At 68.9% G+C, this 55731-nt stretch carries 57 protein-coding genes (2 of these 57 running past the window's edge); 33 read left to right on the top strand and 24 right to left on the bottom strand.

What is annotated here, in order from left to right; translation table 11 throughout:
• The 3 genes in view from SD37_RS04725 to SD37_RS04715 are tightly spaced (at most 37 nt apart) and all read right to left on the bottom strand, a layout consistent with a single transcriptional unit that may run on beyond the window.
• On the bottom strand, positions 1-81 hold the 5' end (the start) of the coding sequence (locus SD37_RS04725; protein WP_044853990.1) for a nitroreductase family deazaflavin-dependent oxidoreductase. It extends 336 nt beyond the left edge of the window; only the first 81 of its 417 coding nucleotides appear in the window; it begins with the start codon at positions 79-81; its stop codon lies off the left edge, out of view.
• A 36-nt stretch (positions 82-117) separates the two neighbouring features.
• The gene (locus SD37_RS04720) at positions 118-477 is read right to left on the bottom strand and encodes a PLDc N-terminal domain-containing protein (protein ID WP_037317682.1); all 360 of its coding nucleotides are present in this window, start codon (positions 475-477) and stop codon (positions 118-120) included.
• 37 nt (positions 478-514) lie between these two features.
• Entirely contained in the window at positions 515-1189 is a 675-nt protein-coding gene (locus SD37_RS04715) for a cytochrome P450 family protein (protein ID WP_052675066.1), read from the bottom strand.
• Positions 1190-1273: 84 nt separating this feature from the next.
• Between SD37_RS04715 and SD37_RS04710 the strand changes: the two genes are divergently transcribed.
• A complete protein-coding gene (locus SD37_RS04710; protein WP_044853989.1) occupies positions 1274-2125 on the top strand; it encodes a PaaX family transcriptional regulator in 852 nt (283 codons plus the stop codon).
• A 5-nt stretch (positions 2126-2130) separates the two neighbouring features.
• Here SD37_RS04710 and SD37_RS04705 read toward each other — a convergent pair whose 3' ends face one another.
• Complete coding sequence (locus SD37_RS04705) at positions 2131-2532, bottom strand: RidA family protein (RefSeq protein WP_044853988.1); 402 nt, start codon at positions 2530-2532, stop codon at positions 2131-2133.
• Between the two features lie 48 nt (positions 2533-2580).
• Here SD37_RS04705 and SD37_RS04700 point away from each other — a divergent pair, with 48 nt between their 5' ends.
• From SD37_RS04700 to SD37_RS04685, 4 genes are all read left to right on the top strand, one after another.
• Positions 2581-4932 carry a bifunctional salicylyl-CoA 5-hydroxylase/oxidoreductase gene (locus SD37_RS04700; RefSeq protein ID WP_044853987.1) on the top strand — a complete coding sequence of 784 codons (2352 nt, stop codon included), beginning with the start codon at positions 2581-2583 and terminating at the stop codon, positions 4930-4932.
• Complete coding sequence (locus SD37_RS04695) at positions 4929-6071, top strand: acyl-CoA dehydrogenase family protein (protein WP_044853986.1); 1143 nt, start codon at positions 4929-4931, stop codon at positions 6069-6071. The genes SD37_RS04700 and SD37_RS04695 overlap by 4 nt, the downstream gene beginning before the upstream one ends.
• Positions 6072-6164: 93 nt before the next feature.
• Positions 6165-7400 carry an ROK family transcriptional regulator gene (locus tag SD37_RS04690; protein ID WP_044853985.1) on the top strand — a complete coding sequence of 412 codons (1236 nt, stop codon included), beginning with the start codon at positions 6165-6167 and terminating at the stop codon, positions 7398-7400.
• A gap of 241 nt (positions 7401-7641) precedes the next feature.
• Positions 7642-8883, top strand: a complete 1242-nt coding sequence (locus SD37_RS04685) for a glycoside hydrolase family 16 protein (RefSeq protein ID WP_044853984.1) — start codon at positions 7642-7644, stop codon at positions 8881-8883.
• Between the two features lie 387 nt (positions 8884-9270).
• Here SD37_RS04685 and SD37_RS04680 read toward each other — a convergent pair whose 3' ends face one another.
• Positions 9271-9924, bottom strand: a complete 654-nt coding sequence (locus tag SD37_RS04680) for a GntR family transcriptional regulator (protein WP_044853983.1) — start codon at positions 9922-9924, stop codon at positions 9271-9273.
• A gap of 181 nt (positions 9925-10105) precedes the next feature.
• On the opposite strand from SD37_RS04680, the gene SD37_RS04675 reads away from it, so the two are divergent.
• Genes SD37_RS04675 through SD37_RS04655 form a run of 5 tightly spaced genes read left to right on the top strand, consistent with a single transcriptional unit; the run spans position 10106 to position 14400 of the window.
• The gene (locus SD37_RS04675) at positions 10106-11350 is read left to right on the top strand and encodes an MFS transporter (protein ID WP_044853982.1); all 1245 of its coding nucleotides are present in this window, start codon (positions 10106-10108) and stop codon (positions 11348-11350) included.
• A gap of 26 nt (positions 11351-11376) precedes the next feature.
• A complete protein-coding gene (locus SD37_RS04670; protein ID WP_044853981.1) occupies positions 11377-12171 on the top strand; it encodes a putative hydro-lyase in 795 nt (264 codons plus the stop codon).
• Positions 12171-12929, top strand: a complete 759-nt coding sequence (locus tag SD37_RS04665; RefSeq protein ID WP_044853980.1) for a LamB/YcsF family protein — start codon at positions 12171-12173, stop codon at positions 12927-12929. Before SD37_RS04670 ends, SD37_RS04665 begins: the two co-directional genes overlap by 1 nt.
• Complete coding sequence (gene pxpB, locus SD37_RS04660; protein WP_044853979.1) at positions 12929-13534, top strand: 5-oxoprolinase subunit PxpB; 606 nt, start codon at positions 12929-12931, stop codon at positions 13532-13534. Before SD37_RS04665 ends, pxpB begins: the two co-directional genes overlap by 1 nt.
• Positions 13531-14400: a 5-oxoprolinase subunit C family protein gene (locus SD37_RS04655; protein ID WP_044853978.1), complete on the top strand. Its 870-nt coding sequence runs from the start codon at positions 13531-13533 to the stop codon at positions 14398-14400. Before pxpB ends, SD37_RS04655 begins: the two co-directional genes overlap by 4 nt.
• 313 nt (positions 14401-14713) lie before the next feature.
• On the opposite strand, the gene SD37_RS04650 is transcribed toward SD37_RS04655, so the two are convergent.
• From SD37_RS04650 to SD37_RS04625, 6 genes are all read right to left on the bottom strand, one after another.
• On the bottom strand, positions 14714-15343 hold the full coding sequence (locus SD37_RS04650; RefSeq protein WP_044853977.1) for an alpha-ketoglutarate-dependent dioxygenase AlkB family protein: 630 nt from the start codon (positions 15341-15343) through the stop codon (positions 14714-14716).
• Between the two features lie 118 nt (positions 15344-15461).
• Positions 15462-16526: a zinc-dependent alcohol dehydrogenase family protein gene (locus SD37_RS04645; protein WP_044853976.1), complete on the bottom strand. Its 1065-nt coding sequence runs from the start codon at positions 16524-16526 to the stop codon at positions 15462-15464.
• Between the two features lie 10 nt (positions 16527-16536).
• Positions 16537-16923, bottom strand: coding sequence for a hypothetical protein (locus SD37_RS04640; protein ID WP_044853975.1), 387 nt, complete (start codon positions 16921-16923; stop codon positions 16537-16539).
• A gap of 192 nt (positions 16924-17115) precedes the next feature.
• Positions 17116-17799: a metal-dependent transcriptional regulator gene (locus SD37_RS04635; RefSeq protein WP_037317726.1), complete on the bottom strand. Its 684-nt coding sequence runs from the start codon at positions 17797-17799 to the stop codon at positions 17116-17118.
• A gap of 35 nt (positions 17800-17834) precedes the next feature.
• A complete protein-coding gene (locus tag SD37_RS04630; protein WP_044853974.1) occupies positions 17835-18284 on the bottom strand; it encodes a GNAT family N-acetyltransferase in 450 nt (149 codons plus the stop codon).
• Between the two features lie 6 nt (positions 18285-18290).
• Entirely contained in the window at positions 18291-19880 is a 1590-nt protein-coding gene (locus tag SD37_RS04625) for an amidohydrolase (RefSeq protein WP_044853973.1), read from the bottom strand.
• Between the two features lie 48 nt (positions 19881-19928).
• On the opposite strand from SD37_RS04625, the gene SD37_RS04620 reads away from it, so the two are divergent.
• Genes SD37_RS04620 through SD37_RS04605 form a run of 4 tightly spaced genes read left to right on the top strand, consistent with a single transcriptional unit; the run spans position 19929 to position 23239 of the window.
• Positions 19929-20672 (top strand): enoyl-CoA hydratase/isomerase family protein, encoded by a 744-nt coding sequence (locus SD37_RS04620; RefSeq protein ID WP_044853972.1) that lies wholly within the window; start codon positions 19929-19931, stop codon positions 20670-20672.
• Complete coding sequence (locus SD37_RS04615) at positions 20669-22213, top strand: AMP-binding protein (RefSeq protein ID WP_044853971.1); 1545 nt, start codon at positions 20669-20671, stop codon at positions 22211-22213. The genes SD37_RS04620 and SD37_RS04615 overlap by 4 nt, the downstream gene beginning before the upstream one ends.
• A complete protein-coding gene (locus SD37_RS04610; RefSeq protein ID WP_044854078.1) occupies positions 22204-22845 on the top strand; it encodes a TetR/AcrR family transcriptional regulator in 642 nt (213 codons plus the stop codon). Before SD37_RS04615 ends, SD37_RS04610 begins: the two co-directional genes overlap by 10 nt.
• A gap of 58 nt (positions 22846-22903) precedes the next feature.
• Complete coding sequence (locus tag SD37_RS04605) at positions 22904-23239, top strand: hypothetical protein (protein WP_044853970.1); 336 nt, start codon at positions 22904-22906, stop codon at positions 23237-23239.
• Positions 23240-23311: 72 nt separating this feature from the next.
• Here SD37_RS04605 and SD37_RS04600 read toward each other — a convergent pair whose 3' ends face one another.
• Positions 23312-24481: an acyl-CoA dehydrogenase family protein gene (locus SD37_RS04600; RefSeq protein WP_037317744.1), complete on the bottom strand. Its 1170-nt coding sequence runs from the start codon at positions 24479-24481 to the stop codon at positions 23312-23314.
• Positions 24482-24607: 126 nt separating this feature from the next.
• On the opposite strand from SD37_RS04600, the gene SD37_RS04595 reads away from it, so the two are divergent.
• Both SD37_RS04595 and SD37_RS04590 read left to right on the top strand, forming a co-directional pair.
• Entirely contained in the window at positions 24608-25948 is a 1341-nt protein-coding gene (locus tag SD37_RS04595) for a cation:dicarboxylate symporter family transporter (protein ID WP_044853969.1), read from the top strand.
• Positions 25945-26634: a 4'-phosphopantetheinyl transferase family protein gene (locus tag SD37_RS04590; RefSeq protein WP_044853968.1), complete on the top strand. Its 690-nt coding sequence runs from the start codon at positions 25945-25947 to the stop codon at positions 26632-26634. The genes SD37_RS04595 and SD37_RS04590 overlap by 4 nt, the downstream gene beginning before the upstream one ends.
• 10 nt (positions 26635-26644) lie before the next feature.
• Here SD37_RS04590 and SD37_RS04585 read toward each other — a convergent pair whose 3' ends face one another.
• Both SD37_RS04585 and mihF read right to left on the bottom strand, forming a co-directional pair.
• Positions 26645-27793: an isochorismate synthase gene (locus SD37_RS04585; RefSeq protein ID WP_044853967.1), complete on the bottom strand. Its 1149-nt coding sequence runs from the start codon at positions 27791-27793 to the stop codon at positions 26645-26647.
• A gap of 109 nt (positions 27794-27902) precedes the next feature.
• Complete coding sequence (gene mihF / locus SD37_RS04580; RefSeq protein ID WP_005155963.1) at positions 27903-28214, bottom strand: integration host factor, actinobacterial type; 312 nt, start codon at positions 28212-28214, stop codon at positions 27903-27905.
• Between the two features lie 451 nt (positions 28215-28665).
• On the opposite strand from mihF, the gene SD37_RS04575 reads away from it, so the two are divergent.
• Positions 28666-30303, top strand: a complete 1638-nt coding sequence (locus SD37_RS04575) for a long-chain fatty acid--CoA ligase (protein ID WP_044853966.1) — start codon at positions 28666-28668, stop codon at positions 30301-30303.
• A 98-nt stretch (positions 30304-30401) separates the two neighbouring features.
• Positions 30402-31664, top strand: a complete 1263-nt coding sequence (locus tag SD37_RS04570; protein ID WP_044853965.1) for a sugar ABC transporter substrate-binding protein — start codon at positions 30402-30404, stop codon at positions 31662-31664.
• On the opposite strand, the gene SD37_RS04565 is transcribed toward SD37_RS04570, so the two are convergent.
• A complete protein-coding gene (locus SD37_RS04565; RefSeq protein ID WP_044853964.1) occupies positions 31633-32088 on the bottom strand; it encodes a hypothetical protein in 456 nt (151 codons plus the stop codon). The genes SD37_RS04570 and SD37_RS04565 overlap by 32 nt on opposite strands.
• Positions 32089-32146: 58 nt before the next feature.
• Here SD37_RS04565 and SD37_RS04560 point away from each other — a divergent pair, with 58 nt between their 5' ends.
• Together SD37_RS04560 and SD37_RS04555 are read left to right on the top strand one after the other, a co-directional pair.
• A complete protein-coding gene (locus tag SD37_RS04560; RefSeq protein ID WP_044853963.1) occupies positions 32147-32758 on the top strand; it encodes a TetR/AcrR family transcriptional regulator C-terminal domain-containing protein in 612 nt (203 codons plus the stop codon).
• A gap of 130 nt (positions 32759-32888) precedes the next feature.
• Positions 32889-34148 (top strand): HNH endonuclease signature motif containing protein, encoded by a 1260-nt coding sequence (locus SD37_RS04555; protein WP_044853962.1) that lies wholly within the window; start codon positions 32889-32891, stop codon positions 34146-34148.
• A 551-nt stretch (positions 34149-34699) separates the two neighbouring features.
• Here the strand turns inward: SD37_RS04555 and SD37_RS04550 are convergent.
• The 3 genes from SD37_RS04550 to SD37_RS04540 all read right to left on the bottom strand — a co-directional run bounded on the left by SD37_RS04550 (position 34700) and on the right by SD37_RS04540 (position 36570).
• Positions 34700-35620, bottom strand: coding sequence for an NADP-dependent oxidoreductase (locus SD37_RS04550; protein WP_145926528.1), 921 nt, complete (start codon positions 35618-35620; stop codon positions 34700-34702).
• A 106-nt stretch (positions 35621-35726) separates the two neighbouring features.
• A complete protein-coding gene (locus SD37_RS04545) occupies positions 35727-36122 on the bottom strand; it encodes a MerR family transcriptional regulator (protein ID WP_044853961.1) in 396 nt (131 codons plus the stop codon).
• A gap of 16 nt (positions 36123-36138) precedes the next feature.
• Positions 36139-36570 carry a hypothetical protein gene (locus SD37_RS04540; RefSeq protein WP_044853960.1) on the bottom strand — a complete coding sequence of 144 codons (432 nt, stop codon included), beginning with the start codon at positions 36568-36570 and terminating at the stop codon, positions 36139-36141.
• Positions 36571-36746: 176 nt separating this feature from the next.
• Between SD37_RS04540 and SD37_RS04535 the strand changes: the two genes are divergently transcribed.
• The 4 genes from SD37_RS04535 to SD37_RS04520 all read left to right on the top strand — a co-directional run bounded on the left by SD37_RS04535 (position 36747) and on the right by SD37_RS04520 (position 41712).
• A complete protein-coding gene (locus tag SD37_RS04535; protein ID WP_044853959.1) occupies positions 36747-38477 on the top strand; it encodes a TIGR03767 family metallophosphoesterase in 1731 nt (576 codons plus the stop codon).
• 153 nt (positions 38478-38630) lie between these two features.
• Positions 38631-39896: a peptidase C39 family protein gene (locus SD37_RS04530; protein ID WP_044853958.1), complete on the top strand. Its 1266-nt coding sequence runs from the start codon at positions 38631-38633 to the stop codon at positions 39894-39896.
• An 80-nt stretch (positions 39897-39976) separates the two neighbouring features.
• Positions 39977-41071, top strand: a complete 1095-nt coding sequence (locus SD37_RS04525; RefSeq protein ID WP_044853957.1) for an S-(hydroxymethyl)mycothiol dehydrogenase — start codon at positions 39977-39979, stop codon at positions 41069-41071.
• Positions 41065-41712 carry a gamma-glutamylcyclotransferase family protein gene (locus tag SD37_RS04520; protein ID WP_044853956.1) on the top strand — a complete coding sequence of 216 codons (648 nt, stop codon included), beginning with the start codon at positions 41065-41067 and terminating at the stop codon, positions 41710-41712. Before SD37_RS04525 ends, SD37_RS04520 begins: the two co-directional genes overlap by 7 nt.
• Here SD37_RS04520 and SD37_RS04515 read toward each other — a convergent pair.
• Positions 41690-43309 carry an FAD-binding oxidoreductase gene (locus SD37_RS04515; protein WP_083254873.1) on the bottom strand — a complete coding sequence of 540 codons (1620 nt, stop codon included), beginning with the start codon at positions 43307-43309 and terminating at the stop codon, positions 41690-41692. The genes SD37_RS04520 and SD37_RS04515 overlap by 23 nt on opposite strands.
• 97 nt (positions 43310-43406) lie before the next feature.
• Here SD37_RS04515 and SD37_RS04510 point away from each other — a divergent pair, with 97 nt between their 5' ends.
• The 8 genes from SD37_RS04510 to SD37_RS04475 all read left to right on the top strand — a co-directional run bounded on the left by SD37_RS04510 (position 43407) and on the right by SD37_RS04475 (position 49263).
• Positions 43407-43970, top strand: a complete 564-nt coding sequence (locus tag SD37_RS04510; protein ID WP_044853955.1) for a TetR/AcrR family transcriptional regulator — start codon at positions 43407-43409, stop codon at positions 43968-43970.
• Positions 43967-45508 carry a glycerol-3-phosphate dehydrogenase/oxidase gene (locus SD37_RS04505; RefSeq protein WP_044853954.1) on the top strand — a complete coding sequence of 514 codons (1542 nt, stop codon included), beginning with the start codon at positions 43967-43969 and terminating at the stop codon, positions 45506-45508. Before SD37_RS04510 ends, SD37_RS04505 begins: the two co-directional genes overlap by 4 nt.
• 145 nt (positions 45509-45653) lie before the next feature.
• Positions 45654-45923: a helix-turn-helix transcriptional regulator gene (locus SD37_RS04500; protein WP_034308595.1), complete on the top strand. Its 270-nt coding sequence runs from the start codon at positions 45654-45656 to the stop codon at positions 45921-45923.
• Entirely contained in the window at positions 45920-46474 is a 555-nt protein-coding gene (locus SD37_RS04495; RefSeq protein ID WP_044853953.1) for a hypothetical protein, read from the top strand. Before SD37_RS04500 ends, SD37_RS04495 begins: the two co-directional genes overlap by 4 nt.
• Positions 46471-46926, top strand: a complete 456-nt coding sequence (locus SD37_RS04490; protein ID WP_044853952.1) for a hypothetical protein — start codon at positions 46471-46473, stop codon at positions 46924-46926. The genes SD37_RS04495 and SD37_RS04490 overlap by 4 nt, the downstream gene beginning before the upstream one ends.
• Positions 46923-47153, top strand: coding sequence for a hypothetical protein (locus SD37_RS04485; protein WP_044853951.1), 231 nt, complete (start codon positions 46923-46925; stop codon positions 47151-47153). The genes SD37_RS04490 and SD37_RS04485 overlap by 4 nt, the downstream gene beginning before the upstream one ends.
• The gene (locus tag SD37_RS04480; protein ID WP_044853950.1) at positions 47150-48076 is read left to right on the top strand and encodes an ABC transporter ATP-binding protein; all 927 of its coding nucleotides are present in this window, start codon (positions 47150-47152) and stop codon (positions 48074-48076) included. The genes SD37_RS04485 and SD37_RS04480 overlap by 4 nt, the downstream gene beginning before the upstream one ends.
• Positions 48073-49263 (top strand): ABC transporter permease, encoded by a 1191-nt coding sequence (locus SD37_RS04475; RefSeq protein WP_044853949.1) that lies wholly within the window; start codon positions 48073-48075, stop codon positions 49261-49263. The genes SD37_RS04480 and SD37_RS04475 overlap by 4 nt, the downstream gene beginning before the upstream one ends.
• Positions 49264-49317: 54 nt before the next feature.
• Here SD37_RS04475 and SD37_RS04470 read toward each other — a convergent pair whose 3' ends face one another.
• The 4 genes from SD37_RS04470 to SD37_RS04455 all read right to left on the bottom strand — a co-directional run bounded on the left by SD37_RS04470 (position 49318) and on the right by SD37_RS04455 (position 53866).
• On the bottom strand, positions 49318-50667 hold the full coding sequence (locus SD37_RS04470) for a cryptochrome/photolyase family protein (protein WP_044853948.1): 1350 nt from the start codon (positions 50665-50667) through the stop codon (positions 49318-49320).
• A gap of 114 nt (positions 50668-50781) precedes the next feature.
• A complete protein-coding gene (locus tag SD37_RS04465; RefSeq protein WP_044853947.1) occupies positions 50782-52098 on the bottom strand; it encodes a citrate synthase in 1317 nt (438 codons plus the stop codon).
• A 192-nt stretch (positions 52099-52290) separates the two neighbouring features.
• The gene (locus tag SD37_RS04460; protein ID WP_044853946.1) at positions 52291-53232 is read right to left on the bottom strand and encodes a carbohydrate kinase family protein; all 942 of its coding nucleotides are present in this window, start codon (positions 53230-53232) and stop codon (positions 52291-52293) included.
• A 43-nt stretch (positions 53233-53275) separates the two neighbouring features.
• On the bottom strand, positions 53276-53866 hold the full coding sequence (locus tag SD37_RS04455; RefSeq protein WP_044853945.1) for a TetR/AcrR family transcriptional regulator: 591 nt from the start codon (positions 53864-53866) through the stop codon (positions 53276-53278).
• Between the two features lie 103 nt (positions 53867-53969).
• Here SD37_RS04455 and SD37_RS04450 point away from each other — a divergent pair, with 103 nt between their 5' ends.
• Complete coding sequence (locus SD37_RS04450; protein ID WP_044853944.1) at positions 53970-55115, top strand: acyl-CoA dehydrogenase family protein; 1146 nt, start codon at positions 53970-53972, stop codon at positions 55113-55115.
• A gap of 72 nt (positions 55116-55187) precedes the next feature.
• Here SD37_RS04450 and SD37_RS04445 read toward each other — a convergent pair whose 3' ends face one another.
• Positions 55188-55731: the 3' portion of a hypothetical protein gene (locus SD37_RS04445; protein WP_044853943.1), read on the bottom strand. Its footprint extends 32 nt past the window's final position; the window shows 544 of its 576 coding nt (coding positions 33-576); the start codon falls outside the window, past its right edge — the gene reads right to left on this strand; it ends in the stop codon at positions 55188-55190.

Genomic DNA, 55731 nt, shown 5'->3' with positions numbered 1-55731 from the left:
CTCGAACGGGCCGCCCACCTTGCCCTCGTTCTCGCGGAATTCCTTGATGATGTTCTTGTTCCAGTCGAGCGTTTCGGACATCGTTCCTCCTGTGTGGATCTCCGTCGCCGAGGCTACTCAGTCCTCGCGGCTTTCGCGGGCCTTACGGCGCTGGGCTTCGGCGCGTTCCCGGCATTTCCGCAGGAACTCTTCGTCGTCCTCGGCGCTCGTCGCGGCGAAGCGGCCCGGCCGGTCGTACTCCGGGAACGACGGCGTCTCCCGTTCGTAGCGGCCACGTGGGGCACGGACGGTGTGTTGCGGACGGCCGGCGACCAGCCAGACGATCGAGCCGATCAGCGGAACGAGCAGTACCAGCAGCAGCCACATCCCCTTGGGCATGTTGCGGCAGGATCCGTCGTCCGTGGTGATCACGTCGACGATGCAGAAGATCCACAGACCGAGTGTGAGAACGCCGAATAGACCATTGAAATACAGCATCGAAAGACTCCCCAGTTCCAGCTGACCGGGGTAATTCTTAGCACAGCGAGGCGTCGAGAATTCCCGCAGCCACCTGGAGGGCCTGAGCTTTTCCCGGACAGTGCTTGGGCCCTGCTCCGAATGGCCGCTCCGTGAGGTCCACTTCGACGACGTCCCCGCCGACCCACCGCCGCGTGATGCGGACCGGCGGATCCTCGCGCAGGACCCGGTCGAGCAGGGCGGCGACGTCCTCACCGGGCCGGTGGGCGGCCCGCGCCTTGATGATCAGCTTGGCCGTGGCGTCGCAGGCCTGAACCAGGAGCCCGATCCGGGCGGCCGTCCGCTCGTCGACGACGCCACCACAGGTTTCGATCAGCCGTCGCATGGCCGCCTCCGCGTCCGCGCCCGGTTCGGTATGCGGGTGGTAGCAGGCGGAAACCGCCGCGATGTCGCGGGAAACGTCCGGCAATCCCAGTTCCGCGGCCAGGACGGCGACCGGGACCGTCCAGGCGATCCGGTCCGCCGGTTCGTGCCGTAACTCCCGGGTGAGCGCGAAGGCCTTGTCCCGCAAGGACCCCATCGGCGCGAGTTCGCCGACGACGAGCGCGCGCCGCCGGGCATGGTCTTCGGGACGGCTGAACCGGGCGACGTTCGCCCGCAACCACTGGACGCCACCCGGCTCGACGTCCTCGGGCACCGGCGGGACGGGGGCTTCGATCAGCGGATTCTCCATTCCGCCACGCTAAGTGCGGAACGCTTCGGTCACGGCCGAAACGTCAGGCCGCGGAAGCGGGTGGCACGTTGTTATGGTGACCAGGTGACGGCCGTGTCGGAGGCAACCGAAGTCGACGGCGCGGGGCGAACGGCGCAACCGCGTCAGCTCATCGTGACCGTGTACGGCCTCTACTCGCGCGGCGAGGGCGGCTGGCTTTCGGTCCGCTCCCTGATCGACCTGCTGGCCGGGGTGGACGTCGAGGAACCCGCCGTCCGGTCGTCGATCTCCCGGCTGAAGCGGCGCGGGATCCTTTCCGCCGTACGCCGCAACGGTGCGGCGGGCTACGAACTCTCCGAGACCGCGCTCGCGATCCTGCGCGAAGGCGACGAACGGATCTTCCGCCGCGAACGCGCCACCCCCGGCGACGGCTGGCTGCTGGCGGTGTTCTCCGTCCCGGAAGCCGAACGGCACAAAAGGCATATTCTTCGCACCCAGCTCGCGCGACTCGGTTTCGGGACCGCGTCGTCCGGCGTCTGGATCGCGCCCGCGCATCTGCGCGACGCGACCTCCGACATGCTGCGGCGGCTCGAACTGGAGGGGTACGCCGACCTCTTCCACGCCGAGCATCTCGCGTTCGGGGACGTGCGGGACAAGATCCGCGAGTGGTGGGACCTCGACCAGCTCGAATCGCTCTACACCGCTTTCCTCGACGAGCACACGCCCGCACTACGCCGGTGGCAGCGGCGAAAGAGCACGGACGAGGCCGAAGCCTTCGCGGACTACGTCCGGGTGCTGACCGACTGGCGGCGGCTGCCCTATCTCGACCCGGGCCTGCCCGCGGAACTGCTACCGCCCGGCTGGGCCGGGATCCGGGCCTCGGACCTCTTCTTCACGCTGCACTCACGGCTGGGCGAAGCCGCCGCGGCACACGTGTCGCGCACCCTTCCCAGCTGAGGTTCTCAGGCGACCACCGCGAAGCCCTGCACCTCGACCAGCGCCTCGGCGTCCCAAAGCCGGCTGACGCCGATCCCCGCCATCGCGGGGTACTCGCTCCCGGCCAGCCGCTTCCACACCGCGCCGATCTCGCGCGCGTGGGCGCGGTAGTCGTCCATGTCGACGATGTAGATGGTCACGCTGCACAGATCCGACGGCTCCCCGCCCGCCGCGCGCAACGCGGTGAGCAGGTTGGACAGCGCGCGTTCGAACTGCTCGACCACGCCGTCGCCGACGATGCGGTTCTCCTCGTCCAACGCCGTTTGACCGGCGAGGAAGACGAACCGTCCGCTCGCCGCGACGGCGTGCGAAAAGCCGGAAGGGCGGCCCAGCCCGGGCGGATTGATGCGCTCCATACCGGTGAGCATATCCCGCATCGTTGACGGTCGTACATACCGCGACATACCCTGGGCGGCGTGCGTATCGCGGTGTTAGGCGGCGGCCCGGCGGGGCTCTACTTCGCCACGCTGGCGAAACAGCTCCATCCCGATCACGAGATCACCGTCTGGGAGCGCAACGCGCCCGACGACACCTTCGGGTTCGGGGTGGTGTTCTCCGACGAGACCCTCGGCGGCATCGAACACGCCGATCCGGTGATCCACGCCGCGATGCGGCGGGAGTTCGCGCGCTGGGACGACATCGACGTCCACTTCCGCGGCACGGTGCACACCTCCGGCGGACACGGATTCGCCGCGATGAGCCGCAAACGGCTGCTCGGCATCCTCCAGGAGCGGTGCGCCGAACTCGGTGTTGACGTGCGGTTCCGCACCGCGGCGCCGAGCGCGGCCGAGGCGAGCGCGGACTATGACCTCGTCGTCGCGGCGGACGGCGTCAATTCGCCGACCCGCGCCGCCTTCGCCGAGAGCTTCCGCCCGGACATCCAGACCCGCCGCTGCCGCTACATCTGGCTCGGCACGGATCTGGTCTTCGACGCCTTCAAGTTCCACGTCCTGGAAACCCCGCACGGGATCATGCAGATCCACGGCTACCCCTACAGCGACACCGCGAGCACCTTCATCCTCGAACTGCACGAGGACGTCTGGCAGCGCGCGTTCGGCGAGATCGCCGCGACCTCGCTCGCGCCGGGCGAGAGCGACGAGAAGTCGATCGCCCTCATCCGCGAACTGTGCGCAGACGTGCTCGGCGGGCACCAGGTGTTCGCCAACAACTCGAAGTGGACCGCGTTCGCCACCGTGCGCTGCGCGAGCTGGCGGCACGAGAACGTCGTCCTGCTCGGCGATGCCGCGCACACCGCGCATTTCTCCATCGGCTCCGGCACGAAACTCGCCATGGAGGACGCGCTCGCGCTCGCCGCCTGCCTGCACGAACAGCCCGGCACGGACGAGGCGCTGAGCGCGTACGAAGCCGAGCGCCGCCCCGTCGTCACCTCGACCCAGCGCGCCGCGCAGGCGAGCCTGGAATGGTTCGAGAACCTGGGCCAGTACACGCATCAGGACCCGCCGCAGTTCACGTTCAACATCCTCACCCGCAGCCGCCGCGTCACCTATGACAACCTCAAGCTGCGCGATCCCGAGTTCGCCACCGAGCTGGACACCTGGTTCGCGTCCACTTTGGACACCCAGGTCCGGCCGCCGATGTTCCAGCCGTTCCGGATCGGGAACCTGGACCTGCCGAACCGCGTCGTCGTCTCACCGATGGACATGTACTCCGCCGAAGACGGCGTCCCGACCGATTTCCACTTGGTACACCTGGGAAGCAAGGCGCTCGGTGGTGCCGGGCTGGTGATGACGGAGATGGTCTGCGTCTCCGAAACCGGCCGGATCACGCCGGGTTGCGGCGGCCTGTACACCGAGGAACAAGAGCAAGCGTGGGCCAGGGTCACCGGCTTCGTCCACGGGAACACCAACGCGCGGATCGGGGTCCAGCTGGGCCATTCCGGGCGCAAGGGTTCGACGAAACTGATGTGGGACGGGATCGACCAGCCGCTGCCGGAGGGCAACTGGGAGATCTGCGCCCCGTCCGCGATCCCGTACAGCGAAGCGAATCAGACCCCGCGCGAACTCACCGAGCCCGAACTGCGGGAGATCCGTGACCAGTTCGCGCATTCGGCCCGCGCCGCCGCACGTGCCGGGTTCGACCTCCTCGAACTGCACTGCGCGCACGGCTATCTGCTTTCGTCCTTCCTCTCCCCGTTGACCAACCGGCGTACCGACGAATACGGCGGCTCACTGGAGAACAGGCTGCGCTTCCCGCTTGAAGTCTTCGACGCCGTCCGCGCGGCGTGGCCGGCCGACCGGCCGATGACCGTCCGCATCTCCGCGACCGACTGGTACGACGGCGGGATCGACGTCGACGACGCCGTCGAGATCGCCCGCGCGTTCGCCGAGCACGGCGCGGCCGGGATCGACGTCTCGACCGGCCAGGTCGTCAGCGAAGAGAAACCCCAGTACGGCCGCAGTTACCAGACCCCGTACGCCGACCGGATCCGCAACGAGATCGGGCGCGAGTACGGGATCGCGGTGATCGCCGTCGGCGCGATCTCCTCCTACGACGACGTCAACTCGCTCATCCTGGCCGGCCGCGCGGATCTGTGCGCGCTCGGCCGGACCCATCTCTACGATCCACAGTGGACCCTGCACGCGGCCGCCGAACAGGGCTACCCGATGCCGTGGCCGAAGCAGTACGCGGCGGGCAGCCGGAAACCGCAGGGCGGCCGCACCGACGGGCCGAAGCCACGGCTCGAACTTCTTCGCTCGGGGGAACCCGGCACCGCACACGCCCGCTGGCGACCTGGGAGCGACCGATGACCGCCTTCGCGCTGAACCCTGACCAGCAGGCCTTCGCCGAGGAAGTCCGGCGGCTGGGCGCCGAAAAACTCCGCCCGCTGGCCGAATCGGGCACCGAAGGCGCGGTGAACCGGGCACTGCTCAAGGAAATGGGCGCGCTCGGCCTGCTCGCGCGGCTGTTCCCCGGCGTCGACGGCGGCAGCCCGAGCCGGGAAGCCGCCGCGATGGATCTCTGCATCCTGCGGGAATCCCTCGCGAGTCAGAGCACCGAGGCCGAGACGGCGTTGGCGCTCCAGGGTCTGGGCACCTACCCGGTGCTTCAGTCCGGACAGGACTCGCAGGTCTCGAAGTGGGTCCCGGCCGTGGCCGCGGGTGACGCCGTCGCCGCTTTCGCGCTCACGGAACCGAACGCGGGCTCGGACGCGGCCGCGCTGGAACTGGCCGCCGAACCCGACGGTGAAGGCTGGCGTCTGACCGGCGAGAAGATGTGGATCTCCAACGCCCCGGAAGCCGATTTCTACAGCGTTTTCGCCCGCACCACCCCGGAAGCGGGCTCGCGCGGTGTCTCCGCGTTCGTCGTCCCCGCCGATCGCGCCGGGCTTTCCGGTGAGCATCTCGACCTCGTGAGCCCGCATCCCATCGGGACGCTGGTGTTCGACGGCGTCCGAGTCGAGCGGGACGAACTGCTCGGCGAGCAGGATCGCGGTTTCGGCGTCGCCATGCGGACCTTGGACCTGTTCCGGCCGAGTGTCGGCGCGTTCGCCGTCGGCATGGCGCAGGCCGCGCTCGACGCCGCCGTCGCCCACGCCCAGCACAGGATCGCGTTCGGCGGGCCGCTGCTGAAGCAGCAGACCGTGGCGCACACCCTCGCCGAAATGGCGACGAGGACCGAGGCGTCCCGGCTGCTGGTCTACGCCGCGGCCGCCGCCTACGACGCGGGCGAACGGAACCTCGCGGGCCGGGCCGCGATGGCGAAGCTGTTCGCCACCGAGACCGCCCAGTACGTCGTCGACTCGGCCGTGCAGATCCACGGCGCGCGGGCGCTGCGGCGAGGGCATCTGCTCGAACACCTCTACCGCGAGGTCCGGGCGCCACGGATCTACGAGGGCGCGTCCGAAGTCCAGCGGACGATCATCGCGCGATCGCTGACTTCTTCCTAGCCGGACGGGGCCTTATTTCACCAGTTAATACATGGCGGGGGTTAAGGTCGTGGGGCATCCTGGATCCCTACGCCGCCATCAGATGGGTATCGCATGCCTGCCAAGCGCACCACCGTCCGTGACCTGCGGCGGCACAATCGTTCCCTCCTGCTGTCGAAACTCTACTTCGACGGTCCGCTCAGCCGCCACGAATTGAGCGGTCTGACCGGTTTGAGCGCGGCGACCGTCAGCAACGTGACCGCCGAACTCGGCGAGGAACACCTCATCGTCGAAGCCGGGCTGGTCGAGTCCGACGGCGGCAGGCCGCGCGTCCTGCTCCGCGTCGACCCGGCGTACGGCCACGTCGCCGGCGTCGACATCGGCGAGACCGGGGTGAAGGTCGAACTGTTCGACCTGACCATGAACCGGCTCGCCACCGTCGAGCATCCCCTCGCCTCGCCGCGGCCCGACGCGGCCTCGGCGGTGACCCAGGTGGCTTCCGGGCTCCGGGAAGTGATCGCGGAATCGGGGATCGACGAGGCGACCGTGCTCGGCGTCGGCATCGGCGTTCCCGGCACCGTCGAACAGGGCGAGGCACTTCGCGTGCACGCGCCCACCATCGGCTGGAAAGAGGTCCCGCTGACGGATCTGCTGCGCGCGCAGGGCATCGACCTCCCGTTGTTCGTCGACAACGGCGCGAAAACCCAGGGCCAGGGGGAAATGTGGTTCGGCGCCGGCCGCGGCGCCCGGCACGCGGTGATCATCCTGATCGGATCCGGGGTCGGTGCGGCCGTGGTCACCGACGGCACCACCTACCGCGGTTCCACCAGCAGCGCGGGCGAATGGGGCCATACGACGATCGTCTACGGCGGACAGGAATGCCGCTGCGGATCGCGCGGCTGCCTGGAATCCTACGTCGGCGCGGAGGGCGTCCTCGCGCGTTATCGCAAGGCACGGGGTGGAAAAGCCGTCACGGGCGAGGACGAGCAGTCGCAGTTCGCCGCCCTGCTGGAGTCGGCGGGCAAGTCCAAGGCCGCGGCCAAGGTGCTGGAGGAGACGGCGGGTTACCTCGGCGCGGGGATCGGCAACCTGATCAACCTGTTCAACCCGGAGCGGATCGTGCTTGGCGGCTGGGCCGGACTCGCGCTCGGCGAGGACCACCTGCCCGAGATCCGGCGCGCGGCGGGCGAGCACGCGCTCAAGCACGTGTTCGACCAGACCGAGATCGAACTCGGCAGGCTCGGACCGGACGCCGTCGCCATAGGAGCCGCCACCCTCCCGGTCGCCGCTCTGCTGGAGCAGGGCGCGGACCCGCGGACGGCCGGGTCGAAGCGCGGCACGGCCGCCTGAAGGACGCTTTCCCCTCATCTCACGCGGCGAAGGGCGCTTTCCCTGCATCGCATGTGGGGAAAGCGCCCTTCAGCCCCGCCTTAATTCGAGGTGGAAAATTACCGGCCTCGACGTCTTGTCGCAGTGGTAGAGACCATGCATACTTTGTTGTCAGGCACAACAAAGTAGTTCTGCCACGCGCTTTCCGTTCTCCCGCGCGTCCTGCCGCGCGGGGTCCCCAACGGTCAGAGAGGCGACAACGATGTCCATCTCACCCCGCTTGCGCCGCGTCGTCCAACGGACGGCGGCACTCCTCGCCGCCGGTGTCCTGCTCGGCTCACTCCCTGCCACCGCCCAGGCCCCGGCCTCCGAGGCGGCGGTCTTGGCGGCCACCTTCACCGACGACTTCACCGGTCCCGCCGGCGCCGGGATCGACAGCTCGAAATGGCATTTCGAGACCGGCGACAACGTGAACAACCACGAGCGGCAGTGGTACACGTCCGGGACGAACAACGCGGCGCTCGACGGGCAGGGCAACCTGGTCATCACCGCGAAGAAGGAGAACCCCGGCAATTACAACTGCTGGTACGGCCGGTGCGAGTACACCTCGGCCCGGCTGGCCACCCAGGGCCAGTTCACCCAGACGTACGGCCGGTTCGAAGCGCGGATGAAACTGCCGCGCGGGCAAGGGATGTGGCCCGCGTTCTGGATGCTCGGCGCCGACATCGGCAGCGTCGGCTGGCCCAACAGCGGCGAGATCGACATCATGGAGAACGTCGGCTTCGAGCCGAACACGGTGCACGGCACCCTTCACGGCCCCGGGTACTCCGGGGCGGGCGGTATCGGCGCGGCCTACAACGGCCCGAACTTCTCCGACGACTTCCACACCTACGCCGTCGACTGGGCGCCGAACCAGATCAAGTGGTACGTGGACGGGAACCTTTACCAGACCCGCACCCCGGCCGATCTCAACGGCAATCGCTGGGTCTTCGACCATCCCTTCTACCTGATCCTGAACCTCGCGGTCGGTGGTTACTGGCCGGGTGACCCGAACTCCAGCACCGTCTTCCCGCAGCGCCTCGTCGTCGACTACGTGCACGTCACCTCCAGCGGCACGGCGGGCAACACCGGCCGGATCACCGGTATCGGCGGCAAATGCGTCGACGTCGCGGGCGCGAACACCGCGAACGGCACGCCCATCCAGATCACCGACTGCAACGGAAACGCGGCGCAGAACTGGACCGTCGGCGGCGACGGCACGCTCCGCGCGCTGGGCAAGTGCATGGACGTCTCTGGCGGGTCGACCGCGGACGGCGCGCCCGTACAACTCTGGGACTGCAACGGTTCCGGCGCGCAGCGGTGGGCGATCAGTGGCGCCAGGGACATCGTGAACCCGCAGGCGAACAAGTGTCTCGACGCCACCGGCAACAGCTCCGCGAACGGGACGAGACTCCAGCTCTGGACCTGCTCCGGCACCGCCAACCAAAAGTGGACAACCCCCTGACTCCGGCGCATTTAGCCGACTAAACGCGATGGTTGGCGTCGCGAACTACCGCGTTTAGCCCGCTAACTGCGACACCCCGGCCCCGGCCCCGACCCGGTCGCGTTTAGCGGGCTAAACGCGATGGGCGGCGTCCTGCGGGTCAGGTTCGCGGCCTTCGTGCCGGGGTGATCCCTAGTGGCACGGGCGGATGCGCGCGAGTGTCATGAGGGGTCCCCATAGGACAATTTTCGTCCTATGGGGACCCCTCATGACATACGGGACGAGACCTACCCGGCCACCGGCACCCGGACGACCGTCACGAACCGCGAAGCCCCAACCCGTCGCGTTTAGCGGGCTAAACGCGACGGTTGGCGTCGCGGGCGGGCGCAGTTAGCGGGCTAAACGCGGTCAGGGGTGCTGGGCGCGTTCGGCATAGGCCTCGACGAGCTGGGTTTCGGCGTCGGCGAGGTACTGGGCGAGAAGCGTCTCGGCACCGGAGCCGTCGCCCGCCTCGATACGTTCCAGGATCTCCGCGTTGCGCTTGAGGTACGGCTCATGGAAGCGCCGCGGGTCGGCCATCATGTGGAACACCAGCCGCAGCTCGGCGAAGATGCCGCGCATCAGCTCGTCGATCCGTTCACTGCCACCGAGCTCCGCGATCACCGCGTGGAACCGGATGTTCGCCGTGCCGAGATCCTGCCAGCGCTCACTACGCTCGGCGAGCCTGCCGTCCTCGACCGTGCGCGCGAGCTTCGCGAACGTCGGCGGCTTCTCCGTCACCCCACGGACCGCCGAGCACTCGACGACCTTGCGCACCTTGTAGAGGTCGACGACGTCCTCGACGGACAGCACCCGCACGAAGACACCGCGATTGAGCTCGTGGGTCAGCAGCCGCTCGTGCGTCAGCAGCCGGAACGCCTCACGCAGCGTGTTCCGCGAGACGCCGAGCGCCGAGCCGATGTCGTGCTCCGAAAGCCGCACCCCCGGCAGGAAGAACCCTTCCGCGATCCGCGTGCGCAGGACGCCCGCGACCCGTTCGGCGGTGCTGGTGCGGCTGATCATGCCGCGATCCGCTTCGAGTCCTTGCACCGATGCAGGACCACCCTCCGCGATCGTCACGTGACCGATCCTACCTACCGACAAGAGGTCCAGCCAAGGATCCTCTTGTGGAATTGTTGAACAATACCTACAGTTGCTCTCCATGTGACCCGTGCCACGATGGGCTTCACCTCTGGAGGTGCCGATGGACGCGACAGCCACTACCGAAGACACACGCCCCTTCGCCTGGTTCCGCACGCTCGGTTCGCGAGGCCGCCGGGCCTTCGTCGGCGCGTTCGGCGGCTACGGGCTCGACTCGTTCGACTACCAGACGCTGCCGCTGGGCCTGGCCGCGATCACCGCCTACTACGGCCTCTCCGGCGGCGAAGCCGGCCTGCTCGGCACGACGACGCTGGTGGTGTCGGCGATCGGCGGCATCGGCGCGGGTGTCCTCGCCGACCGCATCGGCCGCGTCCGCACCCTTCAGATCACCATCGCGATGTACACGGTCTTCACCGTGCTCTGCGGGTTCGCGCCGAACTTCGAGACGCTCCTGATCTTCCGCGCCCTGCAGGGGCTCGGTTTCGGCGGTGAGTGGGCCGCCGGCGCCGCGCTCGTGGCCGAGTACTCGCAAGCGAAGTATCGCGGCCGGACGGTCGCCTTCGTGCAGAGCGCCTGGGCGGTCGGATGGGCACTGTCGGTCGTCGTCTACACCGTCGTCTTCAGCCTGTTCAGCCCGGACATCGCCTGGCGCGTCATGTTCTGGACCGGCGTCATCCCCGCGCTGCTGGTGCTGTGGGTCCGCCGCAACGTCCAGGACGCGCCCGTCGCGGAAGCGGCCCGCGCCACGAAGAAGGAACGCGGTTCGCTGGCGGGCATCTTCAAGCCGGACCTGCTGCGCACGACGTTCTTCGCGGCGCTGCTCGCCACCGGCGTCCAGGGCGGTTACTACACGCTCGCGACGTGGCTGCCGAGCTACCTCAAGACCACCCGCGGCCTCACCGTCATCGGGACCGGCGGCTATCTGGCGTTCCTGATCTCCGGCGCGTTCATCGGCTACGTCACCGGCGGTTATCTCACGGATCTCTTGGGCCGCAAGAAAACCTTCCTGCTGTTCTCCGTGTTGTCGGCGGGCCTCATCATCGCCTACACGCAGATCCCGGCCGGCGCGAACACGCTCGTGCTGTTCCTCGGCTTCCCGCTCGGGTTCTCGATGTCCGCGATCTTCAGCGGGTTCGGCGCGTTCCTCGCCGAGCTGTACCCGTCGGCGCTGCGCGGGACCGGGCAGGGCTTCACCTACAACCTCGGCCGGGCCATCGGCGCGACCTTCCCCGCCGTGGTCGGTTTCCTCGGCGCGGGCGGCGCGATGGTGTTCGGCGCGGTCGGCTACGGCATCGCCGTACTGGCCCTGCTCGGCCTGCCCGAGACTCGCGGCCGCGAACTTCTGTGACCACAATCGGACGAGGAGGCACCGCGATGACCACCTTCGACGAACCGGCGACGATGACCCCGCGCGAGGCACGCGCCCTGTTCCGCGCCGGGACGGCCCGCCCGACCACCGGCTGGGCGAACGGCTTCACCCAGACCAACCTGATCGCCGTCCCCGAGGACTGGGCTTACGACGTCCTGCTGTTCTGCCAGCGCAATCCGCAGCCCTGCCCGGTGCTCGACGTCAGCGATCCGGGCGACCCGTCGACCCGGCTGGCGCCCGGCGCGGATCTGCGCACCGACCTGCCGCGCTACCGCGTCTGGCAGAACGGCGCGTTGTCCGGGGAGATCTCGGACGCGAGCGGACTGTGGCGCAGCGACATGGTCGCGTTCTCGATCGGCTGCAGCTTCACGTTCGAATCGGCGCTGGCCGCCGAGGGGATCCCGCTGCGGCACGTCGACCAGGGCCGCAACGTGGCGATGTACGTGACGAACCGCGAATGCGTCCCGGCGGGACGGCTGCACGGGCCGATGGTGGTCTCCATGCGGCAGATCCCCGAAGACCGCGTCGACGACGCCGTGCGGATCACCCGCGGGATGCCTGCCGTGCACGGCGCGCCCGTGCACATCGGCGACCCCTCCGCACTCGGCATCGCCGATCTCGCCCGCCCCGATTTCGGGGATCCGGTCGACGCCGAACCCGGTGACGTACCGGTGTTCTGGGCGTGCGGCGTGACCCCGCAGGCGGCGCTGATGGCCTCACGGCCGCCGTTCGCGATCACGCACGCGCCGGGCTACATGTTCGTGACCGACAAACTCGACAGTGAGTTCAGGGTGGCCTGATGGATCTCAACAGTGACCTGGGCGAGGGTTTCGGCGCCTGGAAGATGGGCGACGACGACGCCATGCTCGACATCGTCACCAGCGCGAACGTCGCGTGCGGCTTCCACGCCGGCGACCCGTCGGTGATGCGGCGCGTCTGCGAACGCGCGGCGGCACGCGGCGTCGTCATCGGCGCCCACGTCGCCTACCGGGACCTGGCCGGATTCGGGCGGCGGGCGATGGACGTCGCCCCCGCCGACCTGGCCGACGACGTGCTCTACCAGATCGGCGCGCTCGACGCGTTCGCGCGGGCGGCCGGGACGCGGGTGCGGTACGTGAAACCGCACGGGGCCTTGTACAACACCGCTTCCGTGGATCCGGAACAGGCGGCCGCGGTGGTCGAAGGCATCCGGCGTTTCTATCCCGCCCTCGCGCTGCTGTGCCCGCCGAACTCGGAAATGGCCAAGCAGGCGGAAAAGACCGGGTTCCCCGCGTACGCCGAGGCCTTCGCGGACCGCGCCTACACCGCGGAAGGTCTTCTGGTGTCGAGGAAACTGCCGGGCGCGGTCCTCCACGACGCCGACGAGGTGGCCGACCGCGCGGTCGCGATGGCGACCACCGGCAAGGTCGTCGCGGACGACGGGACCGAACTGACACTCGAACCGCATTCGCTGTGCGTGCACGGCGACACCCCGGGCGCCGTCGAGCTGGCGCGCCGGATCCGCGCGGGGCTCGGCGCGTCGGGTGTCCACATCGGATCGTTCCTGGAGACCGCGTGATGCGAGTACTGCCCTATGGGGCGCGTGCCGCCATGGTCGACTTCGACGATCCGTCGGAGGTACTCGGGCTGCACGCGTCACTGGAGCAGGATCCGCTGGACGGCGTCGTCGAACTCGTCCCGGCCGCGCGGACCCTCCTGGTCCGGTTCGATCCGGGCCGGACGCACCACGACAGACTCGCGGGCGCGATCCTCGACCGGTCCACTGTGGACGTTTCGCCCCGCGAAGCCGCCGAGATCGTCGTTCCGGTGCGCTACGACGGCCCGGACCTGGCCGAAGTCGCGGCCGCCGCGGGCATGTCGGCCGAAGCGGTCGTCCGGCGGCACGAAGACGGCGTCTACGTTTCGGCCTTCTGCGGCTTCGCACCGGGTTTCGCCTACCTGACCGGACTCGACCCGGCACTGCACCTGCCGCGCCGGGCGAGCCCGCGTACCCGGGTGCCCGCCGGTTCGGTCGCGATCGCGGGCGAGTACACGGCGGTGTACCCGCACTCGTCGCCCGGCGGCTGGCGGCTGATCGGGCGCACGACGCTGCCGGTGTGGGACGTCGAACGGGAGCCGCCGAACCTGCTCGCGCCGGGTACCCGGATCCGGTTCACTTCATGACGGCGAAGATCGAAGTCGTCCGCCCCGGGGTTTTCGCCACCGTGCAGGATCTCGGACGACCGGGGCTGGCCGCGATCGGCGTCGGCCGGTCCGGCGCCGCCGACCGCGGTTCGCTGCGGCTGGCCAACCGGCTGGTCGGGAACCCCGAGGGGCACGCGGCGCTGGAACTGGTGCTGGGCGGTCTCGTACTGAGGTTTTCGGCGCCCGCGACGGTCGCCGTCACCGGTGCGCCCTGTTCGATCACGGCGGGCGGCCGGGCCGCCGGTCCTTGCTCGCCGATTTCGGTCGGCCCCGGCGACGAACTCGTGCTCGGCATGGCCGCCCGGGGTTTGCGGTGCTACGTCGCCGTGCGCGGCGGCATAGCCGTCCCCGCGGTGCTGGGCGCCCGCGCGACCGACACCCTCGGCAAACTCGGCCCGCCCGCCCTTTCGGCGGGGATGACCCTGCCGGTGGGCCACCGGGTGCTCGACCATCCCGGGGTCGACCTCGCTCCCCGTGCCGCGGTCCCGGACGAGCCGGTCCTGCGGGTGACTCCGGGGCCACGGGTCTCGTGGTTCGTCCCCGGCGCACTGTCCACTTTGGTCTCTTCGCCGTTCACCGCCACGGCTGACGTCGACCGGGTCGGCGTACGGCTCGAAGGTCCCGAGCTGGCGCGGGCGCGTGAGGGCGAATTGCCTCCCGAGGCCGCGGTGCCGGGCGCGTTGCAGATCCCGCCTTCGGGGCAGCCGATCCTGTTCCTGGCCGACCATCCGGTGACCGGGGGCTATCCCGTGCTCGCCGTGGTCGACGAGGCGGACTTGGACCTGGCCGCCCAAGTACGACCAGGCCAACGGGTGCGCTTCAGGCCTTACCTACCCTCACAGTAGCGAAGGAGGCCTTCATCACCTGGCGACAGGCAAAGGCTTCCCGAGGAGGCAAGGGCACCTCCCCGCGACTGTCCATAAGGGACAGTTTCCAGCGAATCGATGTCCGATTTATTTCTATATGTACGGTCTCGAAGGGGGGTCGTGAGTGGCAATGAGGGTTAGAACGCTATTTGCCACTCACGACCACCTCGCGAGACCGTGCAAACCGCTCAAGTCAGACATCTAGGGTCGAAAATGTCCTTTGTGGACACCCCGGGTCACGCCCCGGCTCCGGCAGCCAGTCCGGGCCTGCCCGAGACACGACTTGTTGGCCTTACCCCTCAATAAGTCCGGAGACCCGCAAAGTGAGGTTCAGCCGCCCTGTCAGCCCCAGCGCCGGGTCGGCGGTCCCGGGCAGCACCCGCGGCACCCCGTGGTAGGCCAGCCGCGACTCCCCGCCGAACACGAACAGGTCACCCGACCGCAGATCGACGTCGGTGTAGGGCCGCCCGCGATCGGACGTGTTCCCGAACCGGAAGACGCACGCGTCCCCCAGGCTCAGCGAGACGACGGGCTCCAGCGACGCCTCGTCCTTGTCCTGATGCAGTCCCATCTTCGCGGCGGAGTCGTAGAAGTTCACCAGCGCGATGTCCGGCTCGTACGAGGTGGACCCGTAGGCGTCGTGAACGGCCCGCCGCCCGAGATCGCCCAGCCAGCCGGGGAACGGGAGCACCGGGGAGCCGTCGTCGGTCATCTTCGAGTACCGGTACGGGTGCCAGTGCCAGCCTAGGCAGACCGTCCGCACGGACATCACGCCGCCGTTCGGCAGCCGCGTCCGCCGGTAGCCACGCCAGCCGCGGCAGGCTTCGACCAGACGCCGTTGCTCGTCGAAATCGAGCCAGTCGGGGATATGCACGGCACCGGGAGCGACTTCGGCCCTGGGTCGGGGGATCAGCGCGTCCACACGTCGAGTCTGCCAGGACGCGCGCCGATGATCCGGTGGCCCCGCACCATGACATCGGCCGCCGAAAACCACGTCAGTACCCGCTTGATCAGCGAGGGACGATTCCGCGTACACCCGATCACAGGGAATCACCGATCTCCACGACGGTCACCCCGGCTTGGGCCGGTACCGGATCGTTCATCCGCGCCAGCACCGCCGGGACGTCGTCGAGGCCGACCCGCTTGCCGATCATCCCGGCGAGATCGATCCCGGCGGTCTCCACCACCCGCAGCATCTCGGGGTACTCGTGTGCCTGCAGCCCGTGGATGCCGACGATCTCCAGTTCCCCGCCGATCACCCGGTGCATCGGGATCGGCGCGATGCCCTGCGCCGGCGGCATCAGCCCGGCCTGGACATGCCGTCCCCGCTTCCGCAGGCTGCCGATCGAGGCAGCGCACGTCGTCGGCGAGCCGAGGCAGTCGAGCGAGACGTGCGCACCGCCGCCGGTCAGCTCCCGGACACGCGCGGCGACGGCTTCGTGGCCCTCGAACGCCGACGCGTCCACGGTCACGGCCGCGCCAATCCGCGAGGCCAACGCCCTGGCCTGGGGAGACGGATCGACGGCGACGACCGACGCACCCGCCGCGACGGCCAGCAGGATCGCCGAAACGCCCACCCCGCCACAGCCGTAGACCGCGACCCACTGGCCAGGCCGGACCCCGCCTTGGCGCAGCACCGCGCGGAACGCCGTCCCGAACCGGCAGCCCAGCGCGGCCGCCTCGGCCGCCGACATCGAGTCCGGCAGCGCCACGAGGTTGACCTCGGCGTTCTCGATGGCGACGTACTCCGCGAACGAGCCCCAGTGGGTCGCGCCCGGCTGGAATTCGCGGTCGCAGATCTGCTGGTCACCGGCCGCGCACTGGGCGCAGGTGCCACAGGCGCAGACGAACGGCACGGTCACCCGGTCCCCCACCGACCAGCCGCGGACGCCTTCGCCGAGCGACGCGATCCGGCCGGCGAGTTCGTGCCCGGCGACGTGCGGCAGCTTCACCGACGCGTCGTGCCCCTGCCAGGAGTGCCAGTCGCTGCGGCACACCCCGGTCGCGTCGACCGCGATCACCACCCCGCCCGGGGTCACGGACGGATCCGGCACCTCGCGTACCTCGGGCAGCACCCCGAACTCCTCGAAGACGACCGCCCGCACCGCATCTCCTTCACGTTCCGGTCTCGCGGCCCCGCTGCATCACCAGGCCTTCGCCGGGCACCGTACACCGGGCGGCCCGCCCGCGCGGCGGTCCCAGCAGCCGCGACAGGGACTCCGGGGGTACCCCGAGGATCTCCTCGAGATTCTTGAGCACCAGCAACGACTCAGGCCGTTCGGGACGGCAGCGCCCGGACTGCCAATGGCTCAGTGTCGCGAGGCTGATCGAGCACCCCCGCCCGCGCAGCCGGTACCGGATCCGGTCGAGACCGAGACCCCTCGCCCTGATCGCCGCCCTGAGGGCGTCCGCGAACGGCCCGCTCTCCAGCAGCCGTCTGAGTTCACGTCCTTCCGCCACCCCCCGGTCGATGGTGTGTGTCCGCTGACCGGTCATCGTCATCGCCTTCGTAAGCTCGCTAGCCACCCGGAATAGCGCAGCCTAGGCGCGCGATCACATGATCGGAAGGGTCTTGGATCACCTATCCGCCCGGCATGCGGGTGACATACCGGGACCGAATTATGCAGGGACGTAGGGAAAATTCCCACCGCGCGAGCCGTCCGAAATGTGTCCACAGTGGACACGTGACACGGTTCAGCGAAGCTCGACCGACAACGCCTGCGCGATCTCCTTGCCGATGGCGTGCGTCGCCGCGTCGGGCGGCGAACCGACCTTGACCACCATCGGACCGCCGAACGGCTGGCGCTCGACGACCTCGATGCGCTCGCCGAGGCCGATGGCGTGCTCGGTGAGGTAGCGCAGGAGTTCCGGATCGGTGTCCCAGACGCGGACGATCTCGCCGACCGCGCCGGGCGGGAGGTCGTCGAGGATGCGCATCGGCAGCTCCTCGACGCTGCCGTCGGGGGCGGGGATGGGGTCGCCGTGCGGGTCGCGCACCGGGTTGCCGAGCTTCGCCGCGATCCGCTCGACGAGCCTGTCCGACACCGCGTGCTCGAGCGCGTCGGCCTCGGCGTGCACCTCGTCCCAGGTGTAGCCGAGCTCGGACACCAGGTAGGTCTCGATCAGCCGGTGGCGGCGGAGCACCGAGCGGGCGAGCTGCCTGCCCTCGGTGGTGAGCTCGATCCCGCGGTACGGGACGTGCGCGACCAGCCCCAGCTGGGACAGTTTGGTGACCATTCCGGAGGCCGACGACGGGCTGACCTCCAGCCGCCCGGCCAGCGACGTGTTGGTGACGGCCTCACCGCGTTCCACCAGCCCGTAGATCACCCGGACGTAGTCCTCGACGGACGACGACCTGCGGCTTGCCCCTTCACCCATACCCTGGAGTTTACGGCTTGCCGCTCCTCAGCGGCTCACCCCGCGTGCGGCCGCCAGCGGTACCGGATCCAGCCGGGGACGGGCTCGGCGCCGAGCTGGGCGTAGAACGCCTCGCCCTTCTCGTTGCCCTCCTGCATGTCCCATTCGACGCGGCCCGGCGTGCGCGCGCTCAGCTCGTTCAGCAGCTCCCGCCCGAGACCGAAGCGGCGATGCTCCGGGCGGACGAAGAGGTCGTCGAGCCAGATCCCCGGCCTGGCCTCCCAGGTCGAGAAGTTCCAGCTGCAGAAGGCGAAGCCCGCGACCGTGTCCGGCTCGTCCGGCGGGGTGGCGAGCAGCACCCATGCCTTCGGATCGGGCCCGAAGAGGAACCCGGCCATCTCCTGGCGGTCGAGTTTCAGATCGTGTTTGTCCTCGTAGACGGCGTGCTCCTCGATGAGCGCGCAGATCTCCTCGATGTCGTCGGCGACCGCGTCCCGTACCGGCATCCCGTTTCAGCTCCGTTCGTAGACGATGTCGCCGCCGACGGCGGTGGCGACGACGTGGATCGAATCCAAAGTGGACTCGTCGGTCGGATCGGCCGAGAGGACCGCGAAGTCCGCGAACTTGCCGGGCTCCAGCGTGCCCAGGTCCTTCTCGGCGAAAGCGGCGTACGCGGATCCGTAGGTGTACGCGCGCAAAGCTTCGGCGGGGGTGAGCCGCTCATCGGGACCCAGCACGACCCCGGACGCGGTCTTCCGGCGCACCATGTCGGCCAGCGCGAGCAGCGGCGCGCCCTCGACGACCGGGCGGTCCGAGCTGGCGGGGAGCACGCATCCCGCGTCGAGCAGGCTCTTGAGCCGGTAGCACCACGGCTCGCGTCCGGGGCCGAGCGCGGCCCGCATCCCGTCGCCGATCTCGTTGACGAACCGGCCCTGCGGTGAAGCGATCAGCCCCAGCGAAGCCAGCCGCTTCAGCTCCTCGGGCCGCAGCACCGCGCAGTGCTCGATGCGGTGCCGGTGATCGGGCCGCGGGTGTGTCTTCAGCGCGGCTTCGTAGGCGTCGAGCACGACCGTGATCGCGCGGTCGCCGATGGCGTGCGTCGCGATCTGCCAGCCTGCCCGGTGCGCGGCGGCGATCGTCCGCGCGATCTCGTCCTCGGGCACCTGGAAGTAGCCGACGTTGTCCGGTTCCCCGGCGAACGGCTCGTGCATCGCGCAGGTCCGGCCGATCAGCGAACCGTCGGCGAACAGCTTCATCGCGCCGATCCGCAGCCATTCGTCGCCGAACCCGGTGCGCATCCCCAGGTCCAGCCCGAAGCCCGCGCCGGCGTCCAGCTCATGCAGCACACTCGCCGCGACCATCACCGTGCTCCGCACCCGCAGGACGCCCCGATCGCGCGCCAGCTGGTACGCGGCGAGTTCGGCCGGGGTCTCCCCCACGAGGCCCCCGCCGATCCCGGCCTCCTGGACACTCGTGATCCCCTCGGCCAGGTAGCGCTCACTCGCCCTGTCCAGCCCGCGGACGACCCGCTCGACCGGCGTCGGGTAGGTCAGCGGCCGCAGCATGAGCTGGGCCTGTTCCCGCAGCAGCCCGGTCGGTGAACCGTCCTCGTCGCGGACGACGTCGCCGCCCACGGGCACGTTTCCCAGGTCCAGCCGCTCCAGCACCGCCGAGTTGACCACGGTCATATGCCCGGACGTGTGCTTCAGCCGCACCAAGAGGCCCGGGGCGGCGCGATCGAGGCCGTACCTCGTCGGATGCCCGCCTTCGAGTTTGTTCTGGTCGTAGCCGCTGCCGATGATCCACGAGCCCGGCGGCAGCCCGGCCGCCCGCCGCGCGACGGCCTCGTACACCTCGTCCACGCTGCGGCAATCCGAAAGCGGGACGTCGTCGAGGGACATGCCGAACCAGGCCATGTGGTTGTGCGCGTCGTGGAAACCGGGCACCACCACGGAGCCGCCGAGGTCCACCCGCCGCTTCGCGGAAAGCGCGGCCGCGTCCTCGCCGAGGGCGACGATGCGCCCGTTCAGGGTGGCAAGCGCCGCGGATTCCTCCGTCCCGGTGAGGAATCGCGCGTTCTCGTAGACCGTGTCGACCCGCATGGTTTCGACCCTATCGATCGATCGATCGTCTCGTCTAGGCTCGGTGACATGAGCACCGTGGACTACGCACTCGACGACGGCATAGCGCTGATCTGGCTGAATCGCCCCGAACGACTCAACGCGGTGGTCGCCGAACTGGTCGACGACCTGCTGGAGGCCCTCGACGCGGCCGCCCGCTCCGACGCGCGCGCCGTCGTGCTGGCCGGTCGCGGGCGAGCGTTCTGCGCCGGCCACGATCTCAAGGAGCCCACCCCCGAGGGTGATTCACGCCCGCGACTCGACCGGCTACAGGACGTGACACGCCGCCTTCGCGGGCTCCGTCAGCCCGTCATCGCCGCGGTCCACGGCTACGCGATCGGCGCGGGCGCCGAGTTCGCGATGGGCTGCGACCTGATCCTCGCCGCCGAAGACGCGGTGTTCGCCTTCCCCGAGGTCTCGCTGGGCCTGAGTGTCACGGGTGCCGCGTCGCGGCTGCTGCCGTTGCTGGTCGGGCCGCTGAAGGCCAAGGAACTCCTGCTGCTGGGCGAACGGGTGAGCGGCACCCGGGCGCACGAACTCGGCCTGGTCAACGCCGCCGTGGCGGCCGACGACCTGATGGACACCGCACTCGACTGGGCGGCCAGGATCGCCGCGCATCCGGCCGCCGCGGCCACGATGGCCAAACGCGCCCTCGATTCCGGCATCGACAGCTCCCTCGACGCCGCCCTCGAACTCGAAGTCAGCCACGCGCTGATCACCGAGCACTCCGCCGAGGTCGCGGCCTCGGCCGAAGCCTTCCGGAGCCGGACATGACCTCACTCGCCGGGATCGAGACCCTCGCGGGACTGACCACGAGGGCCGCCGCGCTCTGGCCGGACAAGACGGCGTGGATCTTCGACTCCACCGGGGAGCGTTTCACCTTCGCCGACGTCGACGCGCGCAGCACGGAGTTCGCCCGCGCGCTGCTCGACCTCGGCGTGGAACCGGGTGACCGGGTCGCGGTGATGCTGCGCAACCAGCCCGAATTCCCGTTGCTGTGGCTGGCCTTGGCCAAGATCGGCGGGGTGCTCGTCCCGGTCAACACCGGGTACCGCGAGTTCGACGGCGCCCATGTGCTGCGACACTCCGGCGCCAGGTTCGCCGTCGCCGCCGAGGAGTTCCTGGAGCTGCTGACCAAGATCGCGCCGGAGACCTCGCTGGAACGTGTGCTCACGCCCGCCGAACTCGCCGGTTCCGGCGACACCCCGGTCTTCTCCAGCGAAGGCGAACGTCCGGTCAACATCCAGTACACCTCGGGCACCACGGGCGCGCCCAAGGGCTGCGTACTGCCGAACCGGTACTGGACGACACTGGCGATCAGCCTGGCCACGGACTTCCCGTCGGTCGGCGCGGACGACGTCGTCCTGACCGCGCAACCGTTCCACTACATCGATCCACAGTGGAACGTCGCGCTGGGGCTCGCGGGCGGCGCGACCCTGGTCGTACTCGACCGCTTCCACCCGTCCACGTTCTGGGAGAAGGTCCGCGAACACGGTGTCACCTGGTTCTACTGCCTCGGCCTGATGCCCACCCTCCTGCTGCGCCAGCCGGAAAGCGAGCTGGACAAGGCGCACCAGGTCCGCGCGATCTGCGCGTCGGCCATCCCGCGCGACCTGCACGCCGCCCTCGAAGCACGCTGGGGCGCGCCGTGGTTCGAGGCCTTCGGGATGACCGAGACCGGCGGTGACATCCGGATGCACCCGGCGGATCACGAGGAGACGGTCGGCACCGGCTGTCTCGGCAGGCCGGCGCCCACCCGTGAGGTGATGATCGCCGACGCGGCCGGGAAACCGCTGCCACGCGGCGAAACCGGTGAGCTGCTGATCCGCGGGGTCGGGCTGATGCACGGCTACCACGACGACGCCGAAGCGACCGCGCGCGCGTTCTCCGGCGGCTGGTTCCACACCGGTGACCTGGCCACAATGGACGACGAAGGCCGCGTGTACTACGTGGGGCGCACCAAGGACATGATCCGCCGCAGCGGCGAGAACATCTCCGCCGACGAGGTCGAGCGGGCCCTGCAGCTGCATCCGGCGGTCAAGCTCGCCGCCGTCGTCGCGGTGCCGGACGACCTCCGCGGCGAGGAGGTCAAGGCGTACGTCGTCCTCGACGAGAACGAGGGCCACCGGTGCGAACCGGCCGAGCTGGCGGAGTTCTGCCTGACGAAACTGGCCTACTTCAAGGTTCCCCGGTTCTGGGCGTTGCGTGAGGAGCTGCCGATGACACCGTCGGAACGCGTCGCCAAGGGCGAGCTGAAGAAGATCGCGGACCCGCGAGCCGGGTCATGGGACAGGACCACCGGGTCATGGCTGTGAACACCCGGGAGAGAGTCCGGCAGGCGGCGGTGAAACTGTTCGCCACCAAGGGTTTCCACGGCACCGGCATCCGGGACCTCGCCCAGGAGGCGGAGCTGTCGTCCGCCAGCCTGTACCACTACATGGGGACCAAAGAGGACCTGCTGGTGGCCATCATGAACGAGTCGCTGCGGCGGCTGCTCGACGCGGCCGAGCAGGCCACCGCCGGGCTGGCCGATCCCGTGTCGCGGCTCGGTTCCCTGGTGGCGCTGCACGTCCTCGCGCACGCCATCCAGCCGGAGGACACCCGCGTGGTGGACAACGAGGTCCACGCGCTCACCCCCGCGGCCAGGGACGGGGTGGTGGCGCTGCGCGATGCCTACGAACGGCTGTGGGCGGACGCCATCGAGGACGGTGTCGCGGCGGGCGTCTTCCACACCGACCAGCCTTCGGTGACCCGGCTCGCGCTGGTGGAGATGTGCAGCGGGGTCGCGCGCTGGTACTCGCCGCGCGGGCCGCTCGGCCTCGACCAACTGGCCTCGCACTACGCGGAACTGGCGTTGCGGGCGCTCGGCTGCACCCGCCCGCTGGGGTCCGCTCACCTGCAAAACTGCCGTGAAGTGGTCTCAGGAGTGTGGCGAGTGCCCGTTTAGCGGCGACTTTAGGTCCGTACGCCTTGCTCAGACGGCTTGTCTGGGGGACGCTCGAAGGGTGACTGAGCAAACGATCCAACTCGAACTGGACGACTCGGGTCTCTCGCCGGCGTTGCCGGTGCCTTCGAACCCCCGTGATCAGGTGCAGGACGTTCCCTACCGCCCGGTGGGCTTCCGCGACGACGACCTGCCCACGGCGCTCGAACGGTGCGCGACATGGCTACGTCAGGCTCAGGAGTGGCTCGGGGAACCGGTCGACGTGCTGGCCGTCCATCTCGACTATGACGACCGCAAGGGTTCGCCGTATTACGACGTGAAACTTCTCTGCAATGAGGAGGACCTGGCCGGGGTCCCGATCGCGATGCGGAGCCAGAAGGACGACGACGAGGAGTAGAGGCCGATGTTATGAACGGGACTTTCATTGCAAAATTTGCAATGAAAGTCCCGTTCATAACACGGGTGATGATCAGCCCAAGGTGCCGCCGACCTTGACGTGCCCCTTCAGCAGGTTGCGGGCGATGGTCCGGCGCTGGATCTCGTCGGTGCCCTCGTAGATCCGCAGCAGCCGCAGTTCGCGATACCACCGCTCGACCGGCAGTTCCCGCGTGTAGCCCATTCCGCCGTGGATCTGCAGGACGCGGTCGACGATCTCGTTCGCCTTCACCCCGCCGTAGAGCTTCGCCATCGACTGCGCGTGCCGCGAGTCCAGCTTCTGGTCGACCTGCCAGGCGGCGTGCAGCACCAGCCAGCGCAGCGCCTCCAGCTCGGTGCCGGAGTCCGCGATCATCCACTGGATGGCCTGGCGCTCGGCGATCTTCTGCCCGAACGTCTCCCGGGTGTTGGCGTGCTCGATGGCCATCGAGATCAGCCGCTCGCACGAGCCGATCGCGCGGGCGGGCAGCAGGTAGCGGCCGGCGCCGATCCACTGCATGGCCAGGTCGAAACCGTGGCCGAGTTCGCCGAGGATCTGCGTCTCGGGCACGCGGACGTCCTCGAAGACCAGCGACGCCGGACCCCATTCACCCATGGTGTCGATGTACTCGGACTTCCAGCCCGCGTCGCGGTCGACCAGGAAGCAGGTGACGCCGCCGTTCGCGCCCTTCTCCGGGTCGGTGATCGCGAAGACCATCACGAAGTCGGCCTCGTTACCGCCGGTGATGAAGGTCTTCTCGCCGTTGATCACCCAATCGGTGCCGTCCTTGCGGGCCGACGTCCGGATGGCCTTGGCGTCCGAGCCCGCGCCGGGTTCGGTGATCGCGAAGCAGGACTTGCGTTCGCCCGAGATCGTCGGGAGCAGGTAGCGCTCCTTCTGCTCGTCGTTGGCGTAGTAGAGGATGTTGTCCGCGTTGCCGCCGAAGCGGAACGGCACGAAGGTGCGGCCGAGTTCGGCCTCCAGCAGCGCGGTCATCACCGCGGACAGGCCCATGCCGCCGTACTCCTCGGGCGTCTGCACGCCCCAGAACCCGGACTCCTTGGCCTTCAGCTGCAGCTCGCGCAGTTCGTCGGAGGTGAGGCCGGGCTCACCGGCGCGTTCGCGGCGGAGCACCTCCTGCTCACGCGGCATGAGCTCACGCTGGACGAACGTGCGGACCCAGTCGCGCACTTCGCGTTCCTCGACGCTGAGAGAGAAATCCATGGTCGGCCCGCTCCTCCTCGACATTACTAAGCGCTTGCTTAGGCCAAGGGTACCGCTTCGGTTGTCGAACACCGAGAACCTGTCATAAGTTTTCGCAACCTGTTCTCGTCTCGTCGAAGGGCACCCATGAGTACGAAGGAACCCGCGACGAAGCGGGACCGGACCCATTACCTCTACATCGCCGTCATCGTGGCGGTGGCGCTCGGCATCGCCGTCGGCATCCTGTTCCCCGCCCTCGGCAAGGAACTGAAGCCGCTCGGCACCGGTTTCGTGAACCTGATCAAGATGATGATCTCGCCGATCATCTTCTGCACGATCGTGCTCGGCGTCGGCTCGGTGGCGAAGGCAGCGAAGGTCGGCCGCGTCGGCGGGCTCGCGATCGGCTACTTCCTGGTGATGTCGACGGTCGCGCTGGTCATCGGCCTGGTCGTCGGCAACATCCTGCAGCCCGGCAGCGGCCTGCACCTCACCCCGGAGATCGCCCAGAAGGGCCAGGGCCAGATCGCCAAGAGCGAGGGCACCGTCGAGTTCCTGCTCGGCATCATCCCGAAGACCCTGGTCTCGGCGTTCACCGAGGGCGAGGTGCTGCAGACGCTGCTGGTCGCGCTGCTCGCCGGGTTCGCGCTGCAGAAACTGGGCACGAAGGGCGAGCCGATCCGCCGCGGGATCGAGCACATCCAGCGGCTCGTGTTCCGGATCCTGGCGATGATCATGTGGGCGGCCCCGGTCGGCGCGTTCGGCGCGATCGCCGCCGTCGTCGGCGAGACCGGCTGGAAGGCGCTGCAAAGCCTCGCGGTGATCATGCTCGGCTTCTACATCACCTGCGCGCTGTTCGTGTTCGTGGTGCTCGGGCTGATCATCGGCCTGCTGGCCAGGGTCAACATCTTCAAGCTGCTGAAGTACCTCGGCCGCGAGTTCCTGCTGATCCTCTCGACGTCGTCGTCGGAATCGGCGCTGCCGCGGCTGATCGCGAAGATGGAGCACGCCGGCGTCTCCAAACCGGTCGTCGGGATCACCGTGCCGACCGGGTACTCGTTCAACCTCGACGGCACCGCGATCTACCTGACGATGGCGTCCATCTTCATCGCCGACGCGCTCGACAAACCGCTGACGATCGGCGAGCAGATCTCCCTGCTGGTGTTCATGATCATCGCGTCGAAGGGCGCGGCCGGGGTCACCGGCGCCGGGCTCGCGACGCTGGCGGGCGGGCTGTCCTCGCACCGGCCGGAGCTGGTGGACGGCGTCGGGTTCATCGTCGGCATCGACCGGTTCATGTCCGAGGCCCGCGCGCTGACGAACTTCGCGGGCAACGCCGTCGCGACCGTGCTCATCGGCACCTGGACCAAGGAGATCGACCGCGAGCAGCTCGACCGGACCCTGAACGGCGAGTCACCGTTCGACGAAACGACACTGCTCGACGAACATTCGAGTGAAGCCGATGCGGAATCGGGTAAGAAGGAGGTGTGATCGAATGTGCGGTCCGCTGGTCCCCGCCCCTGCCCGCCGAACCCCGGTTCCTCGCCCTGCTCGACGAGCTTGAGCAAGGCCGGTACGACGCCTACCGCCAGGACATCGACAAACGCCGGTTCCTGACCGGCCGGGTGCTGGCCAAGACCGTCACCGCCGAGCGGCTCGGCCTGGCCGTCGAGGACGTGAGCTTCGACGCGACCTGCGACGACTGCGGGAAACCGCACGGCCGCCCCCGGGTGCCCGGCGCGCCGCTGATGCTGTCGATCTCGCATTCCGGCGACCTCATCGGCGTCGCGGCCACCGCGGGCACGCCGGTCGGTCTCGACGTCGAGACCGCCACGAGGCGGGCCGACGATTCGCTCATCGAGTACGCGCTGAGCCCGGTGGAGCAGGCGGCGGTGTCCGGTCTGCTCGCCGAGCAGCGGACCACGGCGTTCTTCACGTACTGGACCCGCAAGGAAGCCGTCATGAAGGCTACCGGGAAGGGACTGAAAATCCCGCTGCAGAGCATCACGTTCTCCGGCCACGACGAGGCGGCGCGGCTGGTCTCCTCGGGCGACGCGGCCCTCGACCCGGCGCGGACGCGTCTCGTGGACCTGAAGGCGGCCGAGGGCTACCGGGCCGCCGTCGCGCTGCTCACTTCCGACGAAATCTCGGTCACCGAAGACTTCGCGACCCTCTGACCCCGCGTGGTCAGATCTCCAGGCCCATCGCGGCGAGCAGGGTGCGGAACTTCGCCGACGTCTCGTCCAGCTCCGTCTGGGGGTCGGACGCGGGAACGATGCCACCGCCGGCGTACAGCCGCATCGAGGTGTCGGCGATCTCCGCGCACCGGATCCCGACGGCCCATTCGCCGTCTCCGGCCGCGTCGACCCATCCGACGGCCCCCGCGTAGTACGCGCGGTCGAACGGCTCGAGTTCGCCCACCAGCGTGCGCGCCGCGGCGGTCGGCGACCCGCAGACGGCGGGCGTCGGATGCAGGGCGGCGGCGAGGTCCAGCGCGGTGACGTCCTGGTCGATCAGCTCACCGGTGACGACCGTCGAGAGGTGCCAGATCGCCGGCGTCGAGACCAGCTCCGGGCCGCGGACGTCGAGCGTGCGGCAGAACGGCCGCAGGGTCTCGACGACGGATTCCACCACCACGGCGTGTTCGACGTGGTCCTTTTCGGACGTCCGCAGCGCCTCACCATTGGCCTTGTCGATCGCCGGGTCGGCCGACCGGGGCATCGACCCGGCATGCGGCCTGGACAGGACCGAGCCGCCGGTGCGGGACACCAGGAGTTCGGGGGTGGCGCCGACGAGCGTGCGCCCGCCGGGCAACTGCACGGCGTAGGTGGTGTGGCGGGGATTCCCGTTCGCCAGGTTCCGGACGACGTGGTCGACCGGCACGGACCCGGCGAAGTCGAGATCGAGCGCGCGGGCCAGCACGACTTTGCGCAGGTCCCGCTCACTCAGCGCCGAGACGGCCGCGCGGACGGCGGCCACATGCGCCTCCGGCTCGGGTACCGGGGTGACCTTCACCGGCTGCGGAAGCGCGGTGCGCCGCGGAACCGCCGCATGGTCGGACGAGGCGCGATGGACCGCACGGGGCAAGACCAGATGACCCGGCGTGCTCGTGCCCTCGCTGGTGTCGAAGGGCAGCACACCCACCGCGACCGGGACACCCGAACCGGCGAACAGCCCCGGTAGCGCCCGGGACAGCCGTGCCGGATCGGTGTCGGTCACGGTGGTCTCGGCACCGCTCGCGAGGAGCGCGTGCCGGGCCGTGGCCAGGAGGAAGTCGCCCCGCGTATAGCGGGCGGCCAGGTCTGCCGGGGTCGCCGGTGCGGTACTGGTCGTCATCCCACCAGCGTCCCAGGCTCCGGCTGAGACCAGGGGAAAGTGTTGCCCGGACAACAGCCACTCGGGCGACACTTTCCCCTGGACAGCCCGTGTGACCTGGGCGGAAGCGTTACTTCAGCGCCTCGAGGAGGGCCTCACGCTGCCGCTCGCCCAGGCCGGCGGCACGCCGGTCGGGGTCGATCCCGGCCTGCTCCAGCAGGGCGGCGACCTTGACCGCGCCCAGGCCGGGCACGGCCTTCAGCAGCTGCGTGACCTTCGTCTTGCCGATGGTCTTGTTCTCCTTGGCCTGCTTGAGCACCTTGTCGATGCTCTCCTTGCCGGACTTGATCGACGCAAGCAGCTCGGAGCGCGCCTTGCGAGCCTCAGCCGCCTTGGCGAGGGCATCGGCGCGCTGCTCCGGAGTCAACGTGGGCAGAGCCAACGTAGTAGTCCTTTCATCTCAGGTCTCCGCTTTCGCGGCCGACGGCCATTTACCCGTGCTTGCAGCCGCAAGCGCTGGCCAGCCGTCTCTGTACCACGGCCCCAGTAAACGCCACCTGTTCCGTGGCCGTGAAACCGACACGCACTTATTACCCCTCGACCACGCCATGGGCAACCCGCCCCAGCCTGCGGAAACACGCCTTTCGGGCGGCGTTGCGATGGTGTTCATCACCCTTATGAGCGATGTCAGGGCTTCGCACTGTTAGCCATTTTTCGTTTGGCGGTAAGAAAAAGACGAATTATTGACGATCTTGACCCGAACCGGCGAACACCCGTTAGCGCGACACTGTGACCGAACGGTTGCCTTCGACGTTACTGACCGGTTCACCCGACCCGCATTAGAGTCGGCCCAACCCCAGTTCACCGGAGAACGAGCACCACGGGAGTACGCGATGTTGAGCACGATGCAGGACGGACAGCTGTCGTTGGCCAGGCTGCTCCGCCACGGCACGACGGTGCACTCCGAGAGCGAGGTGATCACCTGGACCGGTTCAGACGCCCGGCGCGAGACCTACGGTGAGCTCGGCAAGCACGCCGCGCGGCTGGCGAACGCGCTCCGGAGCCTGGGCATCACCGGCGACCAGCGCGTCGGCACCTTCATGTGGAACAACGCCGAGCACATGGCCGCCTACCTGGCCATCCCCGCCATGGGCGCGGTGCTGCACACGCTGAACATCCGGCTGTTCCCGGAGCAGCTCGTCTTCGTCGCCAACCACGCCGAGGACCAGGTCGTCATCGTCGACGGCACACTGGTCCCGCTGCTGGCCAAGCAGCTGCCCGAGCTGAAGACCGTGCGTCACGTCATCGTGGCCAACGGCGACCCCTCCACCCTTCCGGCGCCCGAAGGCGTCCAGGTGCACTCCTACGGCGAGCTGCTGGCGGGGCAGCCGGACACCTTCGACTGGCCCGAGGTGGACGAGCGGTCGGCCGCCGCGATGTGTTACACCTCGGGCACCACGGGTGACCCGAAGGGCGTCGCGTACTCCCACCGGTCGATCTGGCTGCACTCGATGCAGGTCACCATGTCCGACAGCATGCGGCTGGCCCAGCACGACAAGGCCCTCGCGATCGTCCCGATGTTCCACGCGATGGCCTGGGGCATGCCGTACGCGGCGATGATGGTCGGCGCCTCGCTGCTGATGCCGGACAGGTTCCTCCAGCCCGCCCCCATCGCGCAGATGCTCGACGCGGAGAAGCCGACCTTCGCCGGTGCCGTCCCCACCATCTGGCAGGGCCTGCTCTCCCACCTCGACGCGAACCCCCAGGACATCTCGCACCTGCGGGAGGTCGTGGTCGGCGGTTCGGCCGCGCCGCCGTCGCTGATGCACGCGTTCGAAGACCGCTACAACGTGCCGATCCTGCACGCCTGGGGCATGACCGAGACGTCGCCGCTGGGCAGCGTCGCGCGTCCCCCGGCGGCCGCGACGGGTGAGAAGGCCTGGGAGTACCGCTACACACAGGGCCGGTTCCCGGCGTCCGTCAGCGCCAGGCTGATCGGCGACAACGGCGAGGAACTGCCGTGGGACAACGAAAGCGTCGGCGAACTGGAGGTACAGGGTCCGTGGATCGCGGCGTCGTACTACAGCGGGACCTCCGGTGACGAGCCCGACCCGGAGAAGTTCCACGACGGCTGGCTGCGCACCGGCGACGTCGGCAAGATCAGCCCGGACGGCTATCTCACGCTGACCGACCGCGCGAAGGACGTCATCAAGTCCGGCGGCGAATGGATCTCGTCGGTGGACCTGGAGAACCAGGTGATGGCGCATCCGGCGGTGGCCGAAGCGGCCGTCGTCGGCATCCCCGACGAGAAGTGGGACGAACGCCCGCTGGTGGCCGTCGTGGTGAAGGAAGGCCAGAGCGTCACCGCCGAGGAACTGCGCGAGTTCCTGGCGGACAAGGTCGCGAAGTGGCAGCTGCCGGAGAATTGGACCTTTGTGGACGAAGTCCCCAAGACCAGTGTCGGCAAGTTCGACAAGAAGCGGCTGCGGGCGTTCCACGCCGCGGGCAAGCTCGACATCAGCCAGCTCTAACGGGTTAATCTCCCGCGCGCCTGCCCTTCCGTGAAGCGCATCTTGAGGGACCCTGTCCCCCAAGATGCGCTTCACGGCTTTGGCGAAGGGTTTCATTGGTGCGTAAGACAAGCAGGCGCGCGTTCCTGGCGCTGGCGGGGACGACCGCGCTCTCCGCCTGCGGGTCCAACACCGTCCAATCGGGAAAACCACCGCCTTCCACGGCCTACTCCGCCGCCGCGACGCGGCCGAAACCGAAACCGGTGGACCTCTCGCAGTGGTACCACCCGTATCCCGAGCCCGGTGTCCAGGAAGCCGTCACGCGGTACGCGGCCGCGTATCAGAAGGCCAAGGTCGCGGTGCAGTGGAATGCCGACGACTACGAGACGAAACTCGGTGCCGCGCTTCAAGCGGGCCCGGTGCCGGACGTCTTCGAAGGACGGGTCACCCTCGACCGCGTCCGGCAGAACCTCCTCGTCCCGCTCGACGACGTCCTCGGGCCGGTGCGCGGCGATTTCGCCCCCTCGGTACTCGCGGCGCAGACCGTCGACGGCAAGACATACGGGATCCCGCAGGCACTCGACACCCAGGTTCTCTTCTACCGCAAGAGTTTCCTGCAGGAAGCCGGGGTGCAGCCGCCGCAGACGCTCGACGAACTCGTCGACGCGGCGCGGAAACTGTCCAAGGACGGCGTCAAAGGCCTGTTCGCCGGCAACGACGCGGGAGCGGCGGCACTCGCCGGCCCGTTGCTGTGGGCCGCGGGCCTCGATTACGTCAAGGACGGCAAATCCGTCGGTTTCGACGATCCGCGCGCCGCGACGGCGTTCGCGAAACTCCGTGACCTCAACGGTTCGCTGCTGCTGGGCGCCCCGGCCGACTGGGCGGATCCGATCCCGTTCATCGACGGACTCGTCGCGATGCAGTGGACCTGGCTGGGGAATCTGCCGAAGATCCAGGACACGATGAAGGACGATCTCGGCATCTTGCCCTTCCCCCGGCTCGACGCGGCGGGCGCGCCTTCGGTCCCGGTCGGCTGCTTGAGCGCGATGGTCAACGCGAAGAGCCTGAACCCCAACGCCGCCAAGGACTTCGTCCGATGGCTATGGCTGGAGCGGACCGATTTCCAGCAGGAGTTCGCCACGAAGTTCGGCCCTCATCTGCCCGCACGGCTGAGCGTGCTCGACAAGCTCACCCCGGCGAACGACGCCGCCCGGCTGGTCAAGGAGAACGGCCGCGCCGCCGGTCCACTGTGGACACCGGCGGCGAACACCGCGCTCGTCGACGCGCTGGGCCGCATCGCCCGCGACGGTGCGGACCCGGTGGCCGAGACGAAGGCCGCGGTCGAAGCCGTCAAAGCCGAACTGGGTCGCCTGTCCGCGTGAGCCGTCGCGAACGGACGTAGGCGACGACCAGCACGATCACCAGGATCACCGCGCCGCCATCGGTGACCAGCGACGGCAGTAGGCCCGGCCACCCGTGTTCGGCGAACGCCGCCCGGTGCACCTCGAACGGCACGATGACCACGCCGCACGCCTGGGCGGCGCTGACCGCGAGCACCGGCCAGAACAACCATCGCCACCGGAACCAGACCAGCAACCCGAGCGCGTTGCCGGCGATGAAGATGTTCCCCACCAGCCGTAACGCGGCGAGATAGGCGGGCGCGTCCTCGGTGGGCACGCCCTTGAGCCGCATACTCCGCTCGATCAGGTCCAGATCGATGACGACGAAGTTCTGCAGCGCCGTCCCGAGCACGAACACGACCGACAAGAGCACCGTGACCAGGCGGATCTTCGGAGTCCAGCGCATCACTTCCCCCGTTCTCTATCAGTGATAGAGATAAATCTATCACTGATAGAGTCGCCGCGTGGCACGCAAAGGCTCCCTGGAGAAGACCCGGATCACCGAGGCGGCCGTCGAACTGCTCGACGAAACCGGCCTCGCCGAGCTGAGCACCCGGAAGCTCGCCGCGAAACTCGGCGTCAGCTCACCGACGTTGTACTGGCACGTCAAGGACAAGGCGGAACTACTGGATCTCGTCGCCGAAGCCATCTGCGCCGACGCCTTCGAAATCGACGAAACGCTGCCGTGGCGCGAACAGCTGGCGAGCGGACTCCGCCAGTTCCGCGCCCTGCTCCTGAGTCACCGCGACGCGGCCGCCCTGCTGCGAGAGCGTCCGCCGACCGGCCCGCACCGGCTCGGTCACATCGAAACGACGGCACGGATCCTGCTGGAGGCGGGGTTCTCGGAGGCGGACACGGCGGGAATTTCGCGCCTGCTCACGGCACACGTCCTCGCTTCGGTGGAATCGCTCCCCGCCCGGAAGCCGGACGAAGGGTTCCTCGCACGACTCGCGGCTTATCCCCACGTGAACAGGCTCGGCCCGGCTTTCGCGAAGCAGAGCGGCGAGGATCTGTTCGAACTCGGCGTCGAGGTGATCCTCGACGGACTGGAGGCCCGGCTCCGGCGTCGAGGGTGAACGACGCGGACCACCTGGTTATGAACCCCAGGATGAATAAGACTCAGCCATGCATCACCCTTTGGCGGTAAATTCTCCATTTCATTGTTGATTACGAACATGCGTTCGATCTATTCGGTACTATGGAGGTGTGTCCGAGACGATCCTTCCCGAGTTGCCGCAGGAGTTGTGGCGCGCTGGCAAGCTGGAGCTTGCCCATGGCGTGCAACAGTTCCTGCAGGTGATCAGAGTCGCTACCGCCGGGCTGGGGCGGTATCTGGCGGAGATCGAGTCTCGTGGCGCGAAAGACTTGTACGGGTACGGATCGACGGCCACATGGTTCGCTGATGTGGCCGGGCTTTCCTTCGGTGAAGCGCGTCCGGTGGTGAATCGGGCGATCGCGCTGAATCCCACGCGTGGTTTGGATGGGACCGAGCTTCCGCCCTTGGCGCCCGCGACTGCGGCTGCGGCTGCGGAGGGGGCGGTCGGGGACGAACGGATCCAGCAGATTCTGGACTTCCTGGCCAGCCTGCCGCTCGATACGTCAGCAGAGGACCGGGAGAGCGCGGAGAGGACCCTGGCTGAGCTGGCGCGGCACGCGGGTCCACGGCAGCTGACGGAAGCCGAGCAGAACATCCTCGGCTGGCTCGACCCCGATGGTGCTGAGCCGAAAGAGCCCGAGCCCAAGCAACCCCGTCGGGAACTCACTCTGGAGCGCCGCAAAGACGGGTTCTGGAAACTGAAGGGCCTCCTCGACGACGAAGCAGGTGCCCGCACCGCCGCCGCCCTCGAGGCCCACGCCGCGCCACGGCCGGTCGACGAATTCGGCCAAGCCGATCTGCGCACCAGACCCGAACGCCTCGGCGACGCGTGGGTGGACCTGGTCGACCTCGCGATCGCCTGCCCCGACCAACCCGGCACCTCCGGCTACCGGACGCTGGTGCACGTCACCATCGGCCTGGACGAGCTGAAGACCGGTCTTGGGACCGCCTGTGTGGACTACGTCGGGACGATGACCGCCCGGGACGCCCGGATGGCGGCCTGCGACTGCCTGATGCTGCCGGTCGTGTTGAACGCCGCCGGAGAACCGCTGGACGTGGGACGGCTGAGACGGTTCGTCACCCCAGGCCAGCGACGGGCGTTGAACATCCGGGACGGGGGCTGCGCGTTCCCGGGTTGTCATCGGCGGCCGAAGAACTGCCACGCCCACCACATTGAGCACTGGGCAGACGGCGGACCTACTGACCTGCGGAACCTGACCCTGCTGTGCGGCTTCCACCACCGGCTGATCCATCACGGGGATTGGGAAGTCCGCATGGCCGCCGATGGGCTCCCGGAGTTCATCCCACCGCAGTATCTGGACCCGCTCCGAAGAACCCGGCGCAACACCCTCCACCGCGCCGCCGCCTGACCCTGCCCCACCCCGAGGAGCCCGCGCCAGCCACACCGGCGACGGGCCCCTCGCCATGCCCAAGGCTCACTCGGCTCGCCACCCAGCCCAACGACAACCCCTGAACACCGGCGAGTGGGACGTCCGCATGGCAGCCGACGGCCTCCCGGAGTTCATCCCGCCCCAGTATCTGGACCCGCTCCGAAGAACCCGGCGCAACACCCTCCACCGCGCCGCCGCCTGACCCTGCCCCACCCCGAGGAGCCCGCGCCAGCCACACCGGCGACGGGCCCCTCGGCATGCCCAAGGCTCACTCGGCTCGTCAAGGCAGGAAGACCGCATCGTGCGAACGCACTGGCTTCCTCGACGAGCGCGCCACCGTCGCCGCCAACCAATCGGCGATCGGCTCCGCGCCAACGCCGCCCGCCTCGCGACCTGGCCGACATCCACGACCACACCCGCATCACTCTCAAGGCCGCCACCTGAGCCCGACCCCAGGGAACGCGGACGTGATCGCGGCGGCATCGTCCGTCCGCAATGGACGGTCGACGGCGTCAAGCGGCGGCCATCTCTCACGCCACCTTGATGACGACCTTGCCCGAGGTGTGACCGTTCTCGACGACGGCAAGGGCGGCCAGGGCGTCGGAGAGCGGGTAAACCGCGGTGATCACCGGTGCGAGGCCGTCGAGGGCCAGCCGGGCGGACCGCTCCAGGTTCTCCCGGTCGAGCCGACGCTCGACGAAACGCCCACCGAGATCGTGCACAGACATATCACCCACGGCGACGACGTCGCGGGGATCCCGCGCCAGCGGAACCACCGTCCGCAGCGAGGCGCCTCCGACCAGATCGACGATCCCGTCGAAGCCGTCCGGGACCAACTCGCGTGCCGCGGCGACGACGTCTTCGGCGGTGTAGTCGATGAACCGCACCCCGATGGCCTCGGCGTGCTCGCGTTTGGCGGTACTCCCGGTGCCGATCACCCGCAGCTCGCGTCCGGTGGCCAGCCGGGCGACGGCGAGGCCGACCCCGCCCCCGACCCCGTTGACCAGGACCGTGGCACCGGCCGGAAGGCCGAGCTGGTCGAGCACGTCCACCGCGGTCGTCCCGGCCACCGGCAGCGTTGCCGCCACGGTCGCGGACAGACCCGCGGGCACGCGCGCGGTGTTCGGCGCGGACAGCACCGTCGTCTCGGCGTAGGTGCCGCCACCGGTGAGGGCGAAGCCGAAGACGGCGTCACCCACTTCGAGTCCGTCGACGTCCTCGCCCAAGGCGAGCACGATTCCGGCTGCCTCCATGCCCAGCACGCGGGGGAACGGACGCCCGCCGTCGAGCCCGGGGACCAGACCCGAGCGCACCGCGTGGTCGAGGGGATTCACGCCGGCCACGGTGACCCGGATCAGCACCTCGCCGCGACCGGGGACGGGATCGGGACGTTCGAAGAACTCCTGCACCTCGGGCCCGCCATACCTGCCGAAACCCCACGCCTGTCCCATTTTCCGCCGCCTCCCGGATGACCGGCCCGGTACTTCCGGGCGCTGTCGCCATCCTCACCGCTGACATCGACGTGAGAGGCAAGCGGCTGAGGTGCGGGTCACAGCATCAGGCCGACCGGGTCGCCGGTTCCGGGGCGGCGGACAGCTTCGCCCGGTGGCGGCTGTTGGCCGCGATCAACACGTCGAGCGCGGCCCGGGTCTCGATCAGGTGCGCGATGTCGGCGTCGATCCGGTCGCGCTCACGCGTCATCGCCGTGAACGTTTCCTCGGCGACGCCCAGGTCACCGGGGATGTCCACACACGGCAGCACGGTCGCGATCACCCGGCTGGACATACCCGCGTCGAACAGCTGCCGGATGAGCGACACGCGCTGGACCGCGGCATCGGAATAGTGCCGCTGCCCGGCCTCGGAGCGTGAGCTGGTCAGCAGGCCCTGCTCTTCGTAGTACCGCAGGGAGCGCGAACTCACGCCCGTACGCTTGGACAGCTCGCCGATCCGCATTCCTCAGAGCCTACGGTCAGTCCCCCGAATAGCCCCAGATCGCCAGCTCGACGGCGACATCGTCCTCGTAGAGCAGCGCGCAGTGCGCGCTCCAGCGCGGGCGTTCGTACGGCAGTCGTCCCGCCTTGTCGAGTTCGTCGAAGAGGGCGACGGAGGGCTCCTCGGTACCGAAGGCGGCGAGGAGCTCGGCGTCGGTCAAGGGCCGGATCGTGCCGAAGTCGTCTTCGCCCGTCGCGCTGATGAACTCGTGGACGTCGAGCACCGAATGAGTCCCGGACTCCTGGACGCTCTCGGTTTCGTACAGCTCTTCGAGCGAATCCGGGCGGCCGAGTTCGTCCTCTTCCCAGAGGTAGTCACCCTCCGCGAAAGCCCGTGCCTTCATCGCCTCCAGAGCCGCTTCCGGGTCACCGTCGAACCGGCCGCGGACCGACCAAACCGAAGCACCCACCGGGCCACCTCCTCGCTCGCCAAGCGGCCAGCGTAGCGAGCCGGATGGGGGATCTTTGGTATTCGGCCGAACGTGACAAATTTTCGCATTACCCTTTTCTGCCGTTCACCCCACGGCTAACCTCGTCCGGCATCGTCCTTCCGCGACACTCACCCGCGACGACTAGGGGCACCGCCATGTCCGAAGGCTCCACGGTCTCCAGGCGCACCTTCACCGCGGCGGGCGCCGCCGGCGTCGGCCTGCTGCTGTGCACACCGACCGCCAACGCGCTCGACCGGGCGCTGGCCCTCACCACCGGCCGCGCGGTGCGCACCGCGGGCACCACACTGGAATCCGCCGCGGCACCGGTGAAAGCCGGTCCGGGCTACACCCGGCTGACCGCGGGCCCCGGCTGGCCGCTCGTGGTCCGCGGCGATCTCGCCGCGCCGAAGTCCGGCCGCGACGACCGCCGCCGCGCGCTGGCCTCGTTCGCGCAGTTCACCGACCTGCACTTCACCGACGCGGAAAGCCCGGCGCGGTTCGAGTACCTGCACCCGTTCATCGGTTCGGCGCACCGGCCCCAGGAGACGCTCGGGCCGGTCGCGACGACGGCGCTCGTCGAACGGGTGAACAGCCTGAAGACCGGGCCGTTCACCGGCCGCGCGATCGACTTCATGGTGACCACCGGCGACAACACCGACAACCACGAGCTGATCGAGCTGGAGTGGTTCCTCAAGGTGCTCAACGGCGGCACGGTGACCCCGGCCTCGGGCGACCCGGACACGCACGAAGGCGTGCAGACCTCCGGATCCTCGCACTACTGGAACCCCGGAAAGACGCTGGACGACGAGTACACGAAGAAGGGTTTCCCGCAGCTGCCCGGCCTGCTCGGCGCGGCGTCGAGCACCTTCACCTCGCCCGGTCTCGACGTCCCGTGGTTCTGCACCTTCGGCAACCACGACGACAGCATCGTCGGCTCGCTCCCGGATCTGCCCGGGATGGACGCCTGGTACACCGGCCGGTTCAAGGTGATCGGCAAGGACGAGACGACGTCGCGAAAACTCGCCAACGCCATCAACTCCGGCTCCGGTGTGCCGATCACGGAGCTGTTCGGCGGATCGGGGACGATCCGCGAGATCACCCCGGACGCGCGGCGGCGGCCGTTCAGCACCGCGGAGTTCGTGCAGCACCACCTCGACGCGGCCAACACCGGCCCCGGTCCGGTGGGTCACGGGTTCAGCGACAACAACGCCGACGGCCGGAACGTCTACTACACCTTCCGGATCGCGCCGGGTGTCGTCGGCATCAGCCTGGACACCACGACGATGGCCGGGCTGGCCGACGGCTCGATCGGCCTCGGGCAGTTCACCTGGGTGGAGAACACGCTCAAGCGCAGCAGCTCGACGTACTACGACTTCTTCGGGCGCAAGGTCACGCAGAACGTGACGGACGAGCTCTTCATCCTGTTCAGCCACCACACCAGCGGAACGATGGGCAACGTGCTGCCGGACGCGCGGCATCCGCTGGAGCCGCGGCTCAACGGCGACACGTTCGTCTCGCTGCTCAACCGGTTCCCGAACGTGCTGGCGTGGGTGAACGGCCACACGCACCACAACAAGATCACGCCGCACCCCGGCAAGACGGCGAAGCAGGGCTTCTGGGAGATCAACACGGCCTCGCATATCGACTTCCCGCAACACGCGCGGATCATCGAGGTCGCCGACAACGCCGACGGCACGTTGTCCCTGTTCACGACGCTGATCGAGGCCGAAGCGCCGTATGAGGCGTCGTACTCGGACACTTCGCCGCAAGCGCTTGCGTCGCTGTACCGGGAGTTCTCGTACAACGACATCCACGCTTCACTGGGCGCCGTCGGCACCGCCCAGGACCAGAACACGGAACTCCTGCTGCCCCACCCGCTCGCCTGATCCCGCGTTTCGTCCTCTGGACGCGGTCCTTGCGCACGCAACCACCGCATCCAGAGGACGAAACGCATACGTCTTGCGGGCGAGTATTTACATAGCGTGCGTGAGCGACGAAAATCCCTTCCCTACTGGGTGGACACGAGGGATGGAGTCGTGATGCGCGTACGAGGGCTGCTGACATTGCTGACGATCGCGACACTGACCGCGGTGACGGCACAGTCGGCGGAGGCGGGCCCCGGCCACTCGGACGACGAAGCGATCGACTACCACGAATGGGCCGGTCACCACGGTTTCCGCGACGGCAGGCTGGAAGGGCTCGGCCTCGACCACGGCGCGCTGCGCATCGACCGCCCGATCGGCACCATCGAGCACACCGAACCCACGCTCGGCACCACGAAGACCTACGAATACGGCCAATGGACGTCGAACAGTCACACGCAGGGTTTCGACGCCTCGCAACTGGTCGCCTCGTGGAACGCGAGGACACCGGCCAAGACCTGGCTCAAGATCGAGGCGAAGGGCCGCACCGCGACCGGCGCCGAAACCACCTGGTACGTCATGGGCCGCTGGGCCAGTGGTGACGGCGACATCAAGCGCACCAGCGTCGACGGCCAGAGCGACGCCAACGCGGCCGTCGACGTGGACACGTTGGTCATGAAGGCGGGCGTCGCGCTCCGGTCGTATCAGCTGCGGATCAGCCTGTACCGCGAGGCCGGGTCCCGTGCCACGCCGTCGGTGACCTCGGTCGGCGCGATGACGTCGCTGGTCCCGGACCGGTTCGAGGTCAAGGCGACGAAACCGGGCCGCGCCACCGGTATCGAACTCAAGGTGCCGGCCTACGCCCAGAACCTCCACAAAGGACAGTTCCCCGAATACGGCGGCGGCGGGGAGAACTGGTGCAGCCCGACGTCCACCGAAATGGTGGCCGAGTACTGGGGCAAACGGCCCAAGCGCGAGGACATGACGTGGATCCCGGAGGGTTACGTCGATCCGACCGTCGCGTACGCCGCCCGCCACACCTTCGACTACGCCTACGACGGAACCGGCAACTGGCCGTTCAACACCGCGTACGCCGCGTCACTCGGACTGCGTGGGCACATCACCCGTTTGCACTCCTTGAACGAACTCGAAAACTACATCGCCCGCGGCATTCCGGTGATCACGTCGCAGTCGTTCAAGGCGGAGGAACTCGACGGCGCGGGGTACGGCACCGCCGGTCACATCATGGTCGTCGTCGGCTTCACGAAGGACGGTGACGTGATCGCGAACGACCCGGCCGCGAGCAGCAACGACCGGGTCCGAAATGTCTACAAGCGACACCAGTTCGAAACGATCTGGCAGCGTACCAAGCGGTACAACACGAATGGCGGCGTCTCCGGCGGCCCCGGCGGGGTCGCTTACATCATCACGCCTGGGCACTGAAACGATTCCCCACCCGAGCGGATGTCGCGATCGGGGCCTGCCACGTGGCAGGCTACGGAGTCGACTACTCGGAGGTGGGCATGCCGTACGAGGTCCAAGGCGTCGTTTCCCGCGCCAAGGGTGAACCGGTCTCGCTGGAGTCCGTGATCGTGCCCGATCCCGGGCCCGGCGAGGCCGTCGTCTCGGTCAAGGCGTGCGGTGTCTGTCATACCGACCTGCACTACCGCGAGGGCGGGATCAACGACGCGTTCCCGTTCCTGCTCGGCCACGAGGCGGCGGGCTTCGTGGAGGCCGTCGGCGAGGGCGTCACGGACCTCGAACCCGGCGATTACGTGATCCTGAACTGGCGCGCGGTCTGCGGCACCTGCCGGGCCTGCCGCCGGGGCAGGCCGTGGTACTGCTTCTCGACGTTCAACGCCGCCCAGCCGATGACGCTGGCCGACGGCACCGCCCTGTCGCCCGCGCTCGGCGTCGGCGCGTTTCTCGAGAAGACGCTCGTCCACAGTGGACAGTGCACGAAGGTCGACCCAGCCGCCGAACCCGCCGTCGCCGGGCTGCTCGGCTGCGGGGTGATGGCCGGTCTCGGCGCGGCACTCAACACCGGTGCGGTGGGCCGCGGCGACACCGTCGCGGTCATCGGCTGCGGCGGTGTCGGTGACGCGGCCATCGCCGGGGCGAACCTGGCCGGCGCGAAGACCATCGTCGCCATCGACACCGACGACCGGAAACTGGCCTGGGCCAAGGAGTTCGGCGCCACGCACACACTGAACAGCAAGGGGCTCAGCGAAGACCAGGTCGTCGAGGCGATCCAGGAGTTCACCGATTCCTTCGGCGCGGACGTCGTGATCGACGCGGTCGGCAGGCCGGAAACCTGGCGGCAGGCGTTCTACGGCCGCGATCTGGCCGGCACCGTCGTGCTCGTCGGCGTCCCCACCCCGGACATGCGGCTGGATCTGCCGCTGATCGACTTCTTCTCGCGCGGTGGCTCGCTCAAGTCGTCGTGGTACGGCGACTGCCTGCCCTCACGCGATTTCCCGATGCTGATCGACCTCTACCTCCAGGGCAGGCTTCCGCTGGACAAATTCGTCACCGAACGGATCGCGCTCGACGGCGTCGAAAAGGCCTTCGAACGCATGCGTCACGGGGACGTCCTGCGCAGCGTGGTGACGTGGTGAAGCTTTTCACCGACGCCGATTTCCCGGCCGACCCGTATCCGGGAGCGCGACCCGGGCATTCGTTCGTCCACTTCGACGGCGCCGGCCACAGCCTCGACACCGCGCCGGAGGGCTGGCGCGAACGCCAGGCCGTGCTCGCCTACGGCTCGAACGCCTGCCCGTCCAAGATCACCTGGTTGCGGGAGAACATGGGGCTGACCGGCCCGGTCGTCGTCTGCCACGCGCGCTGCACCGACCTCGCCGCGGTCTGGGCGTCCGGGCTGCGGTTCCGGGACGGGCAGCGGCCCGCCACCCTCGCCGCGGCCCCGGGTGTCGTCGAGGAGCACGCCGTCTGGTTCGCGACGCCCGAGCAGCTCGCCGTCCTCGACCACTGCGAGGGCAACGGCAGGCGCTACCGTCTGGTGCGGCTGACAGCGCCCGCCATCACGCTCGACGACGGCACCGTGCTCGACGACGTCGTGGCGTACGTCGGCGCCGCGGACATCCGCCTGCCGATCCTCGTGGACGGCAGGCATATCCGCGTCGCCGATCTCGAACAGCGCCGGGCGGCGGCCCTGCAGGGGATCCCCGCCGAGACGCACGGCCTGGACTGCACGCTGGTCGACGCCGGGACCCTGGTCAGAGAAGCTTCCCGGGATTGAGGATCCCCGTCGGATCGACGGCCTTCTTCGCCGCCCGCAACACCTCGACGCCGATGTCGCCGATCTCCGCCGCCAGATAGGGCGCGTGGTCGACGCCGACGGCGTGGTGGTGCGAAATGGTGCCGATCCCGGTGATCGCCTCCGACGCCGCCGCCTTGGCCCGCCGCCACTGTCCGATCGGATCGGTCTCGTCGCGTGCGGTGAGGACGGTGAAATACAGTGACGCGCCCGTTTCGTAGGCGTGCGAGACGTGGCACATGATGATCGCCCGGCCGAGCGTGGCGGTGAGCGCGGCGCGCACTGCGTCGCGCAGGTCGTTCAATTCGCCCCAGTACGCGGCCGTCTCCAGGGTCTCGACGCAGACGCCGTTGTCCAGCAACGCATCCCGCTGACGCGGCCCGGAGAACCGGCCACGGCGCCAGGATTCACCGAGGGTCCGCCCGATCCGGACTGCACCAAACGGCTCCAGCACTCGGGTGGTGTCCTGACGGCGCCGCGCGACCTCGCGTTTCGTCGCGCCCTCCCAGCCGACGATGAGCAGGCAGGGCTTGGCGATCCCCCGCGCCCTCAGGTACCGGCGCAGCGCCTTGGTCTTCCAGCTGTCGTTGAGCGCCAGTGAAACCTCGGTTTCGTCCACATCGGACAGCCGGGTGACGTCCGCGAGCGCGTGCCGCTGGGCGAGTTCGCGGACGGCGGCGGTGCCGTTCTCCCAGCCGTCGAGGACGTAACCCTCGTACCGGCGTACTTCCGGCACCGGGCGGACACGGAGGGCGACCTCGGTGATCACGCCGAGCGTGCCCTCACTGCCGACGGCGAGCTGCCGCAGGTCGGGTCCGGCGGCCGACGCGGGCGCGACGCCGAGTTTCCATTCGCCGCGCGGGGTGGCGAGCCGGACGCCCGAGACCATGTCCTCGAACCGGCCGTAGCCCGACGAGGCCTGCCCGGCGGACCGGGTCGCGGCGTATCCGCCGATGGTGGCGCGTTCGTAGGACTGGGGCACGTGCCCGAGGGTGAAGCCGTGCGCGGCGAGCAGCCGATCGGCCGCCGGGCCGGTGACGCCCGCCTGCAGGACCGCGATCCGGGACTCGGGGTCGACGGAGACCAGGTCGCCGAGCCTGGCGAGGTCGAGTGCGATGACCGCGGCCTTGTCCCCGCGCAGCGCCGAAACGCCGCCGACCACCGACGTCCCGCCGCCGAACGGGACGACGCCGACGTCGTGCCGCGCGCAGATTTCCACTATCGACTGGGCTTCGGCGGGATCTCCCGGCAGGACGACGGCGTCCGGCACCGGAAAATCACCGAAGCCCCGGCGCCGCACCAGGTCCAGATAGGACATACCGCTCGCGCGGGCGAGCCTCGACCCCGGTGACAGCAGGACATGTTCGGTACCGACGACTTCTTCGAGGTCTCGTTTCGACTGTTCCGGCAGCGCCGATTCGGGAACGGACGAGACCGAATCCGGCGCTATCGGTGCCACCGGGGCCAACGGGCCGATACGCTGGACGAGCCATCTCAGCGCCTTCGCCGGAAGGTGTGCCGCGTCACCGGCTTCAGGCGTCCAGGATCGTCTTAACCGGTGGTCAATAGGCTCCGTCACGACTACAGTGTTACATATGGACGTAAAACGTCACTCACCTGCGGAAACAGGCGTTTCGGCACTGGCGGACACTCGATCCCGCCAGGCCTCGACACGCGTGTCCGACGACGTTCTGCTCGACGCGGCGAAGAAGTGCGTGCTCGCCGTCGGCGTGAGGCGGACCACGCTCGCGGAGATCGCGCGGACCGCGAAGGTCAGCCGGATGACCGTCTACCGCCGGTTCCCGGACGTCCGCAGTGTGCTCGCGACCCTCATGACCCGCGAGTTCGGCGGCCTGCTGCAAGGCGCCGCCGAACCGGGCGCCGAACCGGCCCACTTCCGTGAGCAGCTGGTGCGCAGTTCGACGGCCGCCGTCGCCGCGCTGTCGGGCGACCCGCTGTTCCGCACGCTGCTGGACCTCGATCCCGAACTCGTCCTGCCCTACATCGTCGAGCGGCTCGGCAAGACCCAGCGTTTCGCCGAGGGCGTGATCCTGCACCTGCTCAAGTCCGGCCACGAAGACGGTTCGATCCGCAAGGGCGACCTGCCGTCGCAGGCACGCACCCTGTTGCTGCTCATCCAGTCCTTCGCGTTCTCGCTGCGCCCCGCCACCGCGGACGTGAACGAGAACGCCCTGATGACGGAATTCGCCCACGTGCTCGACGCGGCGCTCCGGCCGTGAAGCCGGGCTCGCTCAACGCCCGCCGCCGCGAGCGGGAACTCGCGGCACTGGCCGGCGGGGAGCGGGTCGACCTGGTGGTGGTGGGCGGCGGCGTCACCGGCGCGGGGATCGCGCTGGACGCGGCCGCACGCGGGCTCTCGGTGGCCCTGATCGAGGCGTACGACCTGGCGTACGGGACGTCGCGATGGTCGAGCAAGCTGGTCCACGGTGGACTTCGCTACCTCGCCAAGGGCGACCTGGCGCTGGCGCACGAAAGCGCCGTCGAGCGCGGGATACTGATGACCCGCACCGCGCCGCATCTCACCCGGGCGATCCCGCAGCTGTTCCCCATGTACCGCAAGACCTCCCGCGGCCAGCAGGCGTTCATCATGACCGGCCTGGTGGCCGGCGACGGGCTCCGTCGCGCGGCCGGGACCCCCGCGTCGGTGCTGCCGAGGCCGCGGTCGATCCCGGCCGCGGAGGCGCTCGCGCTCGCCCCCGGCCTGTCGCCCCAAGGCCTTCGCGGCGCGCTGCTCGCCTACGACGGCGCGCTGACCGACGACGCGCGGCTCGTGGTGAGCCTCGCCCGCACGGCGGCGTCGCGCGGCGCGAAGATCCTGACGAGGGTCGAAGCAGTGCGGCTCGAGGCCGGTTCGGTGCTGGCCAGGGACCGGCTCACCGGCCGGGAAGTGGAGATCCACGCCGGTCAGGTGATCAACGCGACCGGCGTCTGGGCCGGTGAGCTGGCGGAGTCGGTGCGGCTGCGGCCGTCCCGTGGTTCCCATCTCATCCTGGCTTCGGGGGCGGCGGCGATCGGCGCGACGTCGGTCAACGTACCGGTCCCCGGCGAGAACAACCGGTTCGTCTTCCTGCTGCCGCAACCGGATGGCCGCGTCTTCGTCGGCGTCACCGACGAACCGACCGACGGCCCGATCCCGCGGGTGCCGTCCGTGCCGGAGTCCGATGTGGACTTCCTGCTCGAAGTGGCGTCGACGGCGTTCACCCGCCCGCTGACCCGCGCCGACGTCGCCGGTTCGTTCGCCGGGCTGCGGCCGCTGGTCGAAGGCGACGGCGGGCGCAGCGCGGATCTCTCGCGCAAGCACGCGGTGGTGACCGGCGCCGACGGCGTGCTCACCATCGTCGGCGGCAAGCTGACGACCTACCGGAAGATGGCCGAGGACGCCGTCGACGCCGCGTTGAAGCGGTCCGGGCTCCACGCCGGACCGTCGACCACGTCCCGGCTTCCCCTGCTGGGCGCGGCGCCACGGAGTCGTCTGTCCACTGTGGATGCCCCGGCCCGGCTCGTCGCGAAGTACGGCACCGAGGCACCCCGGATCGCGGCCCTCGGCGAGGTCGACCCGGAACTGGGCCTGCCCGTGTCCGAGCACACCGACATCAGCGCGGCCGAGGTCGTCTGGGCCGTGCGGCACGAAGGCGCCCTCGACGCCGAGGACGTCCTGGAGCGCCGGACCCGGCTCGGCCTGGTCGCCGCGGACACCGAGGCCGCCCGGCCCCGCGTCCAGGAACTTGTCGACAAATCGCTCGCCGGCCTCGCCTGACTCGCGTTTAGCCCGCTAACTGCGAGCCGGGCTGGGTCACTGCGGTCGCGTTTAGCCCGCTAACTGCGCTCGCGTTTAGCGGGCTAAACGCGACGCGGTGTTCCCCAGCTTGACGAGTCGTTGGGTTTTTGCAACAGTATGTTCCATGAGCCCGGTCAGACGCGGCAAAGAGCTGCCGATCTACAACCGGCTCCCGGTGCTCCGGGCGGAGCGCGGACTGAGCAGGGCCGCCCTCGCGGCGGCCGTCGAGGTCAACCCACAGACCATCGGCGCGCTCGAACGAGGGGACCACTACCCGAGTCTGGACCTGGCGTTCCGCATCTGCGCGGTGTTCGACCTCCCGGTCGAGGCCGTGTTCAGCCGGGAACCGTTCACACCACTGTCCACTCAGGTCTACCGGGAGGGGGGAACATGAGCGGGAAGCGAGGAGTCCTCGCGGCCTACTGGGAACGACAGCAGGAGCGCTGGGAGGAGGTGGAACGCAAACGCGCCCGGCGGCTGCCGACCTGGCGCACCCGCAGGCGCCGCCGGACGTTGAGCGTGTTCGTGCTGCTCGGCGACCTGATCCTGATCGCCGGTGCGGCACTGTTCCATCGGCAACCCGAAACCTACTTCGTCGTGGCCTGGTTCGGCGGCGCGGCGATCGCCGGTCTCGCCCAGTACCTCCTGCGGATCCTCACCGGCAAGATGAGCGGCGGGTTCTCGATCCGGCTCGACGAGCGCGAGCGGGAATGGCGCCACCGCGTCACCTTCGCCAGCTACCAGATCCTGGTCGGGCTGATGTTCGTCTCCGTGGTGTACGGCCTGATCATCTCCGGCACCGAGGACGGCGGCGCGCGTGGCGCGATGATGGGCTGCGCGCTGCTGGTCACCGGGACCACGTTCTCCAGCGTCATCCTCGGCTGGACCCTGCCCGACGATGACCCCGAAGACTTCACCGAATTCGACGAGGGGAGCCTCGCGTGACCGTCACCAGGACGCGGTCGGACCGCCGTCGCCTCGCCGTCTCCGCCGTGATCGGCCACTTCGTCGTGATCGCCGGGGCGGCCCTGCTCCGCGAACCGACACTGTGGTTCGCCGTCGGCCTGATGGGGCCGGGACTGTGTCTCTGCGTCGGCACCGCGGCGGTCCTGCGCAAGGCCGTCGGCAGACCCGGTTCCGCGGCGGGCGACCTCGACGAACGGGAACTGCTCTTGCGTGACAGGGCGCATTACAGCGCCTTCCAGGGGATCTGCGTCCTGATGGTGGTGGACCTCGCTTATGGCCTTTACGCGGCCGGGCAACCGGATGCCGGTTCCCTGCTGGCCGCGATGACGGCGGCGTTGCTCGTCTTCGGGACGTCGCTGCCGGCGCTCTGGCTCGCCTGGAAGCTGCCGGACGACGATCCCGAAGACTTCGAGGGGGTGGCTCCGGCGTGACCGGGGACAAGAAGCGTTACAAGGTGTCCGTCGGCGTGGTCGCCGTCGCGCTGGTGGCGGGCGGGATCCTCGCCGGCGCGAGCCGGGCGGTCCTGGTCTACCGGGCCACCTCGGTGGTGCACAACGTCAAGCTGGACGGCCTGTTCCAGCGCAACCGCACGGTTACCGGCGTCCACCGGGGAATCACGGCGCTGGTGCGGTATTTCGAAGAGGGGAAGTGGAAATGAGCGAGGGGAAGCTGGAGATCGACCGGATCTCCAAGCGGTACGGCGCGAAGGTCGCGCTGGACGAAGTGAGCTTCGAGGTCCAGCCCGGCGAGCTGTTCGGTTTCGTCGGCAGCAACGGGGCGGGCAAGACGACCACGATGCGGATCGTCCTGGGGGTGCTGGCCGCCGATTCCGGGCAGGTGCGGTTCGGCGGGGCGCCGATCACGCACGAGACCCGCACGCATATCGGGTACATGCCGGAAGAACGCGGGCTGTACCCGAAGATGAAGGTGCTGGAACAACTGGTCTATCTCGCGGAGCTGCACGGGATGTCGGCCAACGACGCCCATCGCAGCGCGGAGAACTGGATCGCCAGGCTCGGGCTGACCGAACGCCGCAAGGACGAGGTCCAGAAACTCAGTCTCGGCAACCAGCAGCGGGTTCAGCTCGCGGCCGCGCTGGTGCACGACCCGAAGGTGCTCGTGCTCGACGAACCGTTCTCCGGCCTCGACCCGCTGGCCGTGGACGTGATGAGCGGTGTCCTGCGGGAGAAGGCCGCGACCGGGGTGCCGGTGGTGTTCTCCAGTCACCAGCTGGACCTGGTCGAGCGGCTGTGCGACCGGGTCGGCATCATCCGAAGTGGACGGATGGTCGCCTCCGGCGCCGTCGCGGAACTGACGGCTGGCGCGGGCAACGGTCTCGTCGTCACCGCGCCCGGTGCCGCACCCGGCTGGGCTTCGGCCGTCCCCGGAGTCCGGGCGGTCGAACAGAACGGCCCGACCACGATCCTCGAACTCGAAGACCACGCCGACGACCAGGCCGTGCTCGCCGCGGCACTGGCCACCGGGCCGGTCACCGAATTCAGCAAACGCAGGCGTTCGCTGACCGAGCTGTTCCGCGACGCCGTCGCCGAGAAGCCCGCGGCACAAGGAGTTTCCGCATGAACACCGTCTCGTCTTGGCGCGCTGTCTGGCTCATCGCCAAACGCGAGCTGAACACCCGCCTGCGCACCAGGTCCTTCGTGATCGGTACCGCCGTGCTGCTGGTCATGCTGATGGGCTACGTGCTGCTGCAGTCCACGCTGGCCGACAACCAGGACAAGAGCAAGATCGGGCTCACCGGCCAGGCCACCGGGATCGCGCAACAGCTGCAGACGGCGGGCGCGGCACTCGGCGAGAAGATCGAGACCGTCACGGTCGCCGACCCGGCGCAGGGCCGGTCGCAGGTCGAGGACGGCGACCTCGACGCGCTGGTGTCCGGCAACGCCACCGAGCTGAAGGTCCTCGTCAAGTCCGAATTGGACAACAAGCTCCGCACCGTGCTGAACGGCGTTTCGCAGCAGGAAGTGCTGAACGGCATACTTTCCGAAGCCCAGAAGTCGCCTGAGCAGGTGATGCGCACGGTCCAGCAGACCCAGGTCGAGGTCGACTCGGTCAAACCGCCGGACCCGGAGAGGGCCCAGCGGATGGTGATCGGGCTGATCGTGGCCGTCCTGCTGTACATGAGCATCGTGACCTACGGGACGCTCGTGGCACAGGGCGTGGTCGAGGAGAAGGCCAGCCGGGTCGTGGAGATCCTGCTGTCCACCGTGCGACCGTGGCATCTGTTGCTGGGCAAGGTGATCGGGCTCGGCCTGGTCGGGCTGGCCCAGCTGGTGATCATCGGCGGCGCCGGGTTGATCGTCGCGTCGGCGACCGACGTCCTGACGCTGTCCGGCGTCGCGACGAGCGCGCTGCTGTGGGGCGTGGCCTGGTACCTTCTCGGCTTCCTGTTGTACGCCACCGTTTACGGCGCGATGGGCTCGCTGGTCTCCCGCCAGGAGGACACGCAGTCGGTCATCGGCCCGGTCAACATCGTGCTGATCCTCGGGTTCATCGTCGGGTTCAACCTGCTGGCGCAGGCACCGGACGGGACGGGGACGAAGGTGCTTTCCCTGGTGCCGCTGCTTTCCCCGGTGCTGATGCCCGCGCGGATCGCGGCCGGGACCGTGGAGGTGTGGGAGATCGCGCTGTCGCTGGGCTTGACCGTGGGTGCCATCGCCCTGTTCACCTGGCTGGGCGCGCGGATCTACCAGAACAGCGTCCTGCGGGTCGGCAGCCGGATCAAGCTGACCGAGGCCCTTCGCGGCTGACCGGCGAGTCCGTGAAGGCCTCCTTCCCTACTCTCAGGGTAGGGAAGGAGGCCTTCACGGACTTTTGATGGCGCCGTAGCGCTCCAAGGCGACCTGGCGTTCATGGGCGTGGTCGACCATGGGGGCGGGATAGCCTTCGACGTCCTGCGGTTTGTGCACGGCTTTCCCTTGCACAGAGCGGAGTTCGGGGACGTAGCGGCGGACGTAATCGCCGGCGGGGTCGAACTTCTCCCCCTGTGTGGTCGGGTTGAAGATCCGGAAGTACGGTGCCGCGTCGGTACCGCTGCCGGCGACCCACTGCCAGTTCAGCTGGTTCGACGCGAGATCGCCGTCCACCAGATGCTTCATGAAATGCCGGGCGCCGAGCCACCACGGCAGATGCAGATCCTTGACCAGGAAGCTCGCCACGATCATCCGGACGCGGTTGTGCATCCAGCCCTCGGCGAGCAACTGCCGCATTCCCGCGTCGACGATCGGGAATCCGGTGCGCCCCTCGCACCACCGTTGGAAGGCTTCGTCGTCCTTCTCGTATTCGATGGCGTCGAACCGGGAATCGTAGTTCTTCCGCGCGGTTTCGGGGCGGTGCCACAGCACGTCGGCGTGGAACTCGCGCCAGGCGAACTCGCCGCGCAGCGATTTCGCGCCCATCCCTTCATTACCCGCGATGTCGGCGAGCAAGGTGCGCGGGTGCACGCATCCCCAGCGCAGATACGGTGAAAGCCTTGTCGTACCAGGGCGGTCGGGCCGGTCGCGATCCTCGTCGTAGGTCTCCAGGCCGTCGTCCAGGAACTCGTGCCAGCGCTCCAGCGCGGCCTTCTCGCCGGGCTCCGGCAGCTCCATTCCCTTCAGCGAAGGTGACTTCGGGAGTTTCACCGACCGCGGCGGCTCCACCCAGTCCACTATGGACTTCCCGGTGTCGGCGGGACGCGGCCAGCCGTGGCGTGCCCACGCACGGTAGAACGGGGTGAACACGCGATAGGGGTCGCCGTCCGGTTTGGTGATGCGGCCGGGCGTGATCGCGTACGGCGAACCGGTCTCGGCCCACGCGATGTCGTGTTCCGCCAACGCTTTCGCGACTTCGGCGTCACGGCGGCGCCCGTACGGACCGGTGTCCGCGCTGACGTGCACGGCCGCGGCACCGATCTCGCGCGCGGCCTTGACGACCTCCTTGACCGGGTCGCCCTTGACGAGCATCAGCCGTCCGCCGAGCTGCTCGTCCAGCGCCTTGAGGCAGCCGTGCAGGAACGCGACACGCGGGGCGCCGGAGGGCTTGAGGAGCGCGTCGTCGAGAACGTACAGCGCGAGGACGTGCTTGCTGTGCTTCGAGGCCTCCAGCAGGGCGGCGTGGTCGCCGAGGCGGAGGTCGCGGCGGAACCACAGCACTACGGGGGCTTCTCTGGTCACCCCGGAAACCCTACGGGCGCTCCTCTGCTCCCGCATGCCCGGATGTTATGAACGGGACTTTCATTGCAAAATTTGCAATGAAAGTCCCGTTCATAACACTTGAGAGAGGCGGGATCAGCGCTCCGAGATGGGCGCGTAGTCCCGCGACGCGTAGCCGGTGTAGATCTGCCGCGGGCGGCCGATCTTGGTGGCCGGGTCCTGGATCATCTCGCGCCAGTGCGCGATCCAGCCCGGCAGGCGGCCGAGCGCGAACAGCACGGTGAAGTACTTCGTCGGGAAGCCGAGCGCCCGGTAGATCAGACCGGTGTAGAAGTCGACGTTCGGGTACAGCTTCCGCTCGATGAAGTAGTCGTCCGAGAGGGCGGTCTCTTCCAGCTTCTTCGCGATGTCGAGCAGCTGGTCGCCACCCTTCAGCTTGGAGAGGATCTCGTCCGCGGTGTTCTTGATGATCTTCGCGCGCGGGTCGTAGTTCTTGTAGACCCGGTGTCCGAAGCCCATCAGGCGGACACCCTTTTCCTTGTTCTTCACGCGGGTGACGAAGTTCGCGACGTCGCCGCCCTCGGCCTGGATGCCCTCGAGCATGTCCAGGACCGCGCTGTTGGCGCCACCGTGCAGCGGGCCGAAGAGCGCGTTGATGCCGGCCGAGATGGAGGCGAACAGGTTCGCCTCGGAGGAGCCGACGAGGCGCACGGTCGAGGTCGAGCAGTTCTGCTCGTGGTCGGCGTGCAGGATGAACAGCAGGTCGAGCGCCTTGGCGACGTCCGGGTCGACCTCGTAGGGCTCGGCCGGGAAGCCGAAGGTCATCCGCAGGAAGTTCTCGACCAGGCCGAGCGAGTTGTCCGGGTACAGCAGCGGCTGCCCGACGGACTTCTTGTACGCGTACGCGGCCAGGGTCGGGACCTTGGCCAGCAGGCGGATGGTGGACAGCTCGACGTTCGGTTCGTCGAACGGGTTGAGCGAGTCCTGGTAGAAGGTCGACAGCGCCGATACCGCACTGGAGAGCACCGGCATCGGGTGCGCGTCACGCGGGAAGCCGCTGAAGAAGGCCTTGAGGTCCTCGTGCAGCAGGGTGTGGCGCTGGATCTTCTCGGTGAACTCGGACAGCTGCGTCTCGGTGGGCAGCTCGCCGTAAATGAGCAGGTAGGAGACCTCGATGAAGGTCGACTTCTCGGCGAGCTGCTCGATGGGGTACCCGCGGTAGCGCAGGATGCCGGCGTCACCGTCGATGTAGGTGATCGCCGACGACGCGGCACCGGTGTTCACGAACCCCGGGTCGTGGGTGATGTACCCGGTGGTCGCCAGCAGCTTCCCCAGCTCGATCCCCGGCGCACCCTCGACCGGGTGGATCACCTTGAACTCGTGCTCGCCATTGGGCAGGCGCAGCGTCGCGGTCTCGCCGGACTGCCCCGCAGCCGTCGTCGCGTCGGACATGTAAGTCCCTCTCACGTTCAGCACGGGCCGGCGGCGCCTGTAGGTTCCACAGGTACGCCCTCTTTCACGCGCGTGACCCACGGCCTCGCTGCACACCGCCCCGCTGGGGTATGAATTCCCCTCCACGCTAGTCGAGAATGGGGTCACCGCGCAGCGGGTGAGTTGCTCACAACAGCCCCTTTGGGACCAGGTTCACACGGCGGATGCCATATCCGCGGCCGTCGGCGGTTCCGCCCCACTCCGCGAGACCGTGATCGACGCCGCTTTCGCCGCGAATTCGAGCGCGGAACGCCAGCCGTCGGCGTCGACTGTGGACAGGTCGCGTACTTCGTTCGAGTACAGCCACGCCAGCAAGGCGCCTTGGACGGTATCGCCCGCACCGATCGTGTCGACGACGGCGACTCGGCGTGACGGGACCCGCGCGATTTCGCCCGCCTGTGTGATGACGGACAACCCCTCCGCGCCCCTGGTGAGCACCACGGCATCGACACCGTAAGAGGTCCAGACCTTTGCCGCGTCCACTGGATCGGCGCCCTCGGCGAGCCATTCCGTGTCATCGTCGGAGATCTTGAGCAGCCGGACATGCGGCAGCCAGGACCGGAAGCGGGCCCGGTACGCCACCGGGTCGGTGATCAGCGCCGCACGGATGTTCGGGTCGAGGACGGTCAGGACGCCGCGGGCGGATTCGCGGCGCAACACCGTTTCGTACGTGCTCGCACCCGGTTCCAGGACCATGCCGAGGGTGCCGAGCGAGAGCGCCGTCACACCTTCCGGCAGCGCGCCGGGATCGCCGACCAGCCTGTCCGCGGTGCCCTCGGTGTAGAAGGTGTACCGCGCGGCCCCCTTCTCGTCGAGGGCGACCACGGCGAGCGTCGTCGGCTCGTTTCCCCGCTGCACCAAGGTGGTCTCGACACCGGAGGCGTGCAGCCGGTCCACCAGCGCGACGCCGAACCGGTCGTTCGACACCCGCGAGAAGAAGCCCGTCGGAACACCGAGCCGCCCGGCGGCGAGCGCGACGTTGTACGGACCACCGCCCATCCGCGGCAGCAGCGCGCGCAGCCCACCGTCCACAGTGGAATCCAACGGTTCACCAGGAACGAGGTCGACCAGCGCCTCTCCACCCACCACGATCACGGGCGCGATGCTAGCCGAGGCGGTACTCATACCACCAGAATTGTCAGCTCAGGACATTTTTTGTCGCGATGCCTCCCAGCAGGAGTTCCGACAAAGCGGTGAACGCTTCGGCGTCGGTCACCCCGGCGCGCTGACCGACGACGCCGGTCTGGATTCCCTCGATGATCAGCCCCGCCATTTCCGCGATCAGCCGCGCGTGCACCTCACGGAAAACACCGTCGGTGACGCCGCGATCGATGAACGACCGGATCCGCTGAGCCGCGGCGCGGCTGTTGAGCTGATACGCGTCCCGCGCCGGGGCGAATTCCGCGATGTCGGTCATGAAGGCGGCCGAGGCGCGATTCAGGTATTCGGAGATGCCCGCGAGGTACTCCCCCAGGATCTTGCGGGCATCGTCGATACCGGCGATCCGCTCCTCCAGCAGTTCGGCGGCACCCTTGAAAAAGTGGGCGACGACCTTGACCGCGAGCTGCTCCTTGCTGGGGGCGAGCGCGTAGAGCGTCGACTTCGAGCAGCGCAGCCTCGCGGCGAGGTCGTCCAACGTGAACTGGGAGAACCCCTCGGCGAGGAAGAGCTCTTCAAGCTCCGAGAGCAGTGCTCTCTGACGCGCGGTGGGCTGGCGGCGCGGGGTCATCGGATCACTATCCCTTACGCGAAAGGTGTACCCCCAGCGGCTGCTACTGTACGCTGAATCAGCCCACAGTACTGTTTTGAGTACAGCTCAGCTCGGAGGAGCCATGCCGGCGGACCGTCTGCTGCCCAGCACCGAGGCCCAGGATCTGATCGACCTGGCCAAGGAGATCTCGCGGGAGGAACTGGCGCCGATCGCGGGCAAGTACGAAGAGACCGCGCATTTCCCGCGCGAGCAGTTCCGGCTGCTCGGCCAGGCCGGGCTGCTGGGCTTGCCGTACGCGGAGCGCTGGGGCGGTGGCGAGCTGCCGTACGAGGTCTACCTGCAGGTTCTCGAGGAGATCGCGTCCGCGTGGATGTCGGTCGGCGTCGGGCTCTCCGTACACACGATGTCCTGCTTCGCGCTGGCCCACCACGGCACCGACGCGCAGCGCGACCGCTGGCTGCCCGGGATGCTGGAGGGTGATCTGCTGGGCGCGTACGCGCTGTCGGAGACCCACGCCGGCTCCGACGCGGCGGCCCTCTCGACCCGGGCGCGGCTCGACGGCGACCACTACGTCGTCAACGGCACGAAGGCGTGGATCACCCACGCGGGCGAGGCCGATTTCTACACGACCATGGTGCGCACGAGCGACGACGGCGGGCAGGGCATCTCGTGCCTGCTCGTCGACGCGTCGACGCCGGGCCTTTCGGCCGCGCCGCCCGAGCGGAAGATGGGGCTCACCGGCTCGACCACCGCGCAGCTGATGTTCGAGGACGCAGCCGTCGACGTCGACCGGCGGATCGGCGAAGAGGGCCAGGGCCTGAAGATCGCGCTGTCGTCGCTCAGCTCCGGACGGCTGGGCATCGCCGCCTGCGCCGTCGGGCTCGCGCAGGCCGCGCTCGACGAGGCGCTGGAGTACGCGAAGGGCCGCACGCAGTTCGGGCGGCCGATCATCGAGTTCCAGGGCCTGGAGTTCTTGCTGGCCGACATGGCAGCGACCGTCGAAACGTCGCGCGCGATGTACCTCGACGCCGCCCGCCGCCGCGACCGCGGGCTGCCGTTCCAGCGGCAGGCGTCGATCGCGAAGCTCGTCGCGACCGACGGCGCGATGAAGGTGACCACCGACGCGGTGCAGGTCCTCGGCGGCGCGGGCTACACGAAGGACTTCCCGGTGGAGCGGTACATGCGGGAGGCGAAGGTGCCGCAGATCTTCGAAGGCACGAACCAGATCCAGCGCATGGTGATCGCGCGGGAACTGCGCAAGTCCTGACTGCCTCGTGAGTGGTAATGACGGTTAGAACCGTCATTACCACTCACGAGACCAGACGCCCAGGTGACGCGCTCAGTGCCCGGTCGGGCCGAACTGCTGCGGCGGCGCGGACTGCTGGGGCGGACCGGGCTGCTGGGGCGGTTGCTGCGGCCAGCCGCCCTGCGTCGGCGGGTACTGCTGCGGATACTGCTGAACGGCCTGCGCCGGCGGAGCGGGCTGCCGCGGCGGGAACTGCTGAACCGCCTGATGCGCGTACGGCTGCTGGTTTCCTTGCTGCGCCGGGAATCCCGGCTGCGGCTGACCTTGCCACTGCTGCTGCCCACCTTGCGGCGCCGTCACACCGGCACGCGCCTTGCGCCGTTTCGCGCGGATCACCATCGTCGCGCCCAAGCCGGTCAGCGCGACCCCGACCCCGGCCATCCAGAGCCCGTGGTCGCGGAACGTCTCGGCACGAGACGTCGCGGCGGCTTTCATCTCGTCGTAGGTGTCCTCGCCGGTCTTGCGACCGTTCTTGGTGGTCTCGCAGACGTCACCGGGTGACATGATTCTGCCGCCACACTTGATCAGGTTCGGATTCTCTTGCGAGAACAGCAAGGTGACCATCAAGAACCCGATA

This window comes from Amycolatopsis orientalis (assembly GCF_000943515.2).
Lineage (GTDB): Bacteria > Actinomycetota > Actinomycetes > Mycobacteriales > Pseudonocardiaceae > Amycolatopsis > Amycolatopsis orientalis.
Note: the sequence above shows the minus strand (reverse complement) of the source record. Positions and strands in the feature narration are given on the sequence as shown.

What these genes read in the sequence shown, in the direction of transcription:
- SD37_RS04705 (WP_044853988.1), bottom strand. Translation starts at nt 2,532, where the DNA reads ATGCTCACCGGTATGGAGCGCATCAATCCGCCCGGGCTGGGCCGCCCT.
- SD37_RS04480 (WP_044853950.1), top strand. Translation starts at nt 47,150, where the DNA reads ATGAGCGAGGGGAAGCTGGAGATCGACCGGATCTCCAAGCGGTACGGC.
- SD37_RS04600 (WP_037317744.1), bottom strand. Translation starts at nt 24,481, where the DNA reads ATGGATTTCTCTCTCAGCGTCGAGGAACGCGAAGTGCGCGACTGGGTC.
- SD37_RS04595 (WP_044853969.1), top strand. Translation starts at nt 24,608, where the DNA reads ATGAGTACGAAGGAACCCGCGACGAAGCGGGACCGGACCCATTACCTC.
- SD37_RS04665 (WP_044853980.1), top strand. Translation starts at nt 12,171, where the DNA reads ATGGATCTCAACAGTGACCTGGGCGAGGGTTTCGGCGCCTGGAAGATG.
- SD37_RS04610 (WP_044854078.1), top strand. Translation starts at nt 22,204, where the DNA reads ATGGCTGTGAACACCCGGGAGAGAGTCCGGCAGGCGGCGGTGAAACTG.
- SD37_RS04535 (WP_044853959.1), top strand. Translation starts at nt 36,747, where the DNA reads ATGTCCGAAGGCTCCACGGTCTCCAGGCGCACCTTCACCGCGGCGGGC.
- SD37_RS04620 (WP_044853972.1), top strand. Translation starts at nt 19,929, where the DNA reads ATGAGCACCGTGGACTACGCACTCGACGACGGCATAGCGCTGATCTGG.
- SD37_RS04455 (WP_044853945.1), bottom strand. Translation starts at nt 53,866, where the DNA reads ATGACCCCGCGCCGCCAGCCCACCGCGCGTCAGAGAGCACTGCTCTCG.
- SD37_RS04585 (WP_044853967.1), bottom strand. Translation starts at nt 27,793, where the DNA reads ATGACGACCAGTACCGCACCGGCGACCCCGGCAGACCTGGCCGCCCGC.
- SD37_RS04500 (WP_034308595.1), top strand. Translation starts at nt 45,654, where the DNA reads ATGAGCCCGGTCAGACGCGGCAAAGAGCTGCCGATCTACAACCGGCTC.
- SD37_RS04675 (WP_044853982.1), top strand. Translation starts at nt 10,106, where the DNA reads ATGGACGCGACAGCCACTACCGAAGACACACGCCCCTTCGCCTGGTTC.
- SD37_RS04525 (WP_044853957.1), top strand. Translation starts at nt 39,977, where the DNA reads ATGCCGTACGAGGTCCAAGGCGTCGTTTCCCGCGCCAAGGGTGAACCG.
- pxpB (WP_044853979.1), top strand. Translation starts at nt 12,929, where the DNA reads ATGCGAGTACTGCCCTATGGGGCGCGTGCCGCCATGGTCGACTTCGAC.
- SD37_RS04530 (WP_044853958.1), top strand. Translation starts at nt 38,631, where the DNA reads ATGCGCGTACGAGGGCTGCTGACATTGCTGACGATCGCGACACTGACC.
- SD37_RS04450 (WP_044853944.1), top strand. Translation starts at nt 53,970, where the DNA reads ATGCCGGCGGACCGTCTGCTGCCCAGCACCGAGGCCCAGGATCTGATC.
- SD37_RS04545 (WP_044853961.1), bottom strand. Translation starts at nt 36,122, where the DNA reads ATGCGGATCGGCGAGCTGTCCAAGCGTACGGGCGTGAGTTCGCGCTCC.
- SD37_RS04630 (WP_044853974.1), bottom strand. Translation starts at nt 18,284, where the DNA reads ATGCCGGTACGGGACGCGGTCGCCGACGACATCGAGGAGATCTGCGCG.
- SD37_RS04575 (WP_044853966.1), top strand. Translation starts at nt 28,666, where the DNA reads ATGTTGAGCACGATGCAGGACGGACAGCTGTCGTTGGCCAGGCTGCTC.
- SD37_RS04640 (WP_044853975.1), bottom strand. Translation starts at nt 16,923, where the DNA reads ATGACGATGACCGGTCAGCGGACACACACCATCGACCGGGGGGTGGCG.
- SD37_RS04475 (WP_044853949.1), top strand. Translation starts at nt 48,073, where the DNA reads ATGAACACCGTCTCGTCTTGGCGCGCTGTCTGGCTCATCGCCAAACGC.
- SD37_RS04685 (WP_044853984.1), top strand. Translation starts at nt 7,642, where the DNA reads ATGTCCATCTCACCCCGCTTGCGCCGCGTCGTCCAACGGACGGCGGCA.
- SD37_RS04565 (WP_044853964.1), bottom strand. Translation starts at nt 32,088, where the DNA reads ATGCGCTGGACTCCGAAGATCCGCCTGGTCACGGTGCTCTTGTCGGTC.
- SD37_RS04670 (WP_044853981.1), top strand. Translation starts at nt 11,377, where the DNA reads ATGACCACCTTCGACGAACCGGCGACGATGACCCCGCGCGAGGCACGC.
- SD37_RS04615 (WP_044853971.1), top strand. Translation starts at nt 20,669, where the DNA reads ATGACCTCACTCGCCGGGATCGAGACCCTCGCGGGACTGACCACGAGG.
- SD37_RS04625 (WP_044853973.1), bottom strand. Translation starts at nt 19,880, where the DNA reads ATGCGGGTCGACACGGTCTACGAGAACGCGCGATTCCTCACCGGGACG.
- SD37_RS04690 (WP_044853985.1), top strand. Translation starts at nt 6,165, where the DNA reads ATGCCTGCCAAGCGCACCACCGTCCGTGACCTGCGGCGGCACAATCGT.
- SD37_RS04680 (WP_044853983.1), bottom strand. Translation starts at nt 9,924, where the DNA reads ATGATCAGCCGCACCAGCACCGCCGAACGGGTCGCGGGCGTCCTGCGC.
- SD37_RS04715 (WP_052675066.1), bottom strand. Translation starts at nt 1,189, where the DNA reads ATGGAGAATCCGCTGATCGAAGCCCCCGTCCCGCCGGTGCCCGAGGAC.
- SD37_RS04635 (WP_037317726.1), bottom strand. Translation starts at nt 17,799, where the DNA reads ATGGGTGAAGGGGCAAGCCGCAGGTCGTCGTCCGTCGAGGACTACGTC.
- SD37_RS04550 (WP_145926528.1), bottom strand. Translation starts at nt 35,620, where the DNA reads ATGGGACAGGCGTGGGGTTTCGGCAGGTATGGCGGGCCCGAGGTGCAG.
- SD37_RS04465 (WP_044853947.1), bottom strand. Translation starts at nt 52,098, where the DNA reads ATGTCCGACGCGACGACGGCTGCGGGGCAGTCCGGCGAGACCGCGACG.
- SD37_RS04720 (WP_037317682.1), bottom strand. Translation starts at nt 477, where the DNA reads ATGCTGTATTTCAATGGTCTATTCGGCGTTCTCACACTCGGTCTGTGG.
- SD37_RS04655 (WP_044853978.1), top strand. Translation starts at nt 13,531, where the DNA reads ATGACGGCGAAGATCGAAGTCGTCCGCCCCGGGGTTTTCGCCACCGTG.
- SD37_RS04695 (WP_044853986.1), top strand. Translation starts at nt 4,929, where the DNA reads ATGACCGCCTTCGCGCTGAACCCTGACCAGCAGGCCTTCGCCGAGGAA.
- SD37_RS04495 (WP_044853953.1), top strand. Translation starts at nt 45,920, where the DNA reads ATGAGCGGGAAGCGAGGAGTCCTCGCGGCCTACTGGGAACGACAGCAG.